This is a genomic window from Arthrobacter sp. NPDC058288 (genome assembly GCF_042880995.1).
In the GTDB taxonomy this organism is placed as follows: Bacteria; Actinomycetota; Actinomycetes; order Actinomycetales; family Micrococcaceae; genus Arthrobacter.
The window spans coordinates 1-57,671 of the sequence record NZ_JBHVYH010000005.1 but is presented as its reverse complement, the minus strand read 5'-3'; the positions used below and the strand labels follow the sequence as shown (position 1 = coordinate 57,671).

Sequence of the window (57,671 nt, the reverse complement as noted above, 5' to 3'; positions counted from 1 at the left end):
ACGAGGATGTCCAGTTCGGTGTGGTCTGCCTGCCAGATGGCGTTCGGGCGCTCGGCCCGGTGTCGCCACGCCAGTTCATAGGTGTCCCGGTAGGCTGCCGTTCCCTGCTGGGCGAGCGTTTTCATGCCGGGGTCAAGGCTCGTAGCGATGGAGCGGACGGTGCTGTAGGAGAGGAGCGGCCAACCGTGGTCGGCAGCGACGCGGTTAGCCTTGCGAGCGATGGTGGCGATGGGCAGGGGCGGTTTCACCAGGGCCAGGCCTTCGACGAGTGCGACCAGTTCGGGGGTGCTCCTACGTGCGGTGGTTCCGCGGTTGGCTGTGGTTAGTCCTGCGATACCGTCGCGTTTGTGGGCTGCGTGCCAGCGCTGCAGTGTCCGAAGTCCGATGCCTTCGTCTGCGGCGAGGGTCGTCAGTGGCACACCCTGTTCGATATGCCGGCGCAGGATCTGCCAGCGCACCAACGCTGTCTGATCAGGCATAGAGGCAGTGTCACCGGTGAGGGTGCCGCTGCCTCCGGCCGTCACCGGACTGTCTTCTGTGCGGATGCTGAGCGCCGCCGCGGCGTAGGGACCGGTTGGCGCCGGAGTGCCCGGTAAACGGTGGTCCGGCTGACGCCCAGAACCTCGCCGATTTTCTCGACCGTCATGTCCTTCTGCTCATACATCCGGCGGGCGGTCCGGAGCTTGTCCTTCGTCAGCAACGGGGGCCGGCCACCAACGCGCCCGCGCGCCCGCGCAGCCTGAAGACCTGCGTTGGTCCGCTCACGGATCAGATCCCGCTCAAATTCGGCCAGTGCCGCGAACACGTGAAAGACCAGCCGCCCGCCTGACGATGTTGTGTCGATTGCCTCCTGCAAGGACCGGAACCCAATGCCACGTTCCTGAAGATCGGCCAGCTGATCGATCAGATGCCGGATGGACCTGCCGAGCCGGTCCAGCCGCCACACAACCAGAGTGTCCCCGGGACGGAGCTGATCCAGAAGCTTCGTCAGTTCAGGCCGGGACTCCAGAGACCCGGAAGCCGTGTCCGTGAAGATCCGGTAGCAGCCGGCTGCCTTCAACGCGTCCTGCTGCAGGGCCGCGTCCTGGTCCCCGGTCGATACCCGGGCATAGCCCAACAGATGTCCCATGCGCCCAAATGTATCAATACCCGTCAACCAGCAGAAGAACCGGCACGTAGAAACCGGCACTGAGTTTCGCTACAAAAATCGGGTGTGCATGGAATTTTCAAAACAACACCTGCTTTTCTGTAACAAATACGGTCGTTTTTGACCCTTCCAGAGTTGGGTCCCTTTGACCTGCATCCGCTGCACGAACGGCTACAACGGGGCTGGCGGCTTCTCCGCTTAAATCGGACAGCTTCGTATCGACTACTAGGTGGAGATAACCGCGGCCGCCGAACTGGACCGCCCTCAGCTCAGCGCTTCTCACCAGCGCATAAATTGCCGGGGGCGCTCCGGCCGCAGACAGGCACCCGCGAGGAAACCAAAATCGCGGCCAGATGGACGTAAGCCGCGGGCCGGTCCTTTGATGGATCCGTCGCACCATGGCCAGTTGCGACCAGGATCCTCAGGCGAGGAACCAGTCCTTAGGACGGATTGGTGGGCTTTTCCCGGATCGTCACTGGGCAGCGACGAACCTGTTCATAACCGTTAGCGACTTTGGGCTCTAGGTCGGTCACTGCCCCAGACCGACAGCAAGAGCAACAAATGCCGCCGCAACAACCGTCGCCGCCAGCACGATCAGTTGGAGTCTCCGGCGTTGAGAGGTCTCGGCTGAGGTGAGCCTCGTTGTCCGAATCAACAGGACAAAGCCGAAAACTACAAGTAGCAGAGCCGCCGCGATCAGGATCCAAAAGGTGGTTGTCATGGGAATCGTCTCCGACTAGTGCACTGGTGGTTGTCGTCTCAGCTGGTCATTTGTCTGGGTGCATGCCATATAGACCTACAGTGCCTTAGCGGCTTTTACTGCCGCCCCGCCAGCCGCGCCAATCGTGTACGTGGCGAGGCCTGTGGCACACCCCCATCCTGCATCGCTCCATCCAGGAACGTCGCCATCAACTCTTGCACTAACTACTCCTCCAATGGCCCCGGCTACACAGGCAAGCCCTGCTCCGAGCACAAATGTGGGGATCGATGTCTTCGTTAGCCCAAGTATTGCCCCGCCCACACCTGTGATGCCGGACTCTATGACGCCGCCGAGGAAATCTTCAAAAGACAAACCGGTCGGGTCGATATTCGTGATCGGGTTGGCTCCTGCGTAGGCGTAGCGGTTTTGTTCTTGGCCGGAGGGGTCGGGTTGGGTGAAGCGTCCGGCGGCGGGGTTGTAGTAGCGGGCGCCGAATTTGGTGTAGCCAGTGGCGTCTTTGTAGCCTCCGGCGTATTGCCACGGGTTGGCCGCGGCCTGGGCACCGGTGGCGGTGGTGTTGCCCCAGGAGTCGTAGGCGTAGGTCGCGGCTCTGCCCTGGGCGCTGTCGGTGAGGAGGATGACAGAGCCGAGCGCGTCGGTGGTGTAGTAGAAGCTGGCCCCTGCACTGTTGCGCATGCTGACGAGGTTACCGTCGGGGTCGCGGATGAACGCGGTGGTAGCTCCTGCGGTGGTTTGGGTCGTGATGCCGAGGGATCCGTTAAGGAAGCTGGTGGATCCGGCGCTGGTGCTGGTGCCGGTGCGTTCATCGTTGCGGAGCCCGGCGTAGGTGAAGTTCGTCGTGGCCCCGCCGGTCGTGGTCGAGGTGTTTTGGTCGAAGATGTTGAACGCCGAGGTCGCGGTTCCGGCGGTGGTGGTGTTGCCGTTGGCGTCGTAGGCGTAGGTGGTGGCACCGGTTGGCGGTTCGGTGCAGGAGACGTTGGTCGCCGCGGTCCAGCAGAGCTGGTCTGCCCCGTTGTAGGTGGAGTAGGCCGTGTCGGTTCCCTTGGTGGCGCGGGTGCGGTTGCTGTTCTTGTCGTGGAGCCAGGCCTCGGTGGTCGTGACAGCACCGGTGACGTTGACCGCGCCGGTCAGGCGGCTTCGGTCATCGTACGAGTAGGTCGTGGTGCTCGTGGTGTCGCCGGTGGCTTCGGTGGTCATGGTCTTCCGCAGCGCACCCTCCTTGTTCACGGCATTGGAGGTGTAAGCGTAGGAGCGCTTGGCCAGGAGGGGAACCGAGGTTCCCGCGGCGGTGATGGAGGTGATCCGGCCGGCATTGTCATATGCAGTGGTGTTCTTCACCCCGTTGGGGTAGCTGGTCGAGGTCCTGCGGTTGTTCTGGTCGTACTCGAAGCCGGTGCATTTGGTGGTGTTCGGGAACGCCGGCGTCGCGGGGCAGGATCCGCCCGGTTCGGCCAGGGAGACCAGCAGGTTCGCCGCGTCATAGGCATACGTGACCGTGCCGGTCGGGTCGGTGAAGGTCAGGATGTTCGATGCCCCGTCGTAGGTCACGGTCGTCGTGGTGCCGCCGGCGGTTTTGGCTGTCGCCCGGTTCTGGACGTCGTAGGTGTAGGTGGTCGCGCCGGAGGCGTCCACACGCTGGGTGAGGTTGCCGTTGGCGTCATAGGTGTAGGTAACGCAGGTGGCCGTCACGCAGGTCGCACCCTAGCGGACCTGGGTGAGCCGGTCGTTGGCGTCGTAGGTGTTGGTCAGAGTCTGGTTCTTGCCGTCCGTGACCGTGAGCACCCGCCTGGCGGCGTCGTAGGTGTAGGTGATGGCCCCGAGCGGTGCGGGCCGGGTGACGGTGACCGGGTTGCCGGCGGTGTCGTAAGTGTAGGTGGTGGAGTAGCCGTTCCCGTCCTGTGTCCGGCACAGCGAGCCGGGTTTGGCCGCGCAGTTCGTGCCGAGGGTGTCGCCCTGGTAGAAGTTCTTGGTCTCGGCCTGGATGAGCGGATCACCCGGGGTTTTCAGTGTGGCCGGGGCCTTGGTGTTGGCGTCGTAGGTGATGTTGGTGATCTTGTCTTCGCTGTTGGTCGCCGTCGCCGGGCGGTAGTTCAACAACGGGTCCCCGGCCACGGAGGGGTAGGTGAAGGACACCTCCCCGCCGGTGCCGGACGCACCGCCGAGGGGTGAGGTGATCTTGGTCAGGCTGTTGTTCGCGTTGTACGCCGCGGTGGTGACGTTCCCCAGAGTGTCGGTGGATTTGGTGCGGTTGTCATGGCCGTCGAATTCACCGGCGACGTTGTTGCCCTTCGGGTCCAGGACCTTGGTGACCTGCCTGGCGGCGTTGTAGGTGTAGGTGGCGGTCTTGCCGTTCGGGTCCGTCAAGGTGGTCGAGGTCCCGCTCGGGTAGGCCGGGGTCCAGATGCTCTGCGCCGCGGTAGTCGTGCCGTACGTGATCTTCGAAGCCCGCCCGGAGGCGTCGTATTCGAAGGACGTCGCGGTGGTCCGCCCGTCGGTGTAGGCGGAGAGCTTCCCGGCCGTGTTGTAGGTGAAGGCCGTGGTGGCGCCGGTGGCATCGGTGATCTTGGACAGCCTGCCCTGGGCCCCGGCGTATTCCAGGGTCACGGAGCGGTTCAGGGACTGGTCGGTGATCTTGGAGGGCTGGTTCAGGTTCCGGGTGTCCTCATAGAGGTACTTCACGACCCGGCCCTGGGTATCGGTCGTGGTGTCCAGGACACCGTTGGTGTAGGCGTAGGTGATCGTGTTCGGGTTGGTGAGGTTCGCGTCGATGGAGCGGGACAGGGAGTAGTTCGCCCCGTCATCGGTATAGACGTTCGTCACGCCGCTGTCATTGAACCGGATCCGGTACTCGTTCGTCCCCGGTTTCGTCAGGGAGGCGTTCAGGCCAGGGGGCATGGACCAGGTCCCCGGGCCGGTGGAGGTGAAGGTGTACCAGCCGCCGTCCGGGGCCGTATAGGTGACAGCGCCCGTGCCGGCATCCACCCGCACAGCAGCCTCGACCCGGCCCACATTCAGTGTCGGGCGTGCGTCGTTGAGGCTGTTGTACCGCCACGTGACGTTCATGTCCTGGCCGACACCGCGCAGGTGCAGCAGGCGGCCGGTGAGCACGGTGTTTCCGTTGGTCGGGTTCCAGGCGGTCCTGGCGGCATCGGAGAGCTGGTGCCCGACCATCGAGGCGGCGCCGCGTTCCCCGGACGCGGCCCCGTTCGCCCCGACCGCGGGCGGCAGCAGGTGCGCGTTGGTGAACCAGCCCTGGGCATCCACGAGGAAGTCCGCCGGCGCGCTGCCCATATTCCGGACAATGATCTTGCCGTCGACCGCCCCCGGCCGGATCACAACGACATTCGAGATCGCGTCGCCGTTGACGTTGTAATTGACCTGGCTTTGCGGCAGCTCCGGCTCATCCGAAGGGTACGCCCGGAAAAATCCCGTGGGGCTGGTCGACGTGTTGATCGCCGTGATGTTCATCGTGACGCCGGCCAGTTCCGCACCCGCCGCCGGGAGCCCGTTGACCCCCGCGACCTGCACGGCGACACTCCCGCCGGCCGGGACGGCTGCGACCGAGCGGCTGTCATAAAGGCGCGTGGCCAGGGAATGGAAGCTGCTGTCGCTGGCCTGCCCGTCAAAATATCCTTCGACGTCGATCACCACATCGACCGGGGTGCTGCTGTACGCGACGCGGAACGAGACCTCGCCGGCGGCGTTCATATCCAGCGTCGTTCCGACACCGGTCGTCGTCCCGCCACGGTAGTGCAGCGGCGCGCCCGGGTCGGCCGCACCACCGGGGTACGGGTACAGCGTCGGGATCGGATCGTTCGTGTTGCTGCTGATCAGAATGACGTTGGCGAACACCGCCCCGGCGGTCTCCGGGATGCCGCCGGCGTTTTTCAGGTTCACCGTCTTCACCTGACCATCAGCCCATGTGCCGGCCGGCATGCCGGTGCCGTTACGCGTATCGACCACGCGTTTGCTCATGATCGGAACGTAGCCGCCCGGCGCCGGGACATCCCCTGCGGTGAAGTAGCCCTGGACCTCGATCACGTAATGCTGCGAAACCGACGTGCGCAACGCGATCTGCCCATCGGTACCCACCGGGACCATGGACGTATTCGAAACAATCTCATTGGTCCCGGTATAAAGATTGGTCGTCTGGGTTGCCGGCCGTTCCGTGTTCGAAGCCAACTGCGTCCAGTTATCCCCCGCGGCGTTCATCGAGGTCACCGTCAGAACAACCGCCTTCGCGCCCGACGACGGGATCCCCACCCGGCCAAGCACCGGGATCGGGACCCAGGTGTTCGCCGCGACCGGCCCCACCACACCACCGGTACCATTCCGGGTATCGACCAGCCGGCCCTGGGCCGGAACGAAGACACCGGCCTTCGGCGCCTCGAGCACCTCCGTCGGCAAGGCCGCCGGAGCCAGCGACGGTGCACTGACGGCCGGAACAGCCGCCGGGGCCGGCGCAGCTGTCGCCGGGGCGCACAGCCCGGCGACAGCCAGCAACGAAACAACAACAGCAGCAACAAGAGACCGGCCACCGGACATGAAATTTTCCCCCAACAAACAAAATGCGCTCCCCAGTGAGCACACGATGATCATCAGCGACCCGACTCTCACCTGGCAATACATTCGTCCCGCAGTTTTTTCCAAGGATTTGAAATATTTGGATCGGCAAGATGCTCATATGACAACACAATCCTGAGACGGAATAAGCGCGGTCTCAAACTAGCTCTTACGAGCAAATGAACGGGTTTCCCGGGCAGTTTCAGCCTCAATCGGCCATGCCACCACGACCTCTTCAATCAGCCCAGTGCGCTTGCTGGAGTGGCATTCGACAGAATGCTTACAGTCTTGTCACACCCTCGACAATTCTGCGAATCCGTTTCAAAGCACAGCTGCCCACTGTGCCAAACCGCCAAACCGAGCAGTGAAAAGCCGCCATTCTGAACTAATAATCACAGCCGGGTCAATCGCTCAGCCATGCCCGGGTTCTCACAAATAGTTCTCGAATCGGTACAGTCTAGCTAAGACGCCGAACCGAGTTTTGAGAAGAGAACAACGCATGGTCACGCACCGCATCGGCTACGCCCGGATTTCCACCCGGGACCAGAACCTGGACCTACAGCGCGACGCCCTACAGAAGGCCGGATGCGACAAGATCTACAAAGACACCATCAGCGGCACCAAGTCCCAACGCCCCGGCCTCGACCAGGCGCTGGACAACCTGCGCGAAGGTGACACCTTGGTGGTGTGGAAGCTGGACCGCCTGGGCCGCAGCGTGAAAGACCTTCTGGACTTCGCCGGCGGACTAAACGACCGCGGCGTAGGATTCGTCAGCCTCACTGATGCCATCGACACCACGAGGGCCTCCGGACGCTTCTTTTTCAACGTCATGGCTTCCCTAGCCCAGATGGAACGGGAACTCATGGTCGAACGCACGCAGGCCGGCCTACAGGCCGCACGCCAACAAGGACGGGTCGGCGGCCGCAAACGCATCATGCCAGATGCCAAGATCCGCTCAGCCCGCAAACTCCTCAAACAAGGAACACCGCCGCGGGAGGTCGCCGACACGCTAGGAGTCTCCGTACCCACCCTCTACCGATGGGTTCCGGCAACAGGAGCGACCCAGGCACAAAAGAATTAGTTCCTGCAGGTTGGTGCAGGCGGCTTCGGAAAAGATGACTGTTGGTGCAGAGGACTATTGAGCAGAATGCCGTTTCGTGCAGGGCACTTCTGACATTTCAACATCCATACCCGTCTGCACAAACCCCGGAATTCAGGGGGACGTTGTGCAGTCAGCTTCTGAAAACGACACCCGGCTGACTGTCGCATTTGACCGGCAGCAGCGCCGCCAACAGTCTGACGCCGGAGTACCCGCAGACCAATGCGGGGCAGGCATCGGAGCGCAGATCGCGCTCGCCCGTCGCGAATCCCCGTCCAAGGGAGACAGGTTGCTGGGCCTGGCCAAGGCTATGGTGGCCGAGATGCCCCGAACCCTCGCCGCGCTGGAGACCGGGCAACTGAATGAGTGGCGCGCAACGTTACTGGTCAAGGAGACGGCGTGCCTGTCGGCGGAGGACCGCTGCGCCGTGGACGAGGAACTCGCGCCCGACACTGCCGCCTTCGACAGGGTAGGTGACCGGGGAATCATCGCTGCCGTCCGAGCCGCGGCTTACCGCCGTGACCCCCGTTCTGTCACCCAGCGGGCCAGCTACGCCGCAGCCGAGCGTCACGTCAGCCTCCGCCCGGCTCCGGACACCATGTGCTATCTGACCGCCCTCCTGCCCGTCTCGGCCGGTGTCGCCGTTCATGCTGCTCTTGTCCGTAACGCGGAGTCTGTCCGCAGCGGCGGAGATCCTCGCTCCCGCGGACAAATCATGGCCGATGACCTGGTCGAACGCGTGACCGGGACGCCGGGCGGCTTTACAGGCATCGAAATCCAGTTCGTCATGACTGATCGGACCCTCTTTCGAGGTGACAGCGAACCGGCACGCCTTCCCGGCTACGGTGTGGTCCCAGGCGGCTGGGCCAGAAGCATCATTGGCCGTGGCGGAGCTGCGCCTTCTATCCGGGATCAAGTCTTCAACACTTGGATCCGTCGTCTGTACACGGCTCCTGCCACGGGCGAGCTGGTGGCGATGGATTCCCGCGCCCGGCTTTTCCCCGCGGGACTCCGCCGCTTCATCGAGGCACGCGACGACACCTGCCGCACGCCCTACTGCGACGCACCCGTCCGCCACCTGGACTACATCGTCCCCTGGCACGGCGGCGGAGCTACAACACTGGACAACGGCGCCGGGCTCTGCGAAGCCTTCAACCACACCAAGGAAACGCCGGGCTGGACGGCTCACCCTTTGACCGGGGCACATGTCCCCGGCGGGACCAGGCATGCCATCCGACTGACAACCCCAACCGGCCACAGCGACCAATCCACTGCACCGCCGTTGCCGGGAACTCAACGCCGGAGCCCGGCCTTGGACCCCGGCCGCCTGGAAGCGGTGCGTCAGCGGAAAGAACTCCGCCACCACGCCAAGATTCGCAGGCGTGCCCTCCGCTATGCTCCATTCGCGGCGTAGCCGGGTCACGGACAGCAGAAATTAACTGCAGAAAAGGGACCGCCCGCCGATCAAGTGATCGGCGGGCGGCCCCTAAGGCTCCCGAAGCGCTCTGTCAGCGTGCGCCGACCTCTTGCGGTTCTGCCTCAGCGGCGGTTTCATCCTTGCGAAGCTTTGTGCCCTCGACGTCGACGTCCGGCAGGATGCGGTCCAGCCAGCGAGGCAGCCACCAGGCCTTTTCGCCGAGCAGGTACATCACGGCCGGGACGATCGTCATACGGACCACGAAGGCATCAATCAGCACGCCGAATGCCATGGCGAAGCCGAGCGGCCGCACCATGTTCAGGTGCGAGAAGATGAAGCCGGCGAATACGCTGACCATGATGATGGCGGCCGCGGTCACCACGGCGGCCGCGTGGCTGAAACCGCTCCGGACGGCGTGCTTTGCCGGCTCCCCGTGCATAAACGATTCGCGCATGCCCGAGGTAATGAACACCTGGTAATCCATGGCGAGTCCGAACAGGACACCGATCAGGATGATGGGCAGGAAGCTCAGCACAGCCCCCGGATTTTCGACGCCGAACACCATCCCAAGCCAGCCCCACTGGTAAACGGCAACGACAGCGCCGAAGGCAGCGGCAAGTGAGAGCAGGAAGCCACCGGTGGCCAGCAGCGGCACCCAGATGGAGCGGAAGACGAGCAGCAGCAGGATCAGGGAGAGGCCGACCACGATCGCCAGGTACGGCGGCAGCGCGTCGCCGAGTTTGGTGGACACATCGACGTTGCCGGCAGTCTGTCCGGTAAGGCCGATGCTGACTCCGGTGGAGTCCTTGATCTGGTCCTTTTCGGCGCGCAGTTCGGAGACCACCTGAACGGTGCTCGCGCTGGCCGGGCCTTCATTCGGGATGACCTGGAACACTGCGGTGCGGCGGTCTTCGCTCAGGGCCAGCGGCACAGCGGCGGTGACATTCCCGGTCTCACGGAGGATGTCCGCAACGTCGAACTGCGTGGCCTGCGCTTCGGCTTCGCTGAGCCCCTCGGGGAGGTCGCCCACCACGATGATCGGGCCGGTCATGCCCTCGCCGAAGCTCCGCTTGGTGACGTCATAGGCTTTGAACGCCTGTGAGGCGACCGGCTCGGAACTGGCGTCCGGCAGGGCAAGCCGGAGCTGGCCCGCCGGGAGCGCCACGACTCCAAGCAGGACCACGCCGGCCAGCAGGGACAGCCACGGGTGGTTGGTGACGATGCCGCCCCAGCCGTGGCTGCTGCGGTATTCGTCCCTGGCGCGGTCTTCGGTTTCATGGCCGGGAGCTGCATTGTGCTTGGCCGCCTTGGCCCAGGCCCGCTTGGAGATCAGTTTCCGGCCTACGAGGGAGAGCACCGCCGGCGTCAACGTGAGAGCAACCACGACGGCGACGCCCACCGTCGCGGCGGCCGAGAGACCCATCACGGCCAGGAACGGAAGGCCAGGGACCACGAGGGCCGCGAGGGCGATGATGACGGTCAGGCCGGCGAAAAGCACGGCATTGCCGGACGTTCCCGTGGCCAGCGCCACTGATTCCTCTGGCTCCATTCCGGAGAGCAGCTGGCTGCGGTGCCGGTTGACAATGAACAGGGAGTAGTCGATTCCGACGGCGAGGCCGAGCATCAGCGCGAGCATCGGGGAGATGGAGCTCATGTCCACGGCCCCGCTCAGGGCGAAGGTGGCGCCCACGCCGACGGCGACGCCGACGACGGCCATGAGCAGCGGAAGCCCGGCAGCGATGAGGGTTCCGAGCATGATGATCAGGACCAGGGCCGCCACGGCGATGCCGATGATCTCGGCAGTGCCAAAGAGCTCCGAGATGTCCTCGCTGATTTCCTTGCTGGGGAGGGCGGTGACGTTGGCTGCAGACACCTCGCTGACGATGTCCTGGACTTCCTGCCGGACCTCGGGATCAAGGCCGTTGATGGACGTCTTGAACTGGACCTGCGCGATCGCGGCCTTGCGGTCCTCGGAGACGAAGCGGAGGCCCTGGGAAGCCTCCAGCTGCCGGGTGCCAAGGGCCAGCTTTGCCTCGCCCGCTTCCAGTTCCTTCGTACCGGCGTCGAGCTTTGCCTGGCCTTCGGCGAGGGCGGCCTTCTGCTGCCCGAGCCGGGCCTCGATGGCCGCGGGAGGGAGCCCTGCGGCAGTCATCTGTTGTTCGGCGGCTTCCAGCTGGGCCTTGCCGGCAGCGAGCTCGGCCGCTGCTTGCTCCAGCCGGGCCTTGCCGGCAGCTGACTGCTCCTTGCCGGCGGTGAGGTCTGCGGCGGCTTTGTCCAGTTGCGCCTGGGTGGCGAAGGGGTCAACCGTCCCCTGCACGTCTGGCAGGGTCTTGAGCTTGGCCAGCGCAGCCGTGACGGCGTCCTTTCCGGCCTGGCTGAATTGTGCGTCGTTGGCTTCGAACACCACGCTGGCCGAACCTCCGGAGGACGAGGGGAGCTCGCTCTTGAGCTTGTCCGCCATCCGCTGCGTCTCAGTGCCCGGGATCTGGAAGTTGTTGGACAGGGTGCCGTGGAAGGCTGCAGCCGCGCCACCGACGGCCAGCATGACGGCGAGCCACACGGAGATGACAAGCCAGCGGTGCCGGTAGGAGAACTTGCCGAGGCGGTAGAGCAAAAGTGCCATGTCAAAGCCGATCTGCGAAAGGGGTGGCGGTGGAGTTGTTGGCCGCGGTGCCGGCCTTGCGGGTTTCGGGGCTGGCGAATCCTGAGCCCAGCAGGCTCATGGAATCGATCAGGAGTTGCCTGAGGGTGGAAAGGGATTCCGGGGTGAGGGAGCCGCCGCACCGGTCGAACCAGACGTCCATGGCCGCCTTACCGCAGGAGATCAGCGAACCGGCCAGGGCACGGAGATAGAGTTCGTCGAATTCCGCGCCGGGTGTCCGGGCGAATCGTTCGCGGGCAGCATCGATGATTTCCGCGGTGCAGTGGTCCCATGCTTCAAGTTCGGACCGGTTGAGCTGCGGATTGGACTGAGCCAGGCTGTACAGCTCGGCCATGGGGGCCACGGTCATGGGATCGGCAAGCTGGATCAGGGCCGCCCGGGCAGATTCCAGGATGGGCTCGTCGGCCGGCCGCAGCCGGAACTGCGCCAGGGCATGGTCCAGGAAACCGTGGGTCACCGCCGCCAGGGCCGCTTCCGTGCTGCTGAAATAGTTGAAGAATGTCCGCCGGGAGATGGCGGCGGCCTCGGCGATGTCCTCGACCGTAAAGTTTCCCGGGCCTTTGCTGCGCAGAAGCTGCAGCGCGGCACGAGTGATGGCCTGGCGCGTTGCGGCCTTGTTGAGTTCCCGGCGCGAGGGTGCCGGGGATGCGGCGTTGTCGCCAAAAGTCTGGGCGGGCGCGGTCGGGGTGGTGGGCACGACATTACACTACGTGCATTCTTACACTCTGTGCAAGTTTTTCGGGAGGGTGATTCACAGCTTCCTAACAGCTTGATGACAGCTGTTCCCTAAGTGGGTGCCGCATCCTTGGGGAAGGTAGGTGAACTGTATCTACCGCCACGGGCAGCAAGGTTGCTGCGGAGGATCTAGGAGACGTGCCATGACAAGCAGAAAGAAGTTGGGCCTCGGCCTGGGCGCCGTTGCCCTGGTAGTCGGGGCCGGGATCGGCGTGAGCGGAATTGCGTCGGCCGCCACTACGCCCGCGCCCACTCCGTCGCCCAGCGCGTCGGCCACTCCCAATGCCGACGGCCACCACCGCGGGCAGATGGGCGGTCGGCACGGACACGGAGGCGTCGTGCAGGCATCCGAGCTGGCTGCGAAACTCGGTGTTGACGAGGCAAAGGTCACGGAGGCGCTCAAGACGTTCCGTGACGCGAACAAGCCGGCCACACGTCCCGCCGAGGGCGCGAAGCCGGACAGGGAAGCCATGGAAGCGGCCCTGGCCAAGTCCCTCGCGGCGTCACTTGGCATTGAGGAGTCCAAGGTCACCGCCGCGCTGGAGGAACTACGCACTGAGGCCCAGTCCCAGCGGGCGGCAGCACTGAAGACACGGCTGGACAAAGCCGTAGCGGATGGAAAGCTCACCCAGGCGGAAGCCGACGCGGTCACTAAAGCCGTGAAGAACGGCGTGATCGGCGGCGGCGGCCGTTAGGTCCCCGCCGGCACCCCCAAGGGCGCCAGTAACGCAGCAGTCCCCGGGAAAGATTCCCGGGGACTGCTGCGTTGTCAGCTGAGCCTGGTATCAGGCCTTCGCATCGGCGAGCTCGCGGCCGTCCGCGGCAGCCGCCGCCTCCGTGGAGCCTTCAACGGAGTCGTCTGCGAACGGGTCGCCGTTGCGCGGCGCGTTGTACAGTGCCTCGTCCAGGATCCCCTGGCGCTTGGCCACGATCGTGGGGACCAGGGCCTGGCCGGCCACGTTGACCGCCGTGCGGCCCATGTCCAGGATCGGATCGATCGCCAGCAGGAGCCCGACGCCGGCCAGCGGCAGTCCCAGCGTGGAGAGCGTCAGGGTCAGCATGACGACGGCGCCGGTGGTGCCGGCCGTCGCTGCCGAGCCCAGCACCGAGACAAGGGCTATCAGCAGGTACTGGCTGAAGTCCAGCTGGATGCCGAAGAACTGGGCCACGAAGATCGCGGAGATGGCCGGGTAAATCGCGGCGCAACCGTCCATCTTGGTGGTGGCGCCCAGCGGTACGGCGAAGGAGGCGTAGGCCCGGGGGACGCCCAGGCTGCGCTCGGTCACGCGTTGGGTCAGCGGCAGGGTGCCCACGGAGGAGCGGGAAACGAAGGCCAGCTGGACAGCGGGCCAGACTCCGGAGAAGTACTGCTTGACGGACAACCCGTGGGTGCGGACCAGGACCGGGTAGACCACGAAGAGCACCAGGGCCAGTCCGACATAGATGGCAAAGGTGAACTTGCCCAGCGACCCGATGGTGTCCCATCCGTAGACGGCCACGGCGTTGCCGATGAGGCCAACAGTGCCCAAGGGGGCGATCCGGATGATCCACCACAGGACCTTCTGGATCACGGCGAGGGCGGAGGCGTTGAGGCTCAGGAACGGCTCCGCTGCCTTGCCCACCTTCAGTGCGGCAACGCCGACGGCGATCGCGATCACCAGGATCTGGAGGACGTTGAAGCTGACCGCGGTGGTCACGGCGCCTGATTCAGCAACAGTGGAGCTGGCGCCCAGGCCCAGGAAATTCTTGGGGAAGAGCCCGACCAGGAACGCCCACCAGTCTCCGGATTTGCCGGAGTACTTGGCCTCCTGGGTGATGCCGGTGCTCGCGCCGGGCTGCAGCAGCACACCCAGCCCGATGCCGATCAGCACTGCGATCAGGGACGTGATGGCGAACCACAGGAGCGTGTTCCACGCCAGCTTTGCGGCGTTGGACACCTGGCGGAGGTTCGAGATCGAGCTGACAACCGCGGTGAAGATCAGGGGGACCACAGCGGTCTGCAGTAGCGAGACATAGCTTGAGCCAATGGTCTGCAACGTGGCGCCGAGGGCATTGGGGCTCGTCTTGGTGCTGCCCGTGTACTTGGCCAGGAGGCCGAGGCCCAGGCCCACGATCAGGGCGGCGATGATCTGGAAGCCGAACGAAGCGGCCCATTTGGGCAGCCGGAAGCCGGTGTTTCCTGCGGGGGAGGGGGTGCTGGTTTGAGTGCTCACCCGAACACGCTAGGACCGTTTCACTTACCACGACGAACGGATGTTGAGAAATGTTACGGGAATAAATTCGAGGGGAAGCCGGGAAATCCCTAGAAAATGGCGTAGCTGGGCACCTTTGTGAAGTTATTCCCGGCGCCGATGTGGCAAACGTCTCGACTTCATTATGAGTTTTTGTCCAGATAACGCGACTTCCGGAATGGTTTGCTCGCGTTATCTGGACAAAAACTCGACAGGCGGAAGGTACTTACCCCAGCAGCGCCCTCTTGAGAGTGTCGAGCCCCACGGAGCCGATGTTCAGGGCCTTGGTGTGGAAGGCCTTCAGATCGAAACCGGGTCGGGCTTCAAGCTCGGAACGGATCTGTTCCCAGAGGCGCTGGCCCACCTTGTAGGACGGCGCCTGGCCCGGCCACCCCAGGTAGCGGGCGAATTCGAAATTGAGCTGGCCCTCACTGATCGCCAGGTTCTCTTTCAGGAAGCCGTAGCCTATGTCCGGTGTCCAGGTGCCGCTGCCCCAGCGTTCCGGGACCTCCAGTTCCAAGTGCACGCCGATGTCGAACACCACCCGCGCCGCACGCATACGCTGCATGTCCAGCATGCCCATGTGGTCGCCCGGATCCTTGAGGTAGCCCAGTTCCTGCATCAGTTTCTCGGCGTACAGTGCCCAGCCTTCGCCGTGGCCGGAGGTCCAGCAGACGTTGCGGCGCCACTTGTTGAGCAACTCCCGGCGGTAGACGGCCGTGGCGATCTGGAGGTGGTGGCCGGGAACCCCTTCGTGGAACACCGTGGTGGTCTCTGCCCACGTGGTGAACGTGTCCTCACCCGCAGGCACGGACCACCACATCCGGCCGGGCCTGCTGAAGTCGTCGGAAGGGCCGGTGTAGTAAATTCCGCCTTCATCCGTGGGAGCGATCAGGCATTCGAGCGTCTTCATGATGTCCGGGATCTCGAAGTGGACACCTGCGAGATCCGCCACGGCCCTGTCCGAGAGGTCCTGCATCCACGCTTTGAGGGCGTCGGTGCCTTTGAGCTGCCGGGCGGGATCGCTGTTCAGGATCTCCTTGGCTTCCGCCACGGACGCGCCGGGCCGGATTTCCTCGGCCACGCGTTCCTGTTCGGCGATGAGCCGCTCGAGTTCGTGTACGCCCCAGGCGTAGGTCTCGTCGAGGTCCACCGTCGCGCCCAGGAACGCCCGGGATGCCAGTGCATAGCGGTCCCGGCCCACCGCATCCTTGGCCGGTGCCACCGGCAGCAGCTCCGTGGACAGGAAGTCCGCGAGTTTTAGGTATGCCGCCCCGGCAGCGGCAGCGCCGTCGTCGAGCTTTGCCTGCAGTTCCGCGGAAAGCGGGCCGTCCTTGGTCTTTGCGCCGGCGGCCATCTTCGCGAAGAAGCCGTCCCCGGCGGCGTACTTGCTGGCCTGCTCGATGACGATGGCCACCTGCCGGGCAGCGGAGACCTTGCCCTGCTCCTTTGCCGAACGCAACGACTCGATATAACCGTCGATCGCCCCGGGGACGCTGTGGGCGCGGCCGGCGATGTGCTCCCAGTGTTCGGTGGTGTCGGTGGGCATCAGGTCGAAGATGGAGCGGATGTTCTGCGCCGGCGATTCGATGTTGTTCAGTTCGGCGGCATCCCAGCCGGATGCATGGATTTCCAACTGAAGTCCCAGCCGTTCGCGCATGGCGTCAAGCGTTACAGCGTCCACCTCGTCCACCGGCTCCAGGCCGTCAAGTGCGTCGAGCGCCTCCTTGGCCGCTGTCATGAATCCTGCGATGCCGGCCGGAGAGAAGTCCTGGAATTCGGTCTCGTGCCCCGGCACGCCCAGCACTGTGGCGAAGCTCGGATTGAGCCTTATGAGAGTGTCCGTGTAGCCGTCAGCGACGGCGTCGATGGCTGTGTGCGGGCGTGCGGAGGCTGCGGGTTCGGTAGTCACCCCACGAGACTAACGGGGCAAACCCGGTTATGAAAGACTCACTGAACTTTTCGGTGTGTCAACGGACGGCCGCTGCCGCGACCACACAGCTCCCCGTTAGCCGCGGCTGCGCTTCCAGGCTCCCGGCCCCGGGGCCGGGGCCAGGCGCAGCTGCTGCCGCCGGACCCAGTGGCGGACATTGGGCTTCGCCTCGCCTTCCGGCTCGGCGCTGCCGAGGGAGAACACGACGGCGGCCAGCGCCGCGAGTTCGACGTCTGTCGGTTCGCCCTTCACCACGGAGAATAACGGCTCGGCGGCCTCGGCGCCGTTTTCGCCCGGGGTCTCCCCGGGCTCAACCGCCGCGTTCGCGGCCGGCTCCACGTCCGCGCTCACAGCGGAATGTTTCCGTGCTTCTTGGCGGGCAGGCTGGCGCGCTTGTCCCGCAGCGCACGCAGGCCCTTGATGATCTGCACCCGGGTATCCGAGGGTGCAATAACGGCATCCACATAGCCCAGCTGGGCCGCCTGGTAAGGGTTGAGGAGCTCCTCCTCATACTGCCGGATAACCTCAGCGCGCTTGGCCTCGACGTCGCCGCCGGCCTCCGCAACCGCCGCAAGCTCGCGGCGGTACAGGATATTGACGGCGCCCTGCGCGCCCATGACGCCGATCTGGGCCGTGGGCCAGGCCAGATTAAGGTCGGCGCCGAGCTTCTTGGAACCCATCACGATGTACGCCCCGCCGTATGCCTTGCGGGTGATAACTGTGAGCTTCGGAACGGTGGCCTCGGCGTAGGCATACAGGAGCTTGGCGCCGCGGCGGATGATTCCCTGGAATTCCTGGTCCTTGCCCGGAAGGAAGCCCGGGACGTCCACCAGCGTGATGATGGGGATGTTGAAGGCATCGCAGTGCCGGACGAAGCGTGCGGCCTTTTCCGATGCCGAAATGTCCAAGGTGCCTGCGAACTGCATGGGCTGGTTGGCAACAATGCCGACGGTGTGCCCTTCGATGCGCCCGTAGCCGATCATCACGTTCGGAGCGTAAAGCGCCTGCATCTCCAGGAAGTGGCCGTCGTCCACGATCTGTTCGACGACCCTGCGCATGTCGTAAGGCTGGTTGGCGGAATCCGGAATGAGCGTGTCCAGGGCGAGGTCATCGTCGTCGACGTCCAGGTCCTGCTGGTGCTCCAGGACCGGAGCCTCGGCCAGGTTGTTGGAGGGGAGGAAGTCCAGGAGTTCGCGGACGAACTCGATGGCGTCCGCCTCGTCCGACGCCAGGTACGTGGAGGTGCCGGTGGTGGCGTTGTGCTGGCGGGCGCCGCCCAGGGTTTCCATGTCCACGTCCTCGCCGGTGACGGTCTTGATCACGTCCGGCCCGGTGATGAACATGTGCGATGTCTTGTCCACCATGACCACGTAGTCGGTCAGGGCGGGGGAGTACGCTGCTCCGCCGGCGGAGGGTCCCATGATGAGGGAGATCTGCGGGACGACGCCGGATGCATGGACGTTGTTGCGGAAGATGTCCGCGAACATGGCCAGGGAGGCCACGCCTTCCTGGATACGGGCGCCGCCGCCGTCGAGGATGCCAACCACGGGGCATCCGTTGCGCAGCGCAAATTCCTGCACCTTGACGATTTTCTCGCCGTTGACCTGGCTGAGCGAACCGCCGTAGACGGAGAAGTCCTGGCTGTACACGGCCACGGGCCGGCCGTCCACAGTGCCGTAACCGGACACCAGGCCGTCGCCGAGCGGCTTCTTCTTTTCCATACCGAAGGCCGTGGAGCGGTGGACGGCCAGGGCATCGAATTCCACGAAGGAATCCGCGTCCAGGAGGAGGTCGATGCGTTCTCTGGCGGTGTTCTTGCCGCGGGCGTGCTGCTTCTCGATGGCCTCGGGGCCGGACGGCTGCTCGGCGCGCGCCTGGCGGTCGCGGAAGTCGGCAATCTTTCCCGCTGTCGTGGTCAGATCGTGGCTCATCAAGTGTCTCCGGCTCTGTAGCTGATGGTCGCTGGCACTGTGTCGCAACGGCGCTTAAGTAGCTTCCGCACAAAAACAGGACCCTGTTGGCTAGTCTAGTGACGCTATTGACCCGGACCGCTGTAGAAAACCTACAATTTTCTGCCGTTGAGAGACAGCGACCAGTATGTTACTCGCCGGTAACATACTTCGGCTAGAGTGTCCTTATGACTTCAAGCAACGATGCTTCGGGCACCGCCGCAGGGCCGTACCAGGCCGCCGGTTCCCTTCAGGGACGCACCATTTTGATGTCGGGCGGCAGCCGCGGCATCGGCCTCGCCATTGCGGTCCGCGCCGCGCGCGACGGCGCCAACATCGTGTTGATGGCCAAGACCGGCCAGCCGCACGCAAAACTTGAGGGCACTGTCTTCAGCGCCGCCGAACAGCTGGAAGCGGCCGGCGGCCAGGCGCTTCCGATCGTCGGCGACGTCCGCAATGACGACGACGTCGCCGGGGCGGTTGCCGCCGCCGTCGAACGGTTTGGCGGCATCGACATCGTGGTCAACAACGCCTCCGCGATCGATCTGTCGAAGACGGACGCCGTGGACATGAAACGCTACGACCTGATGCAGGACATCAATGTCCGCGGCACGTTCCTGCTCTCCAAGCTCGCGCTTCCTGCCCTGCGCCGTTCATCGTCCGCCCACATCCTCACCCTGTCGCCGCCGCTGAACCTGGATCCCAAGTGGGCCGGCATGCATCTCGCCTACACCATGGCCAAATACGGAATGAGCCTTACCACCCTCGGCCTGGCCGAGGAACTCAAGGAGGACGGCATCAACGTCAACTCGCTCTGGCCCTGCACCCTGATCGATACGGCGGCTATCCGCAACATGCCCGGTGGCGAGAACATGGTGAAGGCCGCCCGCGGACCGGAGATCATGGCGGATGCGGCGCATGCCGTGCTGACGGGCGGCAACCTGACGGGAACGGGGGGCTCGCCGAGCGGCAATTTCTACACCGATGAACAGGTGCTCGCCGCGGCCGGGGTAGCAGACTTTTCCCCTTACAGCCTGGGTGCGCCGGAGGACCGGCTGGTCCCTGACATTTTCCTCTGAGAACCCTCCGGGCCGCCGCCGGAACCGCACCAACTCGGTAGGATTCAACTATGGACGCCCCACAGCCTGCCGACGGCCAGGACCCGAACAGCCCGCAGCCTTCCGAACCCGGCCCGGAGCGGCAGGGCAGTGCGGCGCCTTCCGCCGCCCAGCCGGACGCGGTTCCTCGCGTCGGCCTTAACAAGGCTGAGTTGGGCAGTGCGGAATTCCTTTCTGCCAACGGCATAGCGCAGCTCACGGTGGTTGACTCGACAGGCTCCACCAATGCGGACCTCCTGCAGGGAGTAACCGTGGATCCCCGTGCCTGGCCGGACCTTTCCGTCCTGACGGCCGAGCATCAGACCGCGGCCCGCGGCCGCCTGGACCGCCATTGGGAGGCTCCGCCGCTTAGCTCCGTCTCGGTATCCATCGTCCTCCGCCCGGTCAACGCGGAAGGTCGGCCGCTGCCCACCCACAGCTACTCCTGGTTCTCGCTGCTCGCCGCGCTTGCCCTGCGTGAGGCACTCCTGGAAACGGCAGGCATCCCGGCCGAAATCAAATGGCCCAACGACGTCATGGTGCGCGGCCGGAAGATCGCCGGCATCCTGGCGCAACTTGGACCCATGGGGGACGGCTCTGTTCCGCCGGTGATTCTGGGCACGGGCCTCAATGTGACACTGACTGCCGGGGAGCTCCCCGTGCCGACGGCCACGTCCGTGCTGCTGGAGAATGCCCGGACTGTCGACCGGACGGCACTCCTCAAGAGTTATCTTTCGCGCTTCGCCGCGCTCTACCGGAATTTCTGCAATGCCGACGGCGACCCCGCCGCCGGGATGGCTGGCGGACCCTCGCTGCACAAGCGGGTCGAGTCGGTCATGACCACCCTCGGCAAGCAGGTGCGCGCGCAACTGCCGGGGGACCACGAGATCATCGGTCATGCCTCCCGCCTGGACGAGTACGGCTCCCTCCTCGTGGTGGACGCCGCAAAGCACGAACACGTCGTAACGGCCGGGGACGTGGTCCACCTCCGGCCGTGGACCCCGCCCGGCACCGGGACCGAATCGGGCACGGGCGCCGCGGAAAGCGGATATGCGTAAAGACCTCCTGCCGGGTGAACAGGTCATCACTGTTACCCGGCCGCAGCCCCGGAAGCTTTTCTTTCCGGGGCTGCTGTTCATCGTCGCCCCTGCGCTGGGTGCCTTCGCCAGTGCCTGGATCGTGAAAGGCGAGCCGGCCAGGCTGGTTCCGCTGATCACCGGAGAATGGACAATCTGGCTCGTCGCAGTGTGCGCCGGGGCTGTTGCGTGGATACTGTTGGGGTACTGCCTGCCTCGCGCGCTCAGGTGGCACGCCACGCAGTACGTGCTGACCAGCCGGCGGATAGTTGCCCGTTACGGCATGTTGCGCAGGCGGGACATGCAGATCCCGCTCGCATCCGTGCACCATATCGGCGTCAGTCAGTCACTGTGGCAACGCATATTGCGGTCCGGGAATATATCGTTGGATACCGGGCAAGGCGCGGACGCCGTGATCCCGGATGTCCCGGAGGCCGTGAGGTTCCGGAACTTCGTCCTCGACGCCATCGATGACTTGCCGCCGGGCGTGCTTTTCGAGGCAGGCCGGGTGCAGGCGCAGGAACTAGCCGGAGACGCACAGTACTACCGGCCGCGGGACATGGGAGAGCAGTGGGATCCGAGAGAAGGTGGAAGAGATGAGCGTTGAGAATGCCGGACCCGTGGACGAGGCCGAGCGGTCCGAGATGCCGTCACCACCGGACGCAGTAGTGGAAACCGCCACCCTTGAAGCCGCTGTGCTGGAAACGGCTGCGCTGGACACAGTTTCGGTGGAGCCGCCCGTGCTCGAGACCTCCGTTGCCGGGGACCCCGCCCACGCGCCGGCGGCAACACACCAGCCGATACCCCACGACCCCGCCCCCTACGATCCGACTCCGGGGGGCCGGCCGGCGGGAACATCCCCGTCCGAGGCACCCCCCACCGGGACACTCTCCGCCGAGCGGCTTGCAGCCAAGGCGCTCGAAGCCAGGCTCCTTGGCGGTGAGCGAAAGCTCCGCCGCCGTGAGGTGGCGGCTGGTGCCGGGCTGTCATTGCTGTCCGCCCGTAAGTTGTGGCGCGCCCTGGGCTTCCCCAACCTCGGAGACGAGGACGTGGCCTTCACCGAACGCGACCAGGCAGCGCTGTCCACCGTGGTGGACCTGGTCCGCGCGGGAAAGCTCACCGAAGAGGCGGCCATCTCGGTGACCCGTGCCATCGGGCAGATGACTGACCGGATGGTGGTGTGGCAAATCGAAGCCCTGGTGGAGGACATGGTCCACCGGCAGGGCGTGTCGGACGCCGTGGCCCGCAAGCGGCTGGTCAACCAGCTTCCGTCCCTCGTGGACGCCCTCGAGGAAATGCTCGTTTACTCCTGGCGCCGGCAGCTCAATGCGGGTGTCCAGCGACTTGCCGTGCGGGCCGAAGCCGGACTGCAGGCGAGTGAAGAGGGCCGTGAAGGCGATGAGGATGACGCGCCGCTGCCCCTTGCGAGGGCAGTGGGCTTTGCGGACCTGGTCTCCTACACCAGCCTTTCGAGACGTATGAACGAGAAGACGCTCGCGCAGCTGGTGCAGCGTTTTGAAAACAAGTGCGCCGAAATCATCTCGGTGGGCGGCGGCCGGCTGGTGAAGACAGTGGGCGACGAAGTCCTCTATATTGCCGAGACACCCGCAGCGGGAGCCGAAATTTCCCTTGCCCTTTCGCAGGCCTTTACCGAGGACGAGATCCTGCCCCAGGCCAGGGTTGCCATGGTGTGGGGGCGCATCCTTTCGCGCCTGGGCGACATCTACGGGCCTACTGTTAATCTCGCTGCCCGGCTGACGGCACTCGCCGACCCCGGCACGGTGCTGGTGGACTCGATGACGGCCGCCGCCCTGGAACAGGACGAGCGGTTTGTGCTGGTGCCGCAGAAAGCCGAGGAAGTCCGCGGCTTCGGCGAAATCCACCCGGTCCTCCTGCAGCGCGGCAGCGGCCGTGGCCTGGTCCTGGACTGAGTCTGCGGACCGGGTTTCTACATTTGATGGGCTTATGAGATAGTCGGACTGAGCCGGCTATTTCGTTCAGCGGGTCTTAGCGTGCCCGGAATGCATTTCTCGTGGGGGAAAAACACTAATGAAACGGCTACTTCGATCCGTGACGCCCGAATCGGAACATATGCCGAACCATCGGCGTGCACGGGTTCTTCGAGGCACCGCATTTGCGGTGGCGGGTGCTGCGTTGGTGGCTGGTGCAATTATTTATCCGGGGTTCAAGACCACTGAGGTGGAGTTGAACGACGGCGGCGTGTGGGTGGTCAGTAAGACCAAGAATGCTGTTGGCCGGTTGAATTATCCGTCGCGGGTGCTGGATGGGGCGGTGACGCCGGCGAGTACCACGTTCGATATCCTGCAGGACGCCGGGAATGTTTTTGTTGATGATGAGACCGGCTCGACTCTGAATCAGGTGTCGCCGGCGAACATGCAGCTGGGCGGGGATAAGCAGTTGCCGGGTTCGGCTGATGTGAGTTTTGGTTCCACCGTGATTTCGGTGACGGATGCGGCCAAGGGCAAGGTGTGGGCTTTGTCGCCGTCGACGGTCAACGGTTTCGATGAGGAAGCTGCTGAACCTGCGCTGACGGGTTCGGAGGGCCTGGTGTCCGCGGTCGGTGCGGATGACCGGATTTACAGTGCGGATCCGAAGACTGGTGTTGTGACTGTGACGGCTGTTGATGCCGATGGTGGGACGACGTCTTCTGAGTCGGCCACGTGGGATGGTCTGAAGGGTGCGGGTGATCTGCAGCTGGCGGTGGTGGGGGATAGGCCGGTGGTCCTGGATGCGGGGCGGGGGAAGTTGTTCCTGCCCGGTGGCCGCGGGCTGGATCTGGAGAATGCGCGGGATGCGAAGTTGCAGCAGTCCGGTCCGGCGTCGGATGTGGTGGCGGTGGCGACGCAGAAGGCGTTGTTGAAGCAGCCGTTGGATGGTTCGGCGGCGAAGACGGTGTTGTTTGGTGGTGAGGGTGTTCCGGCGGCTCCGGTGCAGCTGGGCGGGTGTGTTCATGCGGCGTGGTCGGGGGCGAACAAGTATGTCCGTGACTGTGTGAATGATGCTGATGATAAGAACGTTGAGGTGCCGAAGGCGAGTGCGTCGCCGTCGTATGTGTTCCGGGTGAACCGGGACCTGGTGGTGTTGAACGATGTGAATTCGGGCAATGTGTGGCTGGTGAACCAGAATATGCAGCTGGTCAACAACTGGGACGACGTCGTCCCGCCGCAGCAGACCTCGGATGACGCGGAGAAGGACTCCGCGGATGAGGTGCAGCAGGCCGTGCTGCCGGACCGCACCAAGCCCAACAGCGCGCCGGTTGCCAAACCGGACACCTTCGGAGTCCGCGCGGGCAAGACAGCCATCCTCCCCGTCCTGGACAACGACACCGACCCCGACGGCGACATCCTCACGGTCCGCGCCCCGGAAGCGATCAGCTCCGGGCTCCTGGCGCCGATCTACGGTTCCACCGGTTTCCAGGTCAGCGTGCCGGCGGACAAGACCGGCTCCGAGACATTCAAATACTCTGTGGACGACGGCCGCGGCCTCAGCGCCTCCTCCGATGTCACCCTCAACATCATCCCGCCGGGGGAGAACTCGGCTCCCCGCCGGAAGCCGAACCGGAACACCACCCTGGTGGTGCAGGCCGGCAAGCTCGTCAGCCAGAACATCCTGACCGACTGGACCGACCCTGACGGCGACGACCTCTACGTCGTCACCGCCACCAGCAGCGACCCCCGGGACCAGGTCAAAGCCCGGCCGGACGGACTGCTCAGCTTCCAGGACGGCGGCTCCGAGCCCGGCCGCAAAGTAGTCACCGTTACGGTCTCTGACGGCCAGTCCACTGCCGAAGACAAGGTCACCGTGGATGTGCGCGCCCCGGGAGCGCTTCCGCCGGTCGCCAACGCCGACCACATCGTCGCCGTCGCCGGCGTGGCCACGGTTATTGCGCCGCTGAAGAACGATTCGGACCCGCAGGGCGGCGCGCTCCGGCTCGCCCAGGTCACTCCCGACGGAAACTCCACTGCCACCATGGGAGCGGACCAGCAGACCTTCACCTTTAACTCCACTGCCGAGGGTGCCCACTATGTGACCTATCTTGTGACCAACGGCCCGGCCAGCGCACAGCAGCTGGTACGCGTGGACGTCGTTCCCGGCAACGGCGACGGCGCCCCCGTCGCCGTCCGGGACACCGCCCTGCTGCCCAGCGGGGGCAGTGTGCTGGTGGACGTCCTCGGCAACGATTCGGACCCCTCGGGCGGCGTCCTGGTGGTCCAGTCCGTCACAGCGGCCGAGGGCCAGCCGGTCAGCGCATCGGTGCTGGACCACTCGGTCATCAGGATCACCGACATCCGGGCAGAGGGGCAGCTCAACGTCAAGTACACGATTTCCAACGGCAAGGCCTCCGCCAGCGGAGACATCGCGGTGCTGGTGGTTCCAGCACCGGCCAAGCTCCAGGCCCCGCAGGCCAAGCCTGACGAAGTGTCGGTCCGGGCGGGCGACGTCGTCACCATCCCGGTGCTGGAGAACGACACCGACCCCAACGGCGGCAAGCTCACCCTTGAACCCGAACTGGCGCAGAAACCCAACGACGCCGACGGCCGCATGTTCCGCTCCGGCGGCACCCTGCGCTTCATCGCCGGTGACGTTCCTAAGACGGTCTATGCCATCTACAAGGTCACCAATGAATCCGGGCAGTCGGACTCCCAACAGGTCACTATCCGCATTCGTGCCCGCGACGACCAACGGAACACGCGTCCCGAGCCGAAGAACCTGACCGCGCGCGTGGTGGCCGGCATGGTGGTGCGGATCCCCGTGCCCTTGGACGGGATCGATTCCGACGGCGACTCCGTGCAGCTGATCGGCGTGGACAAAGCCCCGGAAATGGGAACGGCCGTGGTGAAGGACGGTTACCTCGAGTTCACTGCTACCGCGACGGCCGCAGGCACCGACACCTTCACCTACCGTGTCCGGGACCGGATCGGAGCCGAAAACACAGGCACCGTAATTGTCGGAATTGCCCCGCCGGAGGCCAACAACCAGAAACCCATTGCCGTGGACGACGCCGTGGATGTCCGCCCCGGGCGCCAGATCGCCGTCGACGCGCTCAGCAACGACTCGGACCCTGACGGGGACCCCATCGGATTGGTGGCCAACGGCTTCGAGGCGCGCCCCGAGCTCCGGGTCGAGAGCGCCGACGGGGGCAAGGTGCTGCTGACGGCACCAGGCGCCGCCGGCAACGAGAGCGTCAGCTACAAGATCCAGGACGACAAGAAGGCCCAGGGGAGCGCCGTGATCCGGGTCCGGGTGAGCCCCGACGCCGCCCTGAAGTCACCGGTCGCGCAGGACGATGTGGTCACTCCGGCCGAGACGCTGGGCAAGTCCGCCGTCGACGTCCCGGTCCTGAAGAACGACGCCGACCCCGACGGCGTCGCCGCTGAACTCAAGGTCGCCCTGCCGGACGGCAACCCCAACGCGCGCGTCGGGGGTGACGGCAACGTCGTTGTGTCCCTCGCCGCGAATGACCAGCTGGTTCCGTACACCGTCACCGACGTCGACGGCCAAAGCGCGACGGCGGTCATTTGGGTTCCAGGGCAGGGAGAGCAGTACCCCACCCTGGCCCGCACCGACGTCCTGGAAGTGATGGCAGGCAAAGAAGCGACCATCGACCTGGGCGAGTACGTCCGCGTACGGGACGGGCGCACCGCCCGGATCACCCAGGCGGACAAAGTACGCGTCCAGGGGGCGGACCCCGCGAACATCATCACCGGCAACGGAAACGCGTTGCGCTACGCGGCGCTTAATGACTACGTGGGGCCCGGCTCTGTCACCTTTGAAGTGACGGACGGTGCCGGTCCGGACGATCCGCAGGGGCTGAAGTCCACGCTGACCGTCATCACCCGGGTAATCCCGGACCCCAATGCCAACCACGAGCCCACGTTCAGCGGAACCGACCTCGAGGTGCCGCTGGCCGAGACTGCCAGCCTGGAACTGGGCAACCTGGCCAAGGACGTTGACGAGGGGGACCAGGAGAAACTCACCTTCGAACTGGACGGCACCCTGCCGGAGGGCTTCAAGGCAACCATCGAGGGCCAGGCGCTCAAGGTCAGTGCTGATTCCGGCACGGCCGCCGGCCGCAAGGGGATCATCCCGCTGAAGGTGACGGACGGCCGCTCCGGTGCGGTAAAGGCTGCAGTGACCGCTACCGTCGTCGCCTCCAACAGGCCGCTCCCCGCCGCAAACGAGGACGTCATCGACAAGGCCAATGCCGGCCGGACCGAGACCGTCAACGTCCTCGCCAACGATTTCAATCCTTTCGGTGAAACGCCGCTGAAGATCATCTCTGCCACGGTCGAAACCGGTTCTGCCGCCGGTGCACCTGCCGTGAACGGGGACTCGATCACGGTCACTCCTGCCGAGGGCTCCAAGGGCGTCATGGTGATTCGCTACACCGTGCTGGACAAGACCGGGGATCCCTCCCGGCAGGCGAGCGGCCGTGTGCGCATCACCGTCCGGGACAAACCGGATGCCCCCTCGGCACCGTCCGCCACGGACGTGCGCAGCCGCACCGCCGTACTCAAGTGGGCGCCGCCGTCGGACAACGGCGCGGCCATCAGCAAATACACCGTGACGTCCAGCGGGTTCAGCCAGGACTGTGCCACCACTACCTGCACCCTCAGTGGCCTGACCAACAACGTCAAGTACGTTTTCACCGTCACGGCCACCAACGAAGTGGGGGTCTCGGCGGCCTCGGTGGCGTCCAACGAGATCAGGCCGGATGAGAAGCCCTCGCCTCCGGAGGCACCCACCGTCAAAGCCGGCGACAAGAATATGGTCATTGCGTGGCCTGCGGCGAAGACCGAGGGCTCAGCCGTCAAGGGCTATAACCTGGAAATTTCGCCACCGCCGGCCAACGGGGTTGCCGTGAAGAACGGGGTCACAGGCCTGAACTACACCTGGCCGGGACTGACCAACGGTGTGCGCTACAAGGTCCGCGCCCAGGCCGTCAACGAGCTTGGCCCCTCCGAGTGGGGCATCTACTCGTCCGAAGACAATCCTGCCGGGGTGCCCGGGGCTCCGGCAGCGCCGACTTCTGCCGTGGCTTCATCCGTCGGAACCACGAACCAGCTGCGCGTGAACTGGTCGGAACCCGACACCAACGGTGATCCGATCAGGAACTACTTCGTCACGATGAGCGGAGGCGGCGGAGCGCCACAGACCCAGACCGTTGCGGGCACAGCGCGCACTGCGAACTTCACGGCCAACAACTCCGAAGCTGAGTACACCTTCACCGTGCAGGCCGAGAACAAAGCGGGAAAGGGTGCCGTCAGTCCGCCATCCGCGCCGCGGCGCGCCACCGGCAAGCTCGGCCAGGTCTCGGGTGTCAGCGCTACCCCGGCAGACACCGGGGGAGCGGGGCGGAAGGTGACCATCAACTTCAAGGAGCTGACCGCTGCCGAACGCAACGGCTCTGCCTACGGTGAAGTCAGCTACAGCTACAACGCCAGCACGGGCCAGGGCGGACCCATCAAGCCCGGGCAAACCGTGGGAGGCTTCACGAATGGTGACGCCACATCCATCACCGTAGTGGCTAACTCCACCGTGGCACCAAGCTCGGACGCCAGCGCCGCAGCCAGGGCCACGCCATACGGTGCCCCGGGCACGCCCTCGGCGTCGGGCCAGAACGGCGGCCAGAACCAGAAGTCCCTGAGCTTCAGCTGGTCCTCACCGTCGACGGCGACGAACGACGTCGCTTACACACGGATCAATATCGACGGCAGGGGCTGGGAAACTGTCGCGGCGTCCGGAACACGGACGGTGAACACCGGCGGCTTTGACGAATCGCACTCGATCCAGGTGCAAACCGTCAACTCGGTGGGCACCGGCGGGCCCGTTGCCCAAGCCACGGCCCAGTCCGGCCCTGCCAAGACAAATTGGGACACCGCGGTCAACGGTTACCGCACGTGCACCGACGCGCCTGCCTCCGGGCAAACCTCGTGGCGGTCGCCGACGAACGCGGAACACACCTGCGACGGAGTCATCCGTGGCTATCCATGGGCCTACGGCTCCGACGGGTCCTTCACGGTCAACTGCTTCATGTGGCGCACTGTGCCGGATGCCCGCGGGACCTATAAGTGGTACCGCATCAACTCGCATCCTGACGGCCGCTTCGTGGGACGCACCATCCAGGTCGGCAACACCACCCTGGGCGAGCCCGAGGGTCACGGGATTCCGCAATGTTCATGACGGGCGTAACCGCAGGTCAAGCGGTTGGGGAGTGCTCCCCATCGCGGTCCCGCGGCGGGTTGGGTAGGCTGTCGCGGGAAACAGAGAGCCCGGTACCGGGTCTTTGGAAACGCTGCCCTGGGGGCGGCTGCGATTTTGAGGGATTTGAAAACTTGTGACTACTCTGTTCGGCAAGCTGGGTCTCAGGGAGCGCCGCAGAAACTTGGTATCGGGCACCGCATTTGCGGTGGCGGGTGCTGCGTTGGTGGCTGGTGCGATTATTTATCCGGGGTTCAAGACCACTGAGGTGGAGTTGAATGACGGCGGTGTGTGGGTGGTCAGTAAGACCAAGAATGCTGTTGGCCGGTTGAATTATCCGTCGCGGGTGCTGGATGGGGCGGTGACGCCGGCGAGTACCACGTTCGATATCCTGCAGGACGCCGGGAATGTTTTTGTTGATGATGAGACCGGCTCGACTCTGAATCAGGTGTCGCCGGCGAACATGCAGCTGGGCGGGGATAAGCAGTTGCCGGGTTCGGCTGATGTGAGTTTTGGTTCCACCGTGATTTCGGTGACGGATGCGGCCAAGGGCAAGGTGTGGGCTTTGTCGCCGTCGACGGTCAACGGTTTCGATGAGGAAGCTGCTGAACCTGCGCTGACGGGTTCGGAGGGCCTGGTGTCCGCGGTCGGTGCGGATGACCGGATTTACAGTGCGGATCCGAAGACTGGTGTTGTGACTGTGACGGCTGTTGATGCCGATGGTGGGACGACGTCTTCTGAGTCGGCCACGTGGGATGGTCTGAAGGGTGCGGGTGATCTGCAGCTGGCGGTGGTGGGGGATAGGCCGGTGGTCCTGGATGCGGGGCGGGGGAAGTTGTTCCTGCCCGGTGGCCGCGGGCTGGATCTGGAGAATGCGCGGGATGCGAAGTTGCAGCAGTCCGGTCCGGCGTCGGATGTGGTGGCGGTGGCGACGCAGAAGGCGTTGTTGAAGCAGCCGTTGGATGGTTCGGCGGCGAAGACGGTGTTGTTTGGTGGTGAGGGTGTTCCGGCGGCTCCGGTGCAGCTGGGCGGGTGTGTTCATGCGGCGTGGTCGGGGGCGAACAAGTATGTCCGTGACTGTGTGAATGATGCTGATGATAAGAACGTTGAGGTGCCGAAGGCGAGTGCGTCGCCGTCGTATGTGTTCCGGGTGAACCGGGACCTGGTGGTGTTGAACGATGTGAATTCGGGCAATGTGTGGCTGGTGAACCAGAATATGCAGCTGGTCAACAACTGGGACGACGTCGTCCCGCCCAAGAACCAGTCCAATGACCAGGACCAGGAGTCCGCGGACAACAACACGATCAACATCCTGCCGGACCGCACCAAGCCCAACCGCCCGCCGGAAACCAAACCCGATACTGTCGGCGTACGGCCCGGGCGCACCACCATCCTCAGCGTCCTGGACAACGACTCCGATCCCGACGGTGACGTTCTTACGGCGTCCGTGGGCGGTTCCGGACCGACGTCGGGCACGCTGCAAAGCATCTACGGCGGCACGGCCTTCCAGATCACGGTACCGGCCGATGCCAAGCCCGGCTCTGAAACGTTAAGCTACAACGCGGCGGACGGACGCGGGCTCTCCGCCGGCGGACAGGTTTCCCTGAACATCGTCGGCGCTGACGAGAACAAACCGCCCGTCTTCAAGCGCGGCGACCCCACCACCATGCTGGTGGAACAGGGCAAAACGGTCAGCCAGAACATCCTGACCGACTGGACCGACCCCGACGGCGACGACCTCGTGCTGCTGGACGCCAAGGCGGACAACGAGCAGGACCAGGTCAAGGTTCGCCGCGATGGACTGCTCACCTACCAGGATTCCGGGGCTGCGCCCGGCAAGAAGACCGTCACGGTGTCCGTGTGGGACGGCCGCGACACCACCACCGGACAGGTGGTGGTGAACGTGCAACCGCCGGGCGCACTGGCGCCGGTGGTCAATGCCGACCACGTGACCGCCGTCGTCGGTCAGGATCTGGTGATCGCACCGCTGAAGAACGACGTCGACCCCAACGGCGGAGCCCTGCGGCTCGCCCAGGTGGAAGCCTCCGGCCCGGCCGAACTCGGCCCCGTCACCGACGGCGGCACGTTTACCTTCCGCAGCGAAACCGCGGGCCCCGTCTACCTTACGTACATCGCCAGCAACGGTCCGCAGAGCAGCCAGGGACTCATCCGCGTGGATGTGGAATCAGGCAAGGACACCGGCGACCCCGTCGCTGTGCACGACGTTGCGCTGATGCCCACGGGCGGCAGCGTACTCCTCGACCCGCTGGCCAACGACTCCGATCCCTCCGGCGGAGTGCTGGTACTGCAGTCGGTCCAGCTCCCGGAAAACACCACGGCCTCAGTCAGCGTGATCGACCACAGCGTGCTGCGCATCACCGACGTCCTGGGCACCAAGGACCCCTTCCTGTTCCAGTACACGATGTCCAACGGCAGGAAGTCCGCCACCGGCAGTGTCTCCGTGGTCCCGGTCCCGGCCCCCGTCGTCGTCGAGGCCCCGCAGCCAAAACCTGACGAAGTGAACGTCCGTGTCAACGACGTCGTCACCATTCCCGTGCTGTCCAACGACACCCATCCGCAGGGCCAGAAACTGACCGTGGATCCGGTGCTGCCGCAGGCAGTGGCCGAAGTGGACGGCAAGAGCTTCGTTTCCGAAAACACGCTCCGGTTCATCGCCGGGCCCCAGCCCAAGACAGTCCGGGCCATCTACAACGCCGTGGACCCGCAGGGCCAGAAGAGCGCTGCCGCCGTCACCATCCACATCCTCCCGCTGGAAGGCGCCGAGAACTCGCGGCCGCAGCCAAAGAACCTGACCGCGAGGGTGGTGGCCGCCGGATCTGTCCGCATTCCGGTGGACCTGGACGGCATTGATCCCGACGGAGACTCGGTCCAGCTGACCGGCATCGACAGCACCCCCGGCATGGGCACCGCCACTGTCGGCAGCAACTTCATCGACTTCACCGCGGCAGGCGACGGCGCGGGAACGGACACCTTCCGCTACAAGGTGGTGGACCGGCAGGGCGCCGTCAATACCGGCACGGTCACCGTGGGCATCGCGCCCCGCGGGGACGCGAACCAAAAGCCCACGCCCGTTGATGACGACGTCCAGGTCCGTCCCGGACGCCAGATCGCCGTGGACGCCATCGGGAACGACACCGATCCCGACGGCGACCCCATCGGCATCGTTGGCGACGGAATCGAGGCTCCCGCGGAACTCCAGGCGACCGTGAGCAAGGCGAGCGGCCGCATCATCCTGCAGGCACCGGCCAGCGAAGGTACCGTCAACGTCCGCTACACGATCGTTGATGACCGCGGCGCCTCGGCCCAGGCCACCATCCGCGTGAACGTCCGCAATGATGTGCCGTTGAAGGCACCCATCGCCAGGGACGACCGCGTGACCTCCGCGCAGACCCTGGGCAAGACCGCCGTTGACGTGCCCGTGCTGAAGAACGACGAGGACCCGGACGGCGTGGGCGAGAACCTGAAAATCGCCACGGATGCCACCACCGCCCGCCCGGGGACCGACGGCAACATGGTGGTGGACCTGACGGAGCAGCCTCAACTGATTCCCTACACGGTAGAGGACGTGGACGGCCAGAAGTCCACCGCCATCATCTGGGTGCCCGGCATCGGCCAGCAGGTGCCGACGCTTGCCAAGGACGAGGTCATCGAAGTCATCGCCGGACAGTCCGCCACGGTGGACCTGAAGGAGTGGGTCAAGGTCCGCGACGGGCGGTCGCCCCGCCTGACCCAGACCGACCGGATCAAGCTGATCGGAGCCGACGGCGGTGACCCGGTGGCCGGAAACGGCACAGCGATCAATTACACCGCCGGACGGGACTACGTGGGCCCGGGCTCCATCAGCTTCGAAGTCACCGACGGCTCCGGACCGGATGATCCCGCGGGATTGAAATCCACCCTCAGTATCCGGACCAAAGTGCTGCCGGACCCCAACCGGAACAACCCGCCCACGCTGCTGGGCAGTTCCGTAGAGGTTCCCAAGGGCGAGTCTGCGGAAACCGATCTGGGCCGGCTGACCTCGGACCCCGACCGCGACGACGTGGACAACATGAAGTACGAGCTGGTGGGGGACAGCCCGGGCGTTTTCAACGCCCGGATCGAGGGCAAGACCCTCAAGGCATCCGTGGACGGGGCAGCCGCCACCGGCACCGCGGGCACCGTACAGATCAAGGCGAAGGATCCGCGGGGACTGGAAGCAACGGCGACCTTCCAGCTCGCAGTCACTGCGTCCAACCGGCCCAAGCCCGTGGCCAGTGACGATGAGGAGCCCAATGCAACGGCCGGTAAGTCCGTGTCCGTGGACGTCCTTGCCAACGACTCCAACCCGTTCCCCGAGGCGCCCCTGAAGATCGTCCAGGCGGCCGTGGAAAGCGGGCTCGGCAACGCGGAGGTGGCCGGGACCACCGTCAACGTCACTCCCGCCTCCGGCTTTTCGGGAACGCTGATTGTGGCGTACACGATTGAGGACAAGACGGGGGAGACTTCCCGTCACGCCACAGCCCGGATCAGGCTGACGGTCAAGGACAAGCCGCTGGCACCGGCCACACCGCAGGCCCAAAGCGTCGGCGACCAGACAGCCCTGCTGAACTGGACCGCCCCCGCGGACCGCGGCTCACCCATCACCAAGTACACCGTCTATGGTGAAGGCGGCTTCCGGCAGGACTGTCCGGCGAACAGTTGCACGCTCACCGGACTGACCAACAACACGAAATACCACTTCCAGGTCACGGCCACCAACGCCATCGACGAATCTGAGCGGTCCCCGGTGTCGGCGGAGGTCCGCCCGGACGTCAAGCCCGACACCCCGGTTGCCCCTGCGCTGAAGTTTGGCGACAAGCAGCTTTCGGTGACCTGGTCGGCGCCGGCCAGCAAGGGCTCACCGGTCAAGTCCTATGACCTGGAGATCTCCCCGGCCCCGGCAGGGCAGAACGCCCAGATCCAGAACCTGACCTCGCTCAGCTATGTGTGGAAAGGCCTGCAGAACGGGGTTTCCTACAAGGTCCGCGTCCTGGCGCGCAACGATGCCAAGGAACCATCCGAATGGAGTGCCTACTCCGCCGCGGAAACCCCCGCCGGTGTTCCGGCCACCCCGGCTGCGCCAAACGCGACCGCGGCCGGTTCCGTGGGTACGCAGAGCCAGCTCAAAGTGAACTGGACCGCGCCCGGCAACAATGGTGACGCCATCTCGGCGTACACCTTGACCACGCTGAGGGGAGGGGCCGTGGTGACCACGCAGCAGGTCTCCGGGACGTCACAGAACGTTACGGTGGACAACTCCGAGTCGGGTTACACCTTTACCGTTTCAGCGACCAACAAAGCCGGCACCTCGGGTACTAGTGCGCAGTCCGCCGCCGTCCGGGCAGTGGGCAAGCCAGACATGGTGGGCAAGCCGACTGCCACCCTCTATGACACCGGCGGTGACGGAGGGCGAATTGATGTCAAGTTCCCCATCCTCACCGATGCGCAACGCAACGGATCGACGCCCGGTGAGATCACCTACAAGTACCGGCTGACGTCGGGCGGCGGTAGCGGCAACATCGCCGCCGGCGGAGAAATTGTCCCGGCAGCCAACGGCACCGATACCGCCGTTGTGGTCTGGGCCGTCTCGTCCCGCAGTTCCACCCCGGGCGACGCAAGCCCTGCATCCAACGTGGTGAACCCCTACGGCCTGGCCTTCGCTCCGACCGTGACGGGCAGCGGCAGCGGCGGCGTCGGAGACAAGACCGTTTCCTGGTCCTGGAACCAGCCCAGCGGCAACGGCCGTGCCGTCTCCGGCTATCAGTACAGCCTGGATGGCGGCGGCTGGGTCAACACCGATCAGCGGTCCTTCTCGAAGAGCGTGGGTTTCAGCGAGACGCACACGCTTCGGGTCCGCGCGATCAGCGCCAACCAGCCGGGGCGTATCGGCAGCGACACCTCGCGGAGCGGAGCGGAACCGCCGCCGCCTACCCCGACGTCCCAGATCCAGGCGCACAACAGTACCTGTCCGGGCAAGCCCGGAGAACCGGACACCTATAATCCGAGCGGTCCATCGTGTGGCGTCGGCTGGGTTCAACGGTCCGAGGGCAAGCTCACCATCAACTGCACCAAGGACATCTACGGCAACGGAACCCCTTGGTACCGCGTGACCGAAGGCAGCCACCCGGGCTGGTTCGTGAAGTCCACCACCGTGGATCTCTACGGGCCGCGGCCCGGCGGATGCTGACCAGACCTATTAGACTAATCGCTGGACTAAGCGGGCAGCGGCCCGAAGATTCACCCGAACCCGGAAGAGGATTCACCCATGACCATGACAACTGAGCAGGCCGACTGGTTTGCAGGAACGTTCGAGAAGCTCGTTACCAATGTGGGACAGGCCGTGCTGGGCAAGTCCCACGTCATCCGCCTGACCTTCATGGCCATGCTCGCCGAAGGGCACGTACTCTTCGAAGACGCCCCGGGCACTGGCAAGACATCCCTGGCCCGGGCCCTCGCGGCGACCGTGCAGGGCTCCAACAACCGCATCCAGTTCACCCCGGACCTGTTGCCGTCCGACGTCACGGGCGTGACCATCTATGACCAGAAGACGCAGAAGTTCGAGTTCCACAAGGGCCCCATCTTCAACAACATCGTGCTGGCGGACGAAATCAACCGGGCGTCGCCCAAGACGCAGTCCGCACTCCTGGAGGTCATGGAGGAATCGAGGGTCACGGTGGATGGCACCACGTACGAGGCCGGGCGCCCGTTCATGGTGATGGCCACCCAGAACCCCATTGAGCAGGCGGGCACCTACCGGCTGCCCGAAGCCCAGCTGGACCGCTTCCTGATCAAAACCTCCATTGGCTACCCGGACCACGCGTCCACAGTGCAGCTGCTGGGTGGCGCCAACCTCAAGGACCGGTCCAAGGACCTCTCCGCTGTCATCACCACCCAGGCCGTAGCTGACATGGCCGACCTCGCCGCCACCACCCATGTGGACACCGCTGTGCTGGAGTACATTTCACGGCTGTGCGAGGAGACCCGCAACGCCCCTGAGACCCGCCTGGGGGTATCGGTTCGCGGCGCCCTGGCCATGGTCCGGGCTGCAAAGGTCTGGGCTGCAAGCCAGGGCCGTAACTTCGTCCTGCCGGATGACGTGAAGGACCTCGCCGGCGTGGTCTGGACCCACCGCTTTGTGATGGACCCGGAAGCGGAATTCTCCGGTGCCACCGCGGACGCCGTGCTGGCGCGTGTTCTGACGGACGTTGCTGCCCCGCAGCAGCGCGCCGCCGTCTAACCGGTGCCCCTGCATAATTCCGGTAAATTCACCGCGCGAACAAAGGTACAGATATGTCCAGCAGCACTCCGTTGACCCGGCTTGCTGAGCGCCTGAGAAGGCCGCTTTCAGGTGACGGAAAGGCCGCCCGGCTGCATCCCTCCGTCATGTGGTCCGAGGCCGTCAGCACCGCAGGCCTTGCGCTGGCGCCCGCCCGGTCCAAGGTCCGGGAACTCTGGCTGAGATACGTCTGGCCGGTACTTTCGGTAGTGAGCGTCCTGGGCTGGTCCGTCCTGGCCGCATCCATCCTGCTGTGGAGCGTGGGCCAGGCCTACGGCTGGCAGGAGGCGAAGGCAGCCGCGGTGGCGGCCTTCGTCCTTTTCGTCCTTGCCGTCGGATTCATTGTGGGCCGCTCCTCCTACGGCGTGGTCCTGGACCTTGCCAGGACCAGGGTGGCCGTGGGGGACAGCGCGGTCGGAAGCATCGCAGTCTCCAACACGTCTGCGCGCCCGCTCCTGCCGGCCGCGCTGGAACTCCCCGTGGGAGCAGCCACCGCCGTGTTCCACCTGCCGCGGATGAAGCCGCAGCAGATCCACGAGGATCTCTTCACCATCCCCACCGCCCGCCGGGCCGTCATTGTGGTGGGCCCGGTGCGCTCCGTCCGCGCCGATCCCTTGCACCTGTTGCGGCGCCAGGTGCTCTGGACCGAGCCGGAGGACCTCTACGTGCATCCGCGGACCGTTGCCCTGGCCGGCTCCGCCGCAGGCTTCATCCGCGACCTGGAGGGCATGCCCACCACCGACCTGTCCAGCGCGGACGTTTCGTTCCACGCCCTCCGCGACTACGTGCCGGGCGACGACCGCCGCCACATCCACTGGAAAACCACCGCGCGGACCAACAAACTCATGGTGCGCCAGTTTGAAGAGACCCGCCGCGCGCACCTCGCCATCTCGCTGTCCATCAACACCGACGAGTACGACTCCGAGCAGGAATTCGAGATGGCCATTTCCGCCGCCGCCTCCATCGGGCGCCAGGCCATCCGGGAACAGCGCGAACTCGATGTCCTCACCCAAAAGGGTCCGCTGCGGTGTGAGACCGGCCGAAACATGCTCGACGACATGACCCGGATCGTCGGCACGCCGATGCGGAAGACCGCCGTCGACCTTGCCCGGACGCTGGCGGACACGGTCCCCAACGCATCTGTGGTCTTCTTCGTAGTGGGCAGCCGTGTCACCCCCGCCCAGCTTCGCTCGGCAGCCGCGTCGGTTCCGCCGGGCGTGCGAAGCCTCGCAGTCCGCCTTCAGACCGGGGCCTCGCCTGCGCGTGCCAACATCGCGGACCTGACGGTCCTGACGCTCGGGGACCTGTCCGACCTCGCCATCATCCTCAGAAAGGCGGCTGCATGAGCTCCGCGCCCGCATTCCGCCCGCGCAGGCAGCCCGCGCAATCGCAACCGTCCGCCTTCAGCGACGGCCGGCCGGCCTGGCATTTGGCGCTCGACGCCGGCGCCCTGGTTGTCCTGCTGGGGCTGGGGGTCCTCGGGTTCAGCCTGAGCTTCGGCGGCGACCCCTACTATCTGATCGCCGGGTTCGGCGGCATCCTGCTGGGCCTTGGCATTGCCGCGGCCAACGCCCACTTCAGGCTAGGGACGCTTATCACGGCCGCCGCCGTGCTCGGTTCCTACCTGGTCCTTGGAACACTCCTCGCCGTGCCGGATGCGGCGATCGCCGGCTTTGTCCCCACGCTCGAGTCACTGCGGACTCTTCTGCTGGGCGTCGTCTTTGCCTGGAAGGACATGCTCACCGTCGGTGTCCCGGTAGGCACCGCCGGCGGGATGCTCATTGTCCCGTTCCTCAGTGCCCTCCTCACTGCGCTGGCCGCGGGACTCATGACCTGGCGGCTGAAGAGCCCGTATTGGCCGCTCCTGCCCGTCCTGGTGCTCTTCGTGACCGGCATTGCGTTCAGCACCAACGCCGGGTTCCTCAACGTGGAGCGGGGCATCTCCCTCACGGTGGTCGCAGTGGCGTGGGCTACCTTCCGCCGCGACGCACACCGGCGCAGCGATACCCGCAAGGTGTCCGTCAACCGTCCTGAGGCGGATGCCGCCACTGCCCGCCGCGCCAAAGTGCGCCGGCTCGGCTCCGCCGCCGGCGTCATCGCTGCCTGCGTTGCCATCACGGCTGTGGCTTCGCCCCTGGTCACCGCCGGCGATGACCGGACGGTACTCCGAAACGTGATCGTTCCGCCGTTCGACCCCAAGGACTACATCACACCGCTGGCGAGCTTCCGCAACTTCGTGAAGGACAAGAAAGACGACAACCTGTTCGTGGTGAAGGGGCTGCCCCGGGACGGGCGCGTCCGGCTCGCGGCCCTGGATGCATTCAACGGCACCAACTACAACATGGATCCGGACAGCTCAGGCAACTTCAGCAAGGTGGGGGATGCAAAGTCCTTGAACACGCTGGCCGACTCCGACGGTATCGTGCCCAGCAACGATTACACCCTGGACATCACCATCGAGGACTACCAGGGGTATTTCCTGCCGGGCGGCCGCCGCACCACCGGGATCAGCTTCACCGGTGAATCGTCAGGGGCAGCGTCCGGGCTCTACTTCAACTCCGGAACGGACACCGCGGTCACCACCAAGGGCCTCGCGAAAGGCGATGCGTACAGCGTCCAGGTGTCAGACCCCGCCAAGCTCGAACATGGCCAGCTGACGCAGTACGACTTTGCCAAGGTGGCCCTCCCGGACGCATCCGAGGTTCCGCCCGTGGTCGGCTCACAAGCCAACGATTTGTCGGCCGACGCTCCGACGGCAATCGACCGCGTCCGGCAGATCGAGGCGCATTTCCAGAAGAAGGGCGCCTTCAGCAACGGCCTGATCGACGAAGGCCAGCTGCCCAGCGTCTCAGGGCACGGCTCGGCACGCATCCGCAGCCTGCTGACCGCCAAGCAAATGCTGGGCGACGACGAACAGTACGCTGTGGCGATGTCCCTGATGCTCCGGCACCTGGGAATCCCCTCCCGCGTGGTGATGGGCTTCTACCCGGATCCCAAGAGCCCTGAGAACGGCGCCGGCGAAGTGAAGATCACCGGCAAGGACGTCCACGCCTGGGTTGAGGTCGCTTTCGACCGGGTCGGCTGGGTGTCCTTCGACCCGACGCCGCCCAAGGACAACGTCCCGATTCCGCCGGACCCGGAGAACAAGTCCAAGCCCAAACCGCAGGTCCTGCAGCCGCCGCCCCCGCCGCAGGAGCCGGCCGATCTGCCGCCGGACTCCTCCCCGGATGCGCTGGACGCAGACCAGAAGAAGAACAACCCCTGGCTCTTCTGGGGACCTATCCTGACGGCGATCGGAATCGCGCTGATTCCCATCGGGATCCTGGCGCTGCCACTGCTGCTCATCGCGTTGCTCAAGAGCCGGCGCCGGAAGGCCCGGTTCACGGACGGTCACCCGGCGCAGCGTGTCGGTGGCGGCTGGAACGAAGTGGTCAGCCTCGCAACTGACATGGGTGCCGCCATCGATACCCGGGCCACACGCCGGGAGTCCGCCGTCGTCCTCGGTGAAACTTTCCCCGGAACAGCGGGCACCACCACCCTGCTGGCCCGCCGCGCCGATGCCTCGATTTTCGGTGCCGGCCAGCCGAGCGAAGCGGAGGTCCAGGAGTACTGGACCATCGTGGACGGCTCACTGAAGGAAATGACGGCCACGGTCGGATTTTGGCGACGGCAAGCTGCCCGGTTCTCGCCGCGTTCCCTGCTGTCCGACGGCCGGACCGCACTCAGCCTCCGTGGTTTCAGGCTTGTCCGGACGGCAAAAACCGGGCCCGCAGGTAGGGTGGTTGACGGCCCGCCACCCGCTGCCGGCCAGCCGGACGTCCCGGCTCCCGGACCGGAGAATGAACACACCGTGCTGAGGCGCGATCTGAGAGAGAACCGCAACGAACAATGACGCATGACGCCGAGCGCTGCCAGCGCTGCCAGCAGTTGATCCGTCCCGGAGCGGCGTTCTGCCCCGCCTGTGGTGCCCCGTTGAGCAACCGGGCCGCCCGCAATGACCGCAACATCGACCACTCGCAGCGGGAACTGATGGAGCGGGCCGCCGCGCACGGCAGCCCGATCCCCGGTAGTATCCCCGTAGTGCAGGCTCGGACGGAAACCGCCGGAGCTGGCGGCTATGGACAAACAGCCCATGCACAATCCGCCCAGGCACAGGGCGGGCACGTACAAGGGGGAGGTACCGGAATGGGTGGCAAGCTGGACGTGGTTCCCGCGGCGGCCGGACGGCGCCTCGGCGCCGCGGTACTCGACTGGGTGGGGCCCGCCGCGCTTCTCATCGTGATGTTCACCGTTGGATTCGCCAGCATCAGCCGCACCCAGAGCGGCGGCTTCATCGTTTACGACACGAGCACGCTCGTGCTGCTGGGCGGCATCGCCGTCGGCATCACCGTGGTCTACATGCTGGTGCTGCTCGGAATTGAGGGCCGGTCCGGCACGACGATCGGCAACCGGCTGATGGGAATCCGCAGTACGGACCAGGACGGCTACGCTCCTGGCACCGGCGCCCTGTTCCTGCGCGGCCTGATCACCGGGGCGGGCATCCTCCTGACGGTGGTGGCAGCGGTGTTCGTGGTGGTCTTCAAGTGGTTCGGGGCCGCACTGTGGATCCTCGCGCCCCTGGCCCTGCTGGGCGTCGCGTGGGCCTTCATCGTGGTGGTGTCCAACACCTGGGACAAGAACGGCAAGCTCAAGGGCTGGCACGATACCGCGGCCAAGACCCTCATGTTTGATGTCAACGCCGGCCGCAACCCCCTGACCACCGGGGGAATCCAAGGTCCCTACAGTTTCGCGCCGCTGGACCTGCCCCCCGTGCAGCAGGTCACGTCACCTGTTGCGGGAGCGGCCGGACGTCCGGCCCAGGCGGTGCCCGTGCGCGCCCCCGAGCCGCAGCAGGGACTCAACCAGCCTGTCGCCATCCCGCAGCCACCCCTGAACCCGAACCAGTGGCAGCCGCCTGCAGTGCCCCGGCCAGAGCCGGACCCCGTCCAGACGAAGACCCTGCCGGACCCGGCAGTCCAGAACCCGGCAGTCCAGGCGCCTTCGCCCGGCTGGGCCCTTCATCCTGACGACGACCACGACAGGACGCAGATGCGCGGGCAGACCGTTCCGGCGCCGGTGGCAGTCCTTCGGATCAGGCTCGACGACGGCCGCGAGTTCCAGCTTGACCAGACGGTGCTCATCGGCCGGAATCCCAGCGGCCTCCCGGGCGAACACATTGCGCAACTGCTGGCCGTCGCCGATCCCGGCCGTTCCATCTCCAAGACCCACCTGCACCTTCGTGCGGACAACGGGGGAATCTGGGTCACCGACCGCAACTCAACCAACGGCAGCGCCGTCACCACACCGGACGGTATCCGAACTGCTTTGCAGGCCGGCGAACCCGCCTACGTACGCCCAGGGTCCACCGTGCACTTCGGTGACCGCACCTTCCACCTAGGACAGGCATGAATCCCCAGCCGGCAGCCGCCACCCCCGCAACGGGCAGGGAGCCCGGACTCCAACTGAGCTGCGGCTACGGTACCGACCGTGGTCTCCGCCGGGAACTCAACGAGGACTCCTTCATTGCGTCCGATCCCGTGTTCGCCGTCGCGGACGGCATGGGAGGCCACGAAGCGGGCGAAATTGCCAGCGGAATCTGCGTGCGGACACTCGCTGGAATGCCGCAGCTGGCCACCGGGGAGAGGACGGCCACGGCCGCCGTCGTCCAGCAGTACCTGGTCAGCGCCGACGAACGGATCCGGACCGCCACCGGGTCCCGGGCCGGCACCACCCTCTCCGGAGTAGTGGTTGTCGAGCAGATGGGTGCGCCGTACTGGCTGGTCATGAACATCGGCGACTCCAGAACCTACCGGCTGAGCCAGGGCGAGTTCGCGCAGGTCACGGTTGACCATTCCGAAGTCCAGGAGCTTGTGGACGCCGGTGAAATCACCAGGGAACAGGCCGCGGTGCACCCCCGCCGGCACGTGGTGACCCGAGCCCTGGGCACCGGCGACGAGACGGAAGCCGACTACTGGCTCCTGCCCGTCGAGGAAGGCGACCGCATTATGATCTGCTCCGACGGGCTGAACGCCGAGCTCACGGACGATCACATGTTCCGCATCCTGAGCACCGTCGGCCACCCCCAGGACGCCGTCGATGCCTTGATCCAGGCCGCGCTGCGCAGCGGCGGACGGGACAACGTCACTGTGATCGTTGTGGACGCCAAGAACGTCATGAACGACGCCGGAACGGACACCGCGCCCCGGCCCGCCGCGGGCGTCGAGGACGAGGACACCCTGCCCCGCACCCGGGTGCTGGACAGTACCGAAGTCCAGGACATTACTGAGGTGGACACCGAGGAACTTCCCGAGGCTCCGGGTGCCGTGCTGCCTGCGGACGCGCCGGAGTCCGCGAACCAATCCGTGACCGACGCAGAGGGCCGCCACAATGGTCTCAAGTAGCTACGCACCGGGGACCTGGCTTGGGGTGATCCGGGCAGGGACCGCTGTGCTGCTGCCGCCCGCGACCCAACCCGCGCTTGTGGACTCGCTCTGGGAACTCCTGGGCGGAGAGCCTGAGGTCCACGAAGTACTTCACGCAGTGACCAGTGCCTCCTCCGGCTCGCTGGCGCAGATTCCCTGGTTCGGCATTGTGGACTTTCGGGAATCCCTCCGGGTCTTCCTCCGCGGCGACATCGAGCTGACCGCCCACCTCGCCGAAGGAACGGTGGAATTGAACGGCAGCGACGTCACCACCTGGACCGAGCGGCGCCTCAGTGAACCGGAATGGTACAAAGTGTCGGTTCCCGGCCAAATGTCCGCCGCAGCCGAACTCCCGCTGCGGGAGGGGGTCGTCCTGCTGCAGAGCCTCACGGCGGGCCGTGTTCCCGGTGCCGCGCCGTCCCCGCCGGCAGCCCCCGTGACGGCTGTGCCCATGATGGCTGTGCCCACTACCGCTGTGAACGGGCCGGAGGTGCCAGCGCCGCAGTCGGAGGACTTCGTCCAGGTCCCGGTCGTTCTGCCCGTCGAGGTGCCGGCGTCCGAACCGGGCCGGGACGTGCCCGCTGAAGCCGCGCCTGCTGAAGCCGCGCCTGCTGAACACGGTGCATCAGCCGAGACCGTGATGGGTATTTCCGACGAAGACCTCGAATCCGCGGAAGACGGAGTCACGGTCCTGCCGGATGACACGGGTTTGGTAAATACAGGATCTGACGAGGCCGGCAGGGACCTGCCTGATGCCGCCGCCCCCACGGAATCGCAGGATCCGGTGCCCGCGAACGAGCTGACCGGGAGTTACGACCACCTGTGGGAAAAGACCGTGGTGCGGCGCATTGAGGATGCCGCTGTCCGGGACGAGCCCGAGGACGAGCCTGCCGTGGCCGCTGCTGCCGCCGCGGATGCGGACAGCCCGGAAGCAACCGCTGCCGGTGTTGGCGATCAGCAGCCGGTCGCCGCGCAGGAGGAACAGCCTGCCCCCGTGCAGCCCGCCCCTCCCGCCCAGCCCCTCATCCCCGCGGCTCAGGGCGGCCTGATCGACTCCGTTCCCTGGAACACCGGTGGCGACAGGCCCGCCCGGCCGACCGGGCCGCCGTCGTTCGTTGCCGTATCTTCAGCTCCCGGATCACCTGACGTGCCGGACCGGGGCAGCCCGGCGGCTATGCCGCCGGCCCTCGAAGGCGACCACGACGGCGAAACGATCATGAAGAGCGACCTCGCCGGGCTAGGGGCCGCGCCGCAGGGGCAAGCCCCGGGCGGCGGAAACGAACCGTCAACCGGGCCCATGGTCCTTGCCCGCGTCTGCCCGCAGGGCCACGCCAACCCGCCCACGCATTCGCAGTGCGCCGGCTGCGGCATGGCGCTTGCATCCGACGCAGTGCAGGTCCGGAGGCCGCGGCTTGGCCGCGTCCGGGTATCAACCGGTGAACTGGTCGACCTGGACCGCTCATTGGTGATCGGCCGCCAGCCGTCGGTCTCAAGGGTTCAGGGAGGAGGCATGCCGCGGCTCGTCCAGGTGGCCAGTCCCAGCGGCGATATTTCCCGGTCCCATGTTGAGGTCCGCCTCGAAGGCTGGCACGTGATGCTGTGCGACCTCAAGGCCACGAACGGCACTGTCCTGGTTCGGGAGGGACAACCGCCCAGGCGCCTCGCCCAGAACGAGATGGCCATCCTTCTTGACGGAGATATTGCAGAACTCGGCGATGACGTGTCGCTGCGGTTCGAGGAGATTCTATGAGTACCAAGCGGCCTGTAGCCCCGCCGCCCGCCATTCCAGGATTCACCTACGTCAGCCTGCTGGGTTCGGGCGGCTTCTCCGACGTCTATCTGTATGAACAGGACAGGCCGCGCCGCAAGGTGGCCGTCAAGGTGCTCCTCTCCGACCTGAAGACAGAAGGTGCCCGGCGCCGCTTCGAATCCGAGGCGAACCTGATGGCCCAGTTGTCCTCGCACCCGTACATTGTCACTATTTTCGAGGCCGAGGTCACCGAAGACGGCCACTCCTACCTGGCCATGGAGTACTGCTCCCGGCCCAGCCTGGACGTCCGCTACCGCCGCCAGCGGTTCAGCGTTGATGAAGTCCTTGCCGTCGGGATCCAGGTGGCCTCCGCCGTCGAGACCGCGCACCGCGCCGGCATTGCCCACCGCGACATCAAACCGGCCAACATCCTGGTGACCGATTACAACCGTCCGGCACTGACTGACTTCGGCATCTCCGGCACCCTCGGCAGCGACACGGATGAGGACGCCGGGATGTCCATACCGTGGTCCCCGCCCGAACAGTTCCGGGACGGCCCGGTGGACGGCGTCATGGTGGATGTCTGGGCCCTCGGCGCCACGCTGTACACCCTTCTCGCCGGTCGATCCCCGTTCGTCCTGCCGGGAGCCGACAACTCCCAGCGCGAACTGATTTCCCGGATCACCAACTCGCCCGTGCCTCGCCTCGGGCGCGCGGACGTTCCCGAGTCGCTGGAACTCGCGCTGGCCACCGCAATGGCGAAGTCGGCCGCTTCGAGGTACTCCTCGGCCCACGCTTTTGCGCTGGCACTGCAGCGGATCCAGGCCGAACTGAATCTCTCAGTCACGCCCTTCGAGGTCCTCGAGGAGGCGCACGGCGACGAAACCCACCCGGACGACGGCTTCGAAGAAACCCGGGTCCGTAGCATCGCCTCGGTGGACCCCGACCAGACGGGGAACGCTCCGACGTTCCCGGCCCGGACACGTCCCGCCGCCTTTACTCCCGTGGTTCCGGCCGCACCGCCGGCAGGGCCCGCCCCGGGGCCTGTCCCCGGACCGGGCGCCCGTCCGGACCAACACGATGACTGGTCGCAGGGCACCATGCTGCGGGGGAGCGTCGCGTCAGGGGTGCGGCCCGGCGGCGGCCACGATGCAGCCGACGACGCGACCGTCCACCGTGGTGCTCCCGGCCGTCCGCCCGGGTGGCAGCGTGGTCCCGCAGGCCCGGACGACAGAGGCGACGAGCATGTGGCCGCCACGGTCAACAGGCCGCAGCCACCGCAGGAGGGGACGGACGAAGGCCCGGCTGACCACGGCAAACGGAACCTGTGGCTGGCCGTGGCCGGCGGCGCCGTGCTCGTCGTCGCCGTCGTGGTGGGGCTGGTGCTGGGGGCGTCCCGGCCGCAACCGGTGGTTGAGCCCACCGGACAGGTTTCCAAGCCGGCGGCGGATGCGATCGGGGACGGCACGGTTCCGGACGTGACCAACCTCGTCGGCAAGTTCACGGACTCGGGGAAAGCCCGGTTCACGTGGACCAACCCGGATCCCAAGCCCGGGGATACCTATAAGTGGCAGCTGTCGACTTCTGCCCCGGGCGAGGGTTTCCACGCCACAGAAACAACGGAGGCGGAAGTGACCCCGGGCCCGAACAGGTTCGCCTGCATCTGGGTGATGATCGTGCGCAGGGACGGGTCGGCATCTCCCATGGGTGGCGACTCGTCGTACGAGTGTGCCCAGTGACGTTAAACATTGCTCTTTGAGGAGGCACGGAAAATGGGGGATCTAGCAGTAGATTTCTGTGGCGAATGGTACGAGCCGTCGGACGAGGACGTCTTCAACATCGGACGCGAGGGCGACCTGGAAGTGGACGACAACCCGTACCTGCACCGGCGGTTCCTCCAGATCGCCCGGTACGACGGCATCTGGTGGCTCAGCAACGTGGGGAGCATGCTCTCAGCCACGGTGGCCGACGGCACCGGCGGGATGCAGGCGTGGCTCTCACCCGGGGCCAGGATTCCGATTGTCTTCAGCCACACCAATGTGATCTTCACCGCCGGCCCCACCACCTACGAGTTTGCCGTGCATCTGAAGACCCCCTCCTTCCGCCAGGAGGCCCCTGATGACGAAAGCGGCGGGGACACCACCATCGGCCCCGTGGTCTTCACCGATTCCCAAAAGGCGCTCATCGTTGCCCTCGCCGAGCCCATGCTGCGCCGCGACGGCACGGGGTTCAGCGCCATCCCGTCGTCGGCGGATGCCGCCAGGACGCTCGGCTGGGCGCTGACCCGGTTCAACAGAAAGCTGGACAATGTGTGCGACAAACTCGACCGCGTCGGCGTGGCAGGGCTGCGCGGCGGCGGCGGAAAGCTGGCCACCAACCGGCGTGCCCGGCTTGTTGAACACGCCGTGACGTCGCACCTGGTCACCGCCGCGGACCTGCACCTGATCGACAAGATGAGGGGGGTCGACGAAGGATGAAAATCCGACTGACGCTGCGCCGGGAACCGGCCGCCGCCAAAGACCTCGCTGTAACCGTTGACGGCCTGGCAACCGTGGCGGACATCGCCACCCAGCTGTGGGCTGCCGATCCTGAACGGCGGGGCACCCAGCCGCCGGAGAACCTGTCGCTCTGCATCGACGAGGCCTTTGTTGCCGGCGGTATGCGCGGCAACATCCTCAACCGCACGGACAATTTGCTGGAATCCGGGCTCAGGCCCGGGTCCATTGTTTCCCTGGCACAGGTCAGCGAGCAGTTCGGTGCCCCGGGCGCGAACCGCGGTCCCGCAGCGGCGACGCTCCGCGTCTTGTCCGGGCCCGACGTCGGGCAGGAATTTTCGCTGCCCTCCGGCACCAGCTACATCGGCCGGGACCGGGACGTCGACATCCGGCTGTCGGACCCCATGACCTCCAAGCGGCACGCCCGCATCACCGTGGGGGAAACCGTTGAAATCGTGGACACGAATTCCGCCAACGGGCTGATCATGGACGGGCTGCCGGTCACCCGGGCAACACTGAACTCCTCGGACACCGTGACCCTGGGAGACACTACCGTTTCCGTCGTCGGGCTGGGCCACCACGGGGGTGCACCCACGTCGCCGTTGGTGGACTTCAACCGCTCACCACGCGTGGTGCCGCGTTTCGCCCCGCCCAAGCGCGTACTCCCGGCCGGACCCAAACGGCAGGAGCACCACCCCTTCCCCTACATCATGCTGATCGCGCCGCTCATGATGGGCGCCATCCTGTTTGCCGTCACGGGCAACGTCCTCTCGGTCCTGTTCATGATGATGATGCCGCTCTTCATCATCGGCCACTACGTGGACCAAAAAATGCAAAGCAAGCGGGAACGCAAGGAACAGCTCAAGCAGTTCCGCGAAGCGATGGCGGCGTTCCGCAAGGACATCACCGAGTTGCAGCACATCGAGCGGTCCGTGCGTCTCCAGGAGGCTCCGTCCGTCAGCGACACCGTGGATTCCATCTACAAGCTGGGACCGATGCTCTGGACCCACCGGCCCGAGCACAGCGGCTTCCTCGGCCTGCGCTTCGGGCTGGGCACGGCGCCCTCGCGCATTTCGTTCGACGAGCCGTCCAGTAATGAGACCGAAGCTGAATACATGCAGGAAATCCAGACCTGCCTCAAACAGTTCCAGGACATCGAGGGCGTTCCGATCGTCTCCCAGCTCCGCTCCGCCGGCGCATTCGGGCTCGCAGGCGCCCGCGGCCTCGTTGACGATGTGGCCCGCGGCATGGTCCTGCAGACCGTGGGCCTGCATTCCCCGGCCGAAGTGGTGGTTACCGCTATCACCTCGGCCAAATCGAGGGAACGCTGGAACTGGCTCCAGTGGCTGCCGCACGTCGGCTCGGGACACAGCCCGCTCAGCGGCGACCACCTCGCTGCGGGACCGGCCGGCGGGTCTTCCCTCCTGGCCCGGCTGGAGGACCTTATCGACCAGCGCGAAGCGGGGGCCCAGTCTCCGCGTCCCGCGCCGCGGCCCGGCCTCGACGGAGAGAAGGGCGAGATCCCGGGCCCCGTGCTGCCCTCCGTGCTGTTGATCGTGGAAGACGACGCGCCGGTGGACCGCGGCCGGCTGACACGGCTCGTGGAACGCGGGCCGGATTCGGGGGTCCACGTCATGTGGGTGGCCACCAGCGTCCAGTCCCTCCCGGCCGCGTGCCGCGACTTCATGGTGGTGGACGGCGACCACGGAACCACCACCGGCCAGGTCCGGCTGGGCCGCCACACCTACCCGGTCAGCTGCGAAAGCCTCGACGCGGACCTGGCCACCCAGCTTGCCCGGATGCTGTCGCCGGTCATCGATGTGGGCAAGCCGGTGGATGATGACTCCGACCTTCCCCGCGCGGTGTCCTACGTGAGCCTCATCGGCAAGGACTTCATGGACAACCCCCAGGCGGTGGCGGACCGGTGGAAAGAGAACAACTCGGTCCACGCGACCGCCGTCGCAAACCGCAAGGACAACGGCACGCTCCGGGCCCTGGTGGGATCCAAGGGCATCGAACCGCTCTACCTGGACCTGAAAAACGAGGGCCCGCACGCCTTGGTGGGCGGCACGACGGGCGCCGGAAAGTCGGAATTCCTGCAGTCCTGGGTCATGGGCATGGCTGCAGCCTACAGCCCGGACCGGGTGAGCTTCCTGTTCGTCGACTACAAGGGCGGTGCCGCCTTCGCCGACTGCCTGCACCTGCCCCACACCGTCGGACTGGTGACTGACCTCTCGCAGCACCTGGTGCGCCGGGCGTTGACGTCACTGCGGGCTGAGCTGCACTACCGGGAGCATCTGCTGAACCGGAAGAAGGCCAAGGACCTGCTGGGCCTGCAGCGCGAGGCGGATCCCGAGGCTCCGCCGTACCTCATCATCATTGTGGACGAGTTCGCGGCCCTGGCCACGGAAGTCCCCGAGTTCGTGGACGGCGTGGTGGATGTGGCAGCCCGAGGCCGGTCCCTGGGCCTGCACCTGATTTTGGCCACCCAGCGGCCCGCGGGCGTCATCAAGGAAAGCCTGCGCGCCAACACCAACCTGCGCGTCGCCCTCCGGATGGCCGACGAGGACGACGCTACCGACATTCTCGGTGTGCCCACCGCGGCGTACTTCGACCCCTCCATTCCGGGGCGAGGCGCCGCGAAGACCGGCCCCGGCCGGATCCAGGGCTTCCAGACCGGCTACGCAGGCGGCTGGACCACGGACAAACCGCAGGCACCGCAAATCGACATCGTGGAAATGGCCTTTGGCTCGGGACCCAGCTGGGCCGCGCCGGCGCCGGAAAAGCCGGTGCGGGAGGAACCGGCGGGTCCGAACGACATTGCCCGGATGACGGCCAACATCATCAAGGCCGCGGAAGTGTTGTCCATCGCGCCGCCCCGTAAACCGTGGCTCAACGAGCTGGCGAAGACCTACGATTTCTCCAAGCTTCCCAACCCCAGGACCGATGAACGCCTCCTCCTGGGTGTGGCCGACGACCCGGCACACCAGGACCAGCCCACCGTCTTCTACGAACCCGACAGGGACGGCAACATGGCCATCTACGGGACGGGCGGCTCAGGCAAGTCGGCGGCACTGCGCGGTATCGCCATCGCCGCGGCAGTAACACCCCGCGGTGGCCCCGTGCACGTCTACGGCATCGACTGCGGTTCGTCCGGACTGAAGATGCTCGACGGACTCCCGCACGTCGGGGAGATCATCAACGGCGACGACGTCGAACGTGTCGGCAGGCTGCTGCGGTGGCTGCGCGATGTTGCCGACGACCGCGCTGCCCGCTATGCCGAAGTCCGGGCCGCCACCATCGTGGAGTACCGAAAACTGGCCAATGACCCGGATGAGAAGCGGATCTTCATACTGGTGGACGGCATGTCCAACTTCCGGGAGGCCTACGAATACAGCCGGCTGTCGGCCCTCTGGGACATCTTCCTTCAGCTGGCGACGGACGGCCGGCCGCTGGGCATCCACCTGGTGGTGACGGGAGACCGGCCCAACTCAGTCCCGGCTTCTCTACTCGCTTCGATCCAGCGGCGACTGGTCCTGCGGCTCTCGTCCGAGGACGATTACATTTCGCTGGACGTGCCCAAGGACGTTTTGAGCCAGGCATCGCCTCCCGGCCGTGGTCTGCTGGGAGGGCACGAGGTGCAGCTTGCCGTGCTCGGCGGCGACTCGAACCTGGCGCTGCAGGCCCGCGAGGTGCACAAGCTCAGCGAGGCCATGGTGCGGCAGGGAGTGGAGAAGGCGCCCCAGATCGAACGGCTGCCCGAACAGGTGGACCTGGACATCCTTCCCGCCGGCAGCCGGGACCTCCCGGTCATCGGTGTGGACGACGAGACGCTCCAGCCGGCCGAAATCATGGCCAAGGGACCGTTGCTCGTCGCGGGTCCGCCGGGTGCCGGCCGCACAGTCGCGCTCGTCACGATGGCTTACGCGCTGCGCCGGTCCAACCCCGGCACCGAATTGATCTACATCGGCTCCCGCCGGTCCGCCGTCGCATCCCTCAAGGTCTGGAGCCGTGCCCTCGTGGGCGCCGAAGACGTGGAAGAGGCCATTGACGGGCTGGTGGACTACTCCTCGGAGAACCCCGGCCGGCTGGCCATCTTCATCGAGGGCCTGACCGAATTCACGGACACGGGCGCCGAGTCCGGCATCGAGCAACTGGTCACCACCTCCATCAAGGCCGACCAGTGGGTGGTGGGGGAGTCGGAGACGTCCACCTGGTCCTCCGCCTGGTCGCTGTCGCAGCCGTTCAAGTCCGGACGGCGCGGGCTGTTGATCAACCCCGGCGACATCGAAGGCGACAGCCTGCTGAGCACCTCGCTCGGCAAGATCAGTTCCGACTTCATTCCGGGCCGTGGCTACATCGTGGGCCGGGGCAAGGTCCGGAAGCTGCAGATTGCGCTGCCGCCGGAAAACCGCAGCCAGGCTGATCCGGACCTCAACCGGGTAGGAGCCTCACGGTGACTGTGCCGATGGGCAGGGCGGCATGGGGAGCGGTGCCCATCGACGGCGGTTCGGGCCGCGGGATAGTTTCTAGGTAATGGATCTTCCGGATGAGCCGGGGGCCGCTGGGGATGCCGATCGGATCGGGTCCGTTGACTGAAGGAGAAAACTAATGGCTATTTGGGGTGCAGACATTGCTCAGCTCAAGGCGCTCGGGACCAAGCTTCAGGCTGGTTCGTCCGAGATCGAGAAGGCTAAGTCGCAGCTGACGAAGGCTCTTGACAGCACCGACTGGAAGGGCCCGGACGCTGAGAAGTTCCGCAGCGAATGGTCCGGCCGCCACGTCACCGACCTCGCACGGGTGGCCCGGGCCCTGGAAGAGGCGGGTAAGCAGGCCAGCAAGAACGCTGCCCAGCAGGAAGAGGCTTCCCGCTAGGGAACGCCTGCCGCGGGCAACGCCGAAACGGATGCCCCGGACGCAATAAGCGTCCGGGGCATCCGTGCGCCTGGAGCCAGACAATGTCGGAGATCTAGGGCAGGATAGGTCTGTGAGCACAGGGAACACGGCAGCAGATACTGATACACAAAGCATGACCGGGACAGGCACGCGGGAGGCGGATACCGCCCGTGAACAAGTGCCCTCCGGCGCGGTGCGCGAGGAATATGAAAACCTGGTGGAAGAGGTGCGCAAGCACCGCTTCGCGTACTACCAGGAGGACGCGCCCATCATTTCGGACGCTGAGTTCGACGAGCTCTTCCGGCGCCTCGAAACAATCGAGGCAATGCACCCTGAACTCGTGGCCAACGATTCGCCCACCCAGGAAGTGGGCGGCGAAGTGTCCGCCGCCTTTGCCGCCGTCGAACATCTCCAGCGGATGTACAGCCTTGAAGACGTCTTTTCCCTTGAGGAACTGGAAGCGTGGATCGCCAAAGCGGAAGCATCCGTCGTCAAACTCGGCAACGGCAGCGCCGGACCCGCATGGCTGACTGAACTCAAGATCGACGGACTGGCTGTCAACCTGCTCTACCGCGACGGCAAGCTTGTCCGCGCCGCCACCCGGGGAGACGGCTACACAGGCGAGGACATCACCCACAACGTCCTGACCATCAAGGAGATCCCTCAACAGCTCACCGGCGGGAACTATCCGGCCGAGATGGAGGTCCGCGGCGAGGTCTTCATTCCGTCCAAGGCCTTCGCTGAATTCAACGAGGCGCTGATCGAGGCCGGCAAAGCGCCCCTGGCCAACCCGCGCAATGCAGCCGCCGGCTCGCTCAGGCAAAAGGATCCCGCGGAAACTGCCAAGCGTCCCCTGCGCATGTACGTGCACGGCATCGGTGCCCGCGAAGGGCTGGAGACCGTCAGCCAGTCGGACACCTACCGGCAGCTTGCCGAGTGGGGCCTGCCCACCAGCCCGTACTTCGAGGTCCTCGGCAGCCTCAAGGAAGTGCTCGACTTCATCAAACGCTACGGCGACAAACGGCACAGCCTCACCCACGAGATCGACGGCATCGTGGTCAAGGTGGACGATTTCGCCACCCAGCGCGCCCTCGGGTACACCTCGCGGGTACCCCGCTGGGCCGTGGCCTACAAGTACCCGCCGGAGGAAGTCCACACCAAGCTTCTGGACATCGCGGTGAATGTGGGCCGTACCGGCCGCATTACCCCCTTCGGCATCATGGAACCCGTGAAAGTTGCCGGGTCCACCGTAGGAATGGCCACGCTGCACAACCAGGATGTGGTCAAAGCCAAGGGCGTGAAGATCGGCGACATCGTGGTGCTGCGCAAGGCCGGGGACGTAATCCCGGAGATCGTGGGGCCCGTCCTTGCCCTCCGTGACCAGCAGGATCCGCCCGTGCGGGACTTCGTCATGCCCACCGAATGCCCCTCCTGCGGGACGCCGCTCGCCCCCGGGAAGGAGGGGGACGTGGACATCCGCTGCCCCAACTCCCGCTCCTGCCCGGCCCAGCTGCGCGAACGCGTTTTCCACGTGGCCAGCCGCGGCGCCTTCGACATTGAGGCCCTCGGCTGGGAAGCGGCGATCGCCCTGACGCAGCCGGCCGAACCCGCGACGCCTCCGCTGACCAGCGAGGCCGCACTCTTCCGGCTGACCCGCGAAGACCTTGCCGACGTCCGGATCCGCCGCGAGAAGCGGTCAAAAGGCGTGGCTACGGGCGAATTCGAACTCGTGCCGTATTTCTATACAAAGGGCACCGCCAAGTCGCCGTCCAAGCCCACGGCCACCACGGAAAAACTCTTCGCCGAGCTGGAAAAAGCCAAGTCCCAGCCGTTATGGCGGGTCCTGGTCGCATTGTCCATCCGGCACGTCGGACCCCGGGCGTCGCGGGCGCTTGCCACGGCCTTCGGTTCGATGGACGCCATCCGGCAGGCATCGGAGGAGGAACTCGCCCACGTCGACGGTGTGGGTCCGGTGATCGCGGCTGCACTGAAGGAATGGTTCGCCGAGGACTGGCACCGCGAAATCGTGGACACCTGGGCTGAGGACGGCGTGCGGATGGAGGACGAGCAGGACGAATCCACCCCGCGGACCCTGGAAGGGCTGACCGTCGTCGTCACCGGAAGCCTTGAGGGCTTCAGCCGGGACGAAGCCAAGGAAGCCATCCTCATCCGCGGCGGCAAGGCATCAGGATCCGTGTCCAAAAACACCAGCTACGTCGTGGCCGGCGAGAACGCCGGAACAAAACTGGACAAGGCCGAACAGCTCGGCGTGCCGGTGCTGGATGAGGACGGGTTCCGTGCGCTGCTGGCCAACGGCCCCGCTGACTCCACGGACTCGGCCGGTGCCGCTGACTCCGCGGACCACGCCGCCGGCAACGGCGACGCCCTCGAAGGCCACCAGGAAGAGCCGACAGAATGAGCATCACGGCGGCGGATCTGCTGGAAGTAGCTAAGGCCGCGGCCGCGGCCGGGGCAACGGTGCTCTCCACCCGCAACGGCGACGCCCTGGACATCAGCAACAAGGGAGCCTCGGGGGACTGGGTCACGGCCTTCGATGTCGCCGCGGAGAACGCCGTGCGTGAGGTCATCGGCCGTGTCCGCCCGCAGGACACTGTCACCGGCGAAGAACACGGCACCCTGAGCCGGGACAACCCCAGCGGCTACCGCTGGTCAATCGACCCGCTGGACGGTACCACCAACTTCATCCGGAACATCGTCTACTACGGCACGTCGGTGGCGGTGGCGGATCCCGACGGCGTCTGGCTGGCCGGCGTCGTTAACGCCCCTGCCTTGGGCCGCATCTACTATGCGTCGCGCGGCGGAGGCGCCTGGCTGGAGGAGCGCGGGCAGCGCACCCAGCTCACCGGGCCCGTTCCGGGCCGTGCCGGACAGATACTGGCCACCGGCTTCAGCTACGACCCCGTCGTCCGCGCCGAACAGGCCGAAGCCCTTGGCGGTTTCATGGACGGTTTCGCCGATGTGCGCCGGCTGGGTTCCGCCGCCCTGGACCTGTGCCTGGTGGCGGACGGAACCCATGACGCCTTCGGAGAGCGGGGACTCAATGAGCATGACTTCTCTGCGGGCGCCCTCATCGCCGAGGAAGCGGGGTGCTGGGTGCGCCGCCCCCGCCTGACGAGCCCCCTCGACGGCGGACCGTCGGATGAGGAACGCCTTGCGGCCTGGACGTGTGCCGGCACCCTCGAGTTGTCCGGCAAGTTCCCGCTCTGAGGCGGAGCCCGGGGAGGTGTACCCGGGCTCAGGCGCGCGCGGCGGCCAGTCCGGCTGCCCCGGTGTAACGGTTGAGCGGGCGCTCCAGTCCATAGTGCCCCCGGAGGGTGTCGGCTGTGTACTCCGTCCGGAACAGTCCCCGCCGCCGGAGGACCGGCACCACGTGGTCCACGAACGCCTCGAGCCCTGAGGGCAGCACCGCCGGCATGATGTTGAAGCCGTCGGCCGCACCGTTTTCAAACCAGAGCTGGATGGCATCGGCCACCTGCTCCGGGGTGCCCGAAAAGGTGCGGTGCCCGCGGCCGCCACCCAGGCGCCCGATCAGTTGCCGCACAGTAAGCTGTTCGCGGCGGCCGAGTTCCACGATCAGGGTGTAGCGGCTCTTCGCGCCCTGGACGGAATCCTCGTCCGGAAGATCGCCCGGCAACTGCCTGTCCAAGGGCAGGTCGTCCGGGCTGACACCGAGGGTTTTGGCAAGTTCGATCCGGGCGTACTCCGGCCGGATCAGCTCGTCGAGTTCGCGCTCCAGCGTCTTGGCCTCGGCTTCCGTCCCTGCCAGCACGGGCACGATTCCGGGCAGGATTTTGATGCCTTCAGGGTCGCGTCCGGCGGCTGCGGTGCGGGCCTTGAGGTCGCTGTAAAAGCTCTGCGCATCTTCGAGCGTCTGCTGCGCCGTGAAGACGGCCTCGGCGTAGCGCGCGGCCAGCCCCTTGCCGTCTTCGGAGGAGCCCGCCTGGACGATCAGCGGGTATCCCTGCGGTGACCGCGGAACGTTGAGCGGGCCGCGAACCCTGAAATGCTTGCCGACATGGTCGATCGGCCTGACCTTGTCCGGGTCGGCCCAGACTCCTGCTTCCTTGTCCGCCACCACGGCGTCGTCGTCCCAGCTGTCCCAGAGTTTTCCGGCGACGTCCAAAAACTCGGCCGCCCGTTCGTAGCGGGTGGCATGCGCCGGCTGGTCGTCGACGCCAAAGTTCCGGGCGGCGTCGGGCCCGGCGGTGGTGACGACGTTCCAACCGGCACGGCCGCCGCTGACGAAGTCGACGGAGGCAAAACGCCTCGCAAGGTTGAACGGATCGTTATAGGTTGTGGACGCGGTCGCAATGAGGCCGATCTTCTCGGTTGCTGCGGCGATGGCGGTCAGCAGCACCGTGGGTTCGAGCTTTCCGGCCGGCCGGCGGCCCACGTTGCCGAAGATCACGGGCGAGTCGGCGAAGAAGATGGAATCGAACGTTCCCCGCTCGGCAATCCGGGCGAGATTGCGGTAGTGGCTGATGTCCGTGCTGGCCCGGGGGTTGCTTTCGGGCAGCCGCCAGGACGCTTCGTGGTGGCCGGTGCTCATGAGGAAGGCGTTGAGGTGCAGCGTGCGCTGAGGGGATGCCATGGGAGGGTCCTGTCTATCGGGGCGGTGTGGTTGCCGGCGTCGGTGGTGCAAATCAACCACAGCCCGGCGGCGGTCGGCCAGCGGCGCCGACCACTGGAGCAACGCCCGGAAATGCAGGGAAACACCCGGAAATACGGGGCCACGCAGGGCAACGCAGAGCAACGCCGCGAAACGGAAGGCAACCCAGGGGCAACGCCCGGACGCACAGCGCGTAGTGATAGTTCAGTCACGGAAACGGCGCTTTCGGGGGAACGGGGATGCGCCCGCGACTACCATGGATAAGTGCATTCGCAGATCATCATTCGTCCCGCCGTCCCGGCCGATTTCGACGCCGTGGCCCGCATTACGCGGGACGCCTACCTCGCCGCCGGCTACTTCGCGAGTGCCGACCACCCCTACATGCTGCAGATCCAGGACGTGGCCAAACGGGCCGGCCAGGCCACCATCTGGGTCGCCGAGCGGGCGGGGCGCATTGTCGGTTCGGTGACGCTCGCCGTCGCGGGTGAACCTTTCGCGGACATCGCCCTGCCGGACGAACTCGAATTCCGCATGCTGGTAGTGGATCCGTCGGTCCAGCGCAGCGGCGCAGGCAAGGCCATGGTCGAGGCGATCATCGACCATGCGAAGTCGCTGGACGGCATCAAAGCCGTGGCACTGACCACCGGCCGCACGTGGGAGAGCGCACACGGCCTGTATCGGAAGACGGGATTCCACCGCGTTCCTGAACGTGACTGGTTCGTGACGGACACCGACATAAAGCTGCTGGTTTACCGGCTCGAGGTGTAGCCGCCCTAGAGTGGTGCCGACTCAAGGCACCATCGAAAGGCACACCCATGCGCAAGACATTCGGCTCCGGCTCCTCGTGGGAGCAGACCCTCGGTTATTCCCGGGCGGTGCAGGTGGACAACACCCTGTACATCTCCGCCACCGCGGCGACCGGTGACGACGGAATCGTGGGCGACGGCTTCTACACCCAGACCCGGTTCATCCTGGAAAAGCTGGGCGCCGTCCTGGCCGAAGCCGGGTTCGCGTACGAGGACGTGGTGCAGTCCAAGCTCTACCTGACGGACATCAGCAAGTGGGAAGACGCCGGCCGGGCCCATGGTGAAGTTTTCGGCGAGATCCGCCCCACACTCTCCCTGGTCCACGTGCTCCCGTTCCTGGACCCCAAGATGCTCGTGGAGATCGAGCTCGTGGCCCAGAAGAGCGCCAGCTAGCCGGTTCCAACCAGCGCGAACGGACACTTGAGGCCCCTGAATCCGCGGATTCAGGGGCCTCAAGTGTCCGTT

Annotated in this window: 35 protein-coding genes (1 of these 35 running past the window's edge); 23 read left to right on the top strand and 12 right to left on the bottom strand. The window is 65.9% G+C overall.

From position 1 onward, the window contains the following. From ACFVWT_RS14410 to ACFVWT_RS14390, 5 genes are all read right to left on the bottom strand, one after another. Positions 1–479, bottom strand: the 5' portion of a protein-coding gene (locus tag ACFVWT_RS14410; RefSeq protein WP_390248868.1) for a Mu transposase C-terminal domain-containing protein. 943 nt of this gene lie to the left of the window's left edge; 479 of the gene's 1,422 nt are visible here — the first part of the coding sequence; it begins with the start codon at positions 477–479; the stop codon falls past the left edge of the window. A gap of 41 nt (positions 480–520) precedes the next feature. Then, positions 521–1,129 carry a recombinase family protein gene (locus ACFVWT_RS14405; protein ID WP_390248866.1) on the bottom strand — a complete coding sequence of 203 codons (609 nt, stop codon included), beginning with the start codon at positions 1,127–1,129 and terminating at the stop codon, positions 521–523. Between the two features lie 547 nt (positions 1,130–1,676). Further along, positions 1,677–1,868, bottom strand: a complete 192-nt coding sequence (locus ACFVWT_RS14400) for a hypothetical protein (RefSeq protein ID WP_390248864.1) — start codon at positions 1,866–1,868, stop codon at positions 1,677–1,679. A 75-nt stretch (positions 1,869–1,943) separates the two neighbouring features. Further along, complete coding sequence (locus tag ACFVWT_RS14395; RefSeq protein WP_390248862.1) at positions 1,944–3,557, bottom strand: RHS repeat-associated core domain-containing protein; 1,614 nt, start codon at positions 3,555–3,557, stop codon at positions 1,944–1,946. A gap of 12 nt (positions 3,558–3,569) precedes the next feature. Further along, complete coding sequence (locus ACFVWT_RS14390) at positions 3,570–6,413, bottom strand: hypothetical protein (protein ID WP_390248860.1); 2,844 nt, start codon at positions 6,411–6,413, stop codon at positions 3,570–3,572. A 517-nt stretch (positions 6,414–6,930) separates the two neighbouring features. Here ACFVWT_RS14390 and ACFVWT_RS14385 point away from each other — a divergent pair. Further along, a complete protein-coding gene (locus ACFVWT_RS14385) occupies positions 6,931–7,512 on the top strand; it encodes a recombinase family protein (RefSeq protein ID WP_390248858.1) in 582 nt (193 codons plus the stop codon). Between the two features lie 130 nt (positions 7,513–7,642). Beyond that, positions 7,643–8,944, top strand: a complete 1,302-nt coding sequence (locus tag ACFVWT_RS14380; RefSeq protein ID WP_390249262.1) for a DUF222 domain-containing protein — start codon at positions 7,643–7,645, stop codon at positions 8,942–8,944. A gap of 94 nt (positions 8,945–9,038) precedes the next feature. On the opposite strand, the gene ACFVWT_RS14375 is transcribed toward ACFVWT_RS14380, so the two are convergent. Both ACFVWT_RS14375 and ACFVWT_RS14370 read right to left on the bottom strand, forming a co-directional pair. After that, entirely contained in the window at positions 9,039–11,570 is a 2,532-nt protein-coding gene (locus tag ACFVWT_RS14375; protein ID WP_390248856.1) for an MMPL family transporter, read from the bottom strand. A gap of 1 nt (position 11,571) precedes the next feature. Continuing rightward, entirely contained in the window at positions 11,572–12,306 is a 735-nt protein-coding gene (locus tag ACFVWT_RS14370) for a TetR/AcrR family transcriptional regulator (protein ID WP_390248854.1), read from the bottom strand. 181 nt (positions 12,307–12,487) lie between these two features. On the opposite strand from ACFVWT_RS14370, the gene ACFVWT_RS14365 reads away from it, so the two are divergent. Beyond that, positions 12,488–13,039: a hypothetical protein gene (locus tag ACFVWT_RS14365; RefSeq protein WP_390248852.1), complete on the top strand. Its 552-nt coding sequence runs from the start codon at positions 12,488–12,490 to the stop codon at positions 13,037–13,039. 90 nt (positions 13,040–13,129) lie between these two features. On the opposite strand, the gene ACFVWT_RS14360 is transcribed toward ACFVWT_RS14365, so the two are convergent. The 4 genes from ACFVWT_RS14360 to ACFVWT_RS14345 form a co-directional block, all read right to left on the bottom strand. Continuing rightward, positions 13,130–14,557 carry a dicarboxylate/amino acid:cation symporter gene (locus ACFVWT_RS14360; RefSeq protein WP_390248850.1) on the bottom strand — a complete coding sequence of 476 codons (1,428 nt, stop codon included), beginning with the start codon at positions 14,555–14,557 and terminating at the stop codon, positions 13,130–13,132. Positions 14,558–14,801: 244 nt separating this feature from the next. Beyond that, positions 14,802–16,487 carry a DUF885 domain-containing protein gene (locus ACFVWT_RS14355; RefSeq protein WP_390248848.1) on the bottom strand — a complete coding sequence of 562 codons (1,686 nt, stop codon included), beginning with the start codon at positions 16,485–16,487 and terminating at the stop codon, positions 14,802–14,804. Positions 16,488–16,583: 96 nt separating this feature from the next. Beyond that, positions 16,584–16,859 carry an acyl-CoA carboxylase subunit epsilon gene (locus ACFVWT_RS14350; RefSeq protein ID WP_390248846.1) on the bottom strand — a complete coding sequence of 92 codons (276 nt, stop codon included), beginning with the start codon at positions 16,857–16,859 and terminating at the stop codon, positions 16,584–16,586. Next, entirely contained in the window at positions 16,856–18,439 is a 1,584-nt protein-coding gene (locus tag ACFVWT_RS14345; protein WP_390248844.1) for an acyl-CoA carboxylase subunit beta, read from the bottom strand. The genes ACFVWT_RS14350 and ACFVWT_RS14345 overlap by 4 nt, the downstream gene beginning before the upstream one ends. A gap of 206 nt (positions 18,440–18,645) precedes the next feature. Here ACFVWT_RS14345 and ACFVWT_RS14340 point away from each other — a divergent pair, with 206 nt between their 5' ends. The 18 genes from ACFVWT_RS14340 to ACFVWT_RS14255 all read left to right on the top strand — a co-directional run bounded on the left by ACFVWT_RS14340 (position 18,646) and on the right by ACFVWT_RS14255 (position 54,998). Further along, positions 18,646–19,536 carry an SDR family oxidoreductase gene (locus ACFVWT_RS14340; protein WP_390248842.1) on the top strand — a complete coding sequence of 297 codons (891 nt, stop codon included), beginning with the start codon at positions 18,646–18,648 and terminating at the stop codon, positions 19,534–19,536. Between the two features lie 50 nt (positions 19,537–19,586). Then, entirely contained in the window at positions 19,587–20,612 is a 1,026-nt protein-coding gene (locus tag ACFVWT_RS14335; protein WP_390248840.1) for a biotin--[acetyl-CoA-carboxylase] ligase, read from the top strand. After that, positions 20,605–21,237, top strand: a complete 633-nt coding sequence (locus tag ACFVWT_RS14330) for a PH domain-containing protein (protein WP_390248838.1) — start codon at positions 20,605–20,607, stop codon at positions 21,235–21,237. Before ACFVWT_RS14335 ends, ACFVWT_RS14330 begins: the two co-directional genes overlap by 8 nt. Positions 21,238–21,274: 37 nt before the next feature. Next, positions 21,275–22,561, top strand: a complete 1,287-nt coding sequence (locus ACFVWT_RS14325; protein ID WP_390249260.1) for an adenylate/guanylate cyclase domain-containing protein — start codon at positions 21,275–21,277, stop codon at positions 22,559–22,561. Positions 22,562–22,679: 118 nt separating this feature from the next. After that, positions 22,680–28,835, top strand: coding sequence for an Ig-like domain-containing protein (locus tag ACFVWT_RS14320; protein WP_390248836.1), 6,156 nt, complete (start codon positions 22,680–22,682; stop codon positions 28,833–28,835). A gap of 154 nt (positions 28,836–28,989) precedes the next feature. Beyond that, positions 28,990–35,079 (top strand): Ig-like domain-containing protein, encoded by a 6,090-nt coding sequence (locus ACFVWT_RS14315; RefSeq protein ID WP_390248834.1) that lies wholly within the window; start codon positions 28,990–28,992, stop codon positions 35,077–35,079. Between the two features lie 78 nt (positions 35,080–35,157). After that, entirely contained in the window at positions 35,158–36,129 is a 972-nt protein-coding gene (locus tag ACFVWT_RS14310; RefSeq protein ID WP_390248832.1) for an AAA family ATPase, read from the top strand. Positions 36,130–36,182: 53 nt separating this feature from the next. Further along, entirely contained in the window at positions 36,183–37,514 is a 1,332-nt protein-coding gene (locus tag ACFVWT_RS14305) for a DUF58 domain-containing protein (protein ID WP_390248830.1), read from the top strand. Further along, positions 37,511–40,060 (top strand): transglutaminaseTgpA domain-containing protein, encoded by a 2,550-nt coding sequence (locus ACFVWT_RS14300; protein WP_390248828.1) that lies wholly within the window; start codon positions 37,511–37,513, stop codon positions 40,058–40,060. Before ACFVWT_RS14305 ends, ACFVWT_RS14300 begins: the two co-directional genes overlap by 4 nt. Next, on the top strand, positions 40,057–41,616 hold the full coding sequence (locus ACFVWT_RS14295) for an RDD family protein (protein WP_390248826.1): 1,560 nt from the start codon (positions 40,057–40,059) through the stop codon (positions 41,614–41,616). The genes ACFVWT_RS14300 and ACFVWT_RS14295 overlap by 4 nt, the downstream gene beginning before the upstream one ends. Then, positions 41,613–42,608: a PP2C family protein-serine/threonine phosphatase gene (locus ACFVWT_RS14290; RefSeq protein ID WP_390248824.1), complete on the top strand. Its 996-nt coding sequence runs from the start codon at positions 41,613–41,615 to the stop codon at positions 42,606–42,608. Before ACFVWT_RS14295 ends, ACFVWT_RS14290 begins: the two co-directional genes overlap by 4 nt. Further along, positions 42,595–44,379: an FHA domain-containing protein gene (locus ACFVWT_RS14285; protein ID WP_390248822.1), complete on the top strand. Its 1,785-nt coding sequence runs from the start codon at positions 42,595–42,597 to the stop codon at positions 44,377–44,379. The genes ACFVWT_RS14290 and ACFVWT_RS14285 overlap by 14 nt, the downstream gene beginning before the upstream one ends. Then, the gene (locus ACFVWT_RS14280; protein WP_390248820.1) at positions 44,376–46,118 is read left to right on the top strand and encodes a serine/threonine-protein kinase; all 1,743 of its coding nucleotides are present in this window, start codon (positions 44,376–44,378) and stop codon (positions 46,116–46,118) included. The genes ACFVWT_RS14285 and ACFVWT_RS14280 overlap by 4 nt, the downstream gene beginning before the upstream one ends. Positions 46,119–46,151: 33 nt before the next feature. Continuing rightward, positions 46,152–46,856: a hypothetical protein gene (locus ACFVWT_RS14275; protein WP_390248818.1), complete on the top strand. Its 705-nt coding sequence runs from the start codon at positions 46,152–46,154 to the stop codon at positions 46,854–46,856. Beyond that, positions 46,853–51,334, top strand: coding sequence for an FtsK/SpoIIIE domain-containing protein (locus tag ACFVWT_RS14270; protein WP_390248816.1), 4,482 nt, complete (start codon positions 46,853–46,855; stop codon positions 51,332–51,334). The genes ACFVWT_RS14275 and ACFVWT_RS14270 overlap by 4 nt, the downstream gene beginning before the upstream one ends. A gap of 151 nt (positions 51,335–51,485) precedes the next feature. Further along, a complete protein-coding gene (locus ACFVWT_RS14265; RefSeq protein ID WP_011691158.1) occupies positions 51,486–51,749 on the top strand; it encodes a hypothetical protein in 264 nt (87 codons plus the stop codon). Positions 51,750–51,903: 154 nt separating this feature from the next. Beyond that, a complete protein-coding gene (ligA, locus tag ACFVWT_RS14260) occupies positions 51,904–54,189 on the top strand; it encodes an NAD-dependent DNA ligase LigA (RefSeq protein ID WP_390248814.1) in 2,286 nt (761 codons plus the stop codon). Next, entirely contained in the window at positions 54,186–54,998 is an 813-nt protein-coding gene (locus ACFVWT_RS14255; RefSeq protein ID WP_390248812.1) for an inositol monophosphatase family protein, read from the top strand. The genes ligA and ACFVWT_RS14255 overlap by 4 nt, the downstream gene beginning before the upstream one ends. A 28-nt stretch (positions 54,999–55,026) precedes the next feature. On the opposite strand, the gene ACFVWT_RS14250 is transcribed toward ACFVWT_RS14255, so the two are convergent. Continuing rightward, entirely contained in the window at positions 55,027–56,382 is a 1,356-nt protein-coding gene (locus ACFVWT_RS14250) for an LLM class flavin-dependent oxidoreductase (protein ID WP_390248810.1), read from the bottom strand. Positions 56,383–56,664: 282 nt separating this feature from the next. On the opposite strand from ACFVWT_RS14250, the gene ACFVWT_RS14245 reads away from it, so the two are divergent. Continuing rightward, on the top strand, positions 56,665–57,168 hold the full coding sequence (locus ACFVWT_RS14245; RefSeq protein ID WP_390248808.1) for a GNAT family N-acetyltransferase: 504 nt from the start codon (positions 56,665–56,667) through the stop codon (positions 57,166–57,168). A gap of 47 nt (positions 57,169–57,215) precedes the next feature. After that, positions 57,216–57,599: a RidA family protein gene (locus ACFVWT_RS14240; protein ID WP_390248806.1), complete on the top strand. Its 384-nt coding sequence runs from the start codon at positions 57,216–57,218 to the stop codon at positions 57,597–57,599. The last annotated feature ends 72 nt before the right edge of the window (positions 57,600–57,671 follow it).

Bases quoted from the DNA above. Each gene is read 5' to 3' on its own strand.
- ACFVWT_RS14405 (WP_390248866.1), bottom strand. From the start codon at position 1,129: ATGGGACATCTGTTGGGCTATGCCCGGGTATCGACCGGGGACCAGGAC.
- ACFVWT_RS14400 (WP_390248864.1), bottom strand. From the start codon at position 1,868: ATGACAACCACCTTTTGGATCCTGATCGCGGCGGCTCTGCTACTTGTA.
- ACFVWT_RS14390 (WP_390248860.1), bottom strand. From the start codon at position 6,413: ATGTCCGGTGGCCGGTCTCTTGTTGCTGCTGTTGTTGTTTCGTTGCTG.
- ACFVWT_RS14385 (WP_390248858.1), top strand. From the start codon at position 6,931: ATGGTCACGCACCGCATCGGCTACGCCCGGATTTCCACCCGGGACCAG.
- ACFVWT_RS14375 (WP_390248856.1), bottom strand. From the start codon at position 11,570: ATGGCACTTTTGCTCTACCGCCTCGGCAAGTTCTCCTACCGGCACCGC.
- ACFVWT_RS14365 (WP_390248852.1), top strand. From the start codon at position 12,488: ATGACAAGCAGAAAGAAGTTGGGCCTCGGCCTGGGCGCCGTTGCCCTG.
- ACFVWT_RS14345 (WP_390248844.1), bottom strand. From the start codon at position 18,439: ATGAGCCACGATCTGACCACGACAGCGGGAAAGATTGCCGACTTCCGC.
- ACFVWT_RS14340 (WP_390248842.1), top strand. From the start codon at position 18,646: ATGACTTCAAGCAACGATGCTTCGGGCACCGCCGCAGGGCCGTACCAG.
- ACFVWT_RS14335 (WP_390248840.1), top strand. From the start codon at position 19,587: ATGGACGCCCCACAGCCTGCCGACGGCCAGGACCCGAACAGCCCGCAG.
- ACFVWT_RS14330 (WP_390248838.1), top strand. From the start codon at position 20,605: ATGCGTAAAGACCTCCTGCCGGGTGAACAGGTCATCACTGTTACCCGG.
- ACFVWT_RS14325 (WP_390249260.1), top strand. From the start codon at position 21,275: ATGCCGTCACCACCGGACGCAGTAGTGGAAACCGCCACCCTTGAAGCC.
- ACFVWT_RS14320 (WP_390248836.1), top strand. From the start codon at position 22,680: ATGAAACGGCTACTTCGATCCGTGACGCCCGAATCGGAACATATGCCG.
- ACFVWT_RS14310 (WP_390248832.1), top strand. From the start codon at position 35,158: ATGACCATGACAACTGAGCAGGCCGACTGGTTTGCAGGAACGTTCGAG.
- ACFVWT_RS14305 (WP_390248830.1), top strand. From the start codon at position 36,183: ATGTCCAGCAGCACTCCGTTGACCCGGCTTGCTGAGCGCCTGAGAAGG.
- ACFVWT_RS14300 (WP_390248828.1), top strand. From the start codon at position 37,511: ATGAGCTCCGCGCCCGCATTCCGCCCGCGCAGGCAGCCCGCGCAATCG.
- ACFVWT_RS14295 (WP_390248826.1), top strand. From the start codon at position 40,057: ATGACGCATGACGCCGAGCGCTGCCAGCGCTGCCAGCAGTTGATCCGT.
- ACFVWT_RS14290 (WP_390248824.1), top strand. From the start codon at position 41,613: ATGAATCCCCAGCCGGCAGCCGCCACCCCCGCAACGGGCAGGGAGCCC.
- ACFVWT_RS14285 (WP_390248822.1), top strand. From the start codon at position 42,595: ATGGTCTCAAGTAGCTACGCACCGGGGACCTGGCTTGGGGTGATCCGG.
- ACFVWT_RS14280 (WP_390248820.1), top strand. From the start codon at position 44,376: ATGAGTACCAAGCGGCCTGTAGCCCCGCCGCCCGCCATTCCAGGATTC.
- ACFVWT_RS14275 (WP_390248818.1), top strand. From the start codon at position 46,152: ATGGGGGATCTAGCAGTAGATTTCTGTGGCGAATGGTACGAGCCGTCG.
- ACFVWT_RS14270 (WP_390248816.1), top strand. From the start codon at position 46,853: ATGAAAATCCGACTGACGCTGCGCCGGGAACCGGCCGCCGCCAAAGAC.
- ACFVWT_RS14265 (WP_011691158.1), top strand. From the start codon at position 51,486: ATGGCTATTTGGGGTGCAGACATTGCTCAGCTCAAGGCGCTCGGGACC.
- ligA (WP_390248814.1), top strand. From the start codon at position 51,904: ATGACCGGGACAGGCACGCGGGAGGCGGATACCGCCCGTGAACAAGTG.
- ACFVWT_RS14255 (WP_390248812.1), top strand. From the start codon at position 54,186: ATGAGCATCACGGCGGCGGATCTGCTGGAAGTAGCTAAGGCCGCGGCC.
- ACFVWT_RS14250 (WP_390248810.1), bottom strand. From the start codon at position 56,382: ATGGCATCCCCTCAGCGCACGCTGCACCTCAACGCCTTCCTCATGAGC.
- ACFVWT_RS14240 (WP_390248806.1), top strand. From the start codon at position 57,216: ATGCGCAAGACATTCGGCTCCGGCTCCTCGTGGGAGCAGACCCTCGGT.